Source organism: Pseudomonas sp. CCI4.2, assembly GCF_034350045.1.
In the GTDB taxonomy this organism is placed as follows: Bacteria; Pseudomonadota; Gammaproteobacteria; order Pseudomonadales; family Pseudomonadaceae; genus Aquipseudomonas.
In genome coordinates, this window is record NZ_CP133781.1 from 3898698 (window position 1) to 3956368 (window position 57671).

At 56.1% G+C, this 57671-nt stretch carries 49 protein-coding genes, 1 pseudogene and 1 riboswitch (1 of these 51 only partly in view); of the genes and pseudogenes, 17 read left to right on the forward strand and 33 right to left on the reverse strand.

Annotated features, from left to right (window positions below; genetic code table 11):
• From RHM65_RS17780 to RHM65_RS17820, 9 genes and pseudogenes are all read right to left on the reverse strand, one after another.
• Positions 1-31: the 5' portion of a carbohydrate kinase gene (locus tag RHM65_RS17780; protein WP_322164612.1), read on the reverse strand. It extends 914 nt beyond the left edge of the window; 31 of the gene's 945 nt are visible here — the first part of the coding sequence; the start codon lies at positions 29-31; its stop codon lies beyond the left edge, outside the window.
• A 25-nt stretch (positions 32-56) separates the two neighbouring features.
• Positions 57-1538, reverse strand: a complete 1482-nt coding sequence (gene xylB, locus RHM65_RS17785; RefSeq protein ID WP_322183843.1) for a xylulokinase — start codon at positions 1536-1538, stop codon at positions 57-59.
• A gap of 9 nt (positions 1539-1547) precedes the next feature.
• Positions 1548-3029, reverse strand: a complete 1482-nt coding sequence (locus RHM65_RS17790) for a mannitol dehydrogenase family protein (RefSeq protein ID WP_322164610.1) — start codon at positions 3027-3029, stop codon at positions 1548-1550.
• A 19-nt stretch (positions 3030-3048) separates the two neighbouring features.
• Entirely contained in the window at positions 3049-4152 is a 1104-nt protein-coding gene (locus RHM65_RS17795) for a sn-glycerol-3-phosphate ABC transporter ATP-binding protein UgpC (RefSeq protein ID WP_322164609.1), read from the reverse strand.
• Positions 4153-4192: 40 nt separating this feature from the next.
• The gene (locus RHM65_RS17800; protein ID WP_322164607.1) at positions 4193-5026 is read right to left on the reverse strand and encodes a carbohydrate ABC transporter permease; all 834 of its coding nucleotides are present in this window, start codon (positions 5024-5026) and stop codon (positions 4193-4195) included.
• Positions 5027-5036: 10 nt separating this feature from the next.
• Positions 5037-5969 (reverse strand): sugar ABC transporter permease, encoded by a 933-nt coding sequence (locus RHM65_RS17805; protein WP_322164606.1) that lies wholly within the window; start codon positions 5967-5969, stop codon positions 5037-5039.
• Positions 5970-6051: 82 nt separating this feature from the next.
• Positions 6052-7362, reverse strand: coding sequence for a sugar ABC transporter substrate-binding protein (locus RHM65_RS17810; RefSeq protein WP_322164605.1), 1311 nt, complete (start codon positions 7360-7362; stop codon positions 6052-6054).
• A 241-nt stretch (positions 7363-7603) separates the two neighbouring features.
• Entirely contained in the window at positions 7604-8509 is a 906-nt protein-coding gene (locus tag RHM65_RS17815) for an AraC family transcriptional regulator (protein WP_322164604.1), read from the reverse strand.
• Between the two features lie 27 nt (positions 8510-8536).
• A pseudogene (locus RHM65_RS17820) lies at positions 8537-8776 on the reverse strand (helix-turn-helix domain-containing protein); the annotation flags it as partial.
• A 64-nt stretch (positions 8777-8840) separates the two neighbouring features.
• On the opposite strand from RHM65_RS17820, the gene cobF reads away from it, so the two are divergent.
• On the forward strand, positions 8841-9605 hold the full coding sequence (gene cobF / locus RHM65_RS17825) for a precorrin-6A synthase (deacetylating) (RefSeq protein ID WP_322164603.1): 765 nt from the start codon (positions 8841-8843) through the stop codon (positions 9603-9605).
• A 111-nt stretch (positions 9606-9716) separates the two neighbouring features.
• Here cobF and RHM65_RS17830 read toward each other — a convergent pair whose 3' ends face one another.
• From RHM65_RS17830 to RHM65_RS17845, 4 genes are all read right to left on the reverse strand, one after another.
• The gene (locus RHM65_RS17830) at positions 9717-10277 is read right to left on the reverse strand and encodes a hypothetical protein (RefSeq protein ID WP_322164602.1); all 561 of its coding nucleotides are present in this window, start codon (positions 10275-10277) and stop codon (positions 9717-9719) included.
• 111 nt (positions 10278-10388) lie between these two features.
• On the reverse strand, positions 10389-11693 hold the full coding sequence (locus RHM65_RS17835; RefSeq protein WP_322164601.1) for a glycosyltransferase: 1305 nt from the start codon (positions 11691-11693) through the stop codon (positions 10389-10391).
• Positions 11694-11819: 126 nt separating this feature from the next.
• The gene (locus tag RHM65_RS17840; protein WP_322164600.1) at positions 11820-12338 is read right to left on the reverse strand and encodes an Hcp family type VI secretion system effector; all 519 of its coding nucleotides are present in this window, start codon (positions 12336-12338) and stop codon (positions 11820-11822) included.
• 286 nt (positions 12339-12624) lie between these two features.
• Positions 12625-12993, reverse strand: coding sequence for a response regulator (locus RHM65_RS17845; RefSeq protein ID WP_322164599.1), 369 nt, complete (start codon positions 12991-12993; stop codon positions 12625-12627).
• Positions 12994-13264: 271 nt separating this feature from the next.
• On the opposite strand from RHM65_RS17845, the gene RHM65_RS17850 reads away from it, so the two are divergent.
• The 5 genes from RHM65_RS17850 (at position 13265) to RHM65_RS17870 (ending at position 19896) form a co-directional block, all read left to right on the forward strand.
• Complete coding sequence (locus tag RHM65_RS17850) at positions 13265-16753, forward strand: response regulator (RefSeq protein WP_322164598.1); 3489 nt, start codon at positions 13265-13267, stop codon at positions 16751-16753.
• Between the two features lie 65 nt (positions 16754-16818).
• Positions 16819-17640, forward strand: a complete 822-nt coding sequence (locus RHM65_RS17855; RefSeq protein WP_322164597.1) for a protein-glutamate O-methyltransferase CheR — start codon at positions 16819-16821, stop codon at positions 17638-17640.
• Positions 17634-18254: a chemotaxis protein CheB gene (locus tag RHM65_RS17860; protein WP_416194805.1), complete on the forward strand. Its 621-nt coding sequence runs from the start codon at positions 17634-17636 to the stop codon at positions 18252-18254. Before RHM65_RS17855 ends, RHM65_RS17860 begins: the two co-directional genes overlap by 7 nt.
• Entirely contained in the window at positions 18248-19429 is a 1182-nt protein-coding gene (locus RHM65_RS17865; RefSeq protein WP_322164595.1) for a hybrid sensor histidine kinase/response regulator, read from the forward strand. The genes RHM65_RS17860 and RHM65_RS17865 overlap by 7 nt, the downstream gene beginning before the upstream one ends.
• An 89-nt stretch (positions 19430-19518) precedes the next feature.
• Positions 19519-19896, forward strand: coding sequence for a response regulator (locus RHM65_RS17870; protein ID WP_322164594.1), 378 nt, complete (start codon positions 19519-19521; stop codon positions 19894-19896).
• A gap of 20 nt (positions 19897-19916) precedes the next feature.
• Here RHM65_RS17870 and RHM65_RS17875 read toward each other — a convergent pair whose 3' ends face one another.
• The gene (locus tag RHM65_RS17875) at positions 19917-21947 is read right to left on the reverse strand and encodes a response regulator (RefSeq protein ID WP_322183845.1); all 2031 of its coding nucleotides are present in this window, start codon (positions 21945-21947) and stop codon (positions 19917-19919) included.
• A gap of 327 nt (positions 21948-22274) precedes the next feature.
• On the opposite strand from RHM65_RS17875, the gene RHM65_RS17880 reads away from it, so the two are divergent.
• Both RHM65_RS17880 and nudC read left to right on the forward strand, forming a co-directional pair.
• Positions 22275-23087 (forward strand): crotonase/enoyl-CoA hydratase family protein, encoded by an 813-nt coding sequence (locus RHM65_RS17880; protein WP_322164592.1) that lies wholly within the window; start codon positions 22275-22277, stop codon positions 23085-23087.
• Between the two features lie 45 nt (positions 23088-23132).
• A complete protein-coding gene (nudC, locus tag RHM65_RS17885) occupies positions 23133-23960 on the forward strand; it encodes an NAD(+) diphosphatase (protein ID WP_322164591.1) in 828 nt (275 codons plus the stop codon).
• Here the strand turns inward: nudC and RHM65_RS17890 are convergent.
• The 6 genes from RHM65_RS17890 to RHM65_RS17915 form a co-directional block, all read right to left on the reverse strand.
• Positions 23934-24707, reverse strand: a complete 774-nt coding sequence (locus tag RHM65_RS17890; RefSeq protein WP_322164590.1) for a TSUP family transporter — start codon at positions 24705-24707, stop codon at positions 23934-23936. The two genes, nudC and RHM65_RS17890, sit on opposite strands and share 27 nt — an antisense overlap.
• A gap of 447 nt (positions 24708-25154) precedes the next feature.
• Complete coding sequence (locus tag RHM65_RS17895) at positions 25155-26270, reverse strand: Gfo/Idh/MocA family oxidoreductase (RefSeq protein WP_322170969.1); 1116 nt, start codon at positions 26268-26270, stop codon at positions 25155-25157.
• Between the two features lie 156 nt (positions 26271-26426).
• A complete protein-coding gene (locus tag RHM65_RS17900; RefSeq protein ID WP_322164589.1) occupies positions 26427-27194 on the reverse strand; it encodes an SDR family oxidoreductase in 768 nt (255 codons plus the stop codon).
• Between the two features lie 24 nt (positions 27195-27218).
• A complete protein-coding gene (locus RHM65_RS17905) occupies positions 27219-28286 on the reverse strand; it encodes a phosphotransferase family protein (protein ID WP_322164588.1) in 1068 nt (355 codons plus the stop codon).
• 196 nt (positions 28287-28482) lie between these two features.
• Complete coding sequence (locus tag RHM65_RS17910; RefSeq protein WP_322164587.1) at positions 28483-28797, reverse strand: SCP2 sterol-binding domain-containing protein; 315 nt, start codon at positions 28795-28797, stop codon at positions 28483-28485.
• A gap of 77 nt (positions 28798-28874) precedes the next feature.
• Positions 28875-29585, reverse strand: a complete 711-nt coding sequence (locus tag RHM65_RS17915; RefSeq protein ID WP_322164585.1) for a histidine phosphatase family protein — start codon at positions 29583-29585, stop codon at positions 28875-28877.
• Between the two features lie 217 nt (positions 29586-29802).
• On the opposite strand from RHM65_RS17915, the gene sohB reads away from it, so the two are divergent.
• Positions 29803-30825: a protease SohB gene (gene sohB / locus RHM65_RS17920; RefSeq protein WP_322164584.1), complete on the forward strand. Its 1023-nt coding sequence runs from the start codon at positions 29803-29805 to the stop codon at positions 30823-30825.
• Positions 30826-30951: 126 nt separating this feature from the next.
• Here sohB and RHM65_RS17925 read toward each other — a convergent pair whose 3' ends face one another.
• From RHM65_RS17925 to metH, 4 genes are all read right to left on the reverse strand, one after another.
• Complete coding sequence (locus RHM65_RS17925; protein WP_322164583.1) at positions 30952-31446, reverse strand: DUF934 domain-containing protein; 495 nt, start codon at positions 31444-31446, stop codon at positions 30952-30954.
• On the reverse strand, positions 31430-33088 hold the full coding sequence (locus RHM65_RS17930) for a nitrite/sulfite reductase (protein WP_322164582.1): 1659 nt from the start codon (positions 33086-33088) through the stop codon (positions 31430-31432). The genes RHM65_RS17925 and RHM65_RS17930 overlap by 17 nt, the downstream gene beginning before the upstream one ends.
• Positions 33089-33544: 456 nt before the next feature.
• Positions 33545-33772 (reverse strand): DUF2970 domain-containing protein, encoded by a 228-nt coding sequence (locus tag RHM65_RS17935; protein ID WP_322164581.1) that lies wholly within the window; start codon positions 33770-33772, stop codon positions 33545-33547.
• Between the two features lie 150 nt (positions 33773-33922).
• The gene (metH, locus tag RHM65_RS17940; protein WP_322164580.1) at positions 33923-37630 is read right to left on the reverse strand and encodes a methionine synthase; all 3708 of its coding nucleotides are present in this window, start codon (positions 37628-37630) and stop codon (positions 33923-33925) included.
• 152 nt (positions 37631-37782) lie between these two features.
• Here metH and RHM65_RS17945 point away from each other — a divergent pair, with 152 nt between their 5' ends.
• The 3 genes from RHM65_RS17945 to nfuA all read left to right on the forward strand — a co-directional run bounded on the left by RHM65_RS17945 (position 37783) and on the right by nfuA (position 42039).
• Positions 37783-40086, forward strand: a complete 2304-nt coding sequence (locus RHM65_RS17945; protein WP_322164579.1) for a fatty acid cis/trans isomerase — start codon at positions 37783-37785, stop codon at positions 40084-40086.
• 266 nt (positions 40087-40352) lie between these two features.
• Positions 40353-41387, forward strand: a complete 1035-nt coding sequence (locus RHM65_RS17950) for an acyltransferase (RefSeq protein ID WP_322164578.1) — start codon at positions 40353-40355, stop codon at positions 41385-41387.
• Between the two features lie 58 nt (positions 41388-41445).
• The gene (nfuA, locus tag RHM65_RS17955) at positions 41446-42039 is read left to right on the forward strand and encodes a Fe-S biogenesis protein NfuA (protein ID WP_322164577.1); all 594 of its coding nucleotides are present in this window, start codon (positions 41446-41448) and stop codon (positions 42037-42039) included.
• A 125-nt stretch (positions 42040-42164) separates the two neighbouring features.
• Here nfuA and cobM read toward each other — a convergent pair whose 3' ends face one another.
• Together cobM and RHM65_RS17965 are read right to left on the reverse strand one after the other, a co-directional pair.
• Positions 42165-42911, reverse strand: a complete 747-nt coding sequence (gene cobM, locus RHM65_RS17960; RefSeq protein WP_322164575.1) for a precorrin-4 C(11)-methyltransferase — start codon at positions 42909-42911, stop codon at positions 42165-42167.
• 50 nt (positions 42912-42961) lie between these two features.
• The gene (locus RHM65_RS17965; RefSeq protein WP_322164573.1) at positions 42962-43372 is read right to left on the reverse strand and encodes a cobalamin biosynthesis protein; all 411 of its coding nucleotides are present in this window, start codon (positions 43370-43372) and stop codon (positions 42962-42964) included.
• A 113-nt stretch (positions 43373-43485) separates the two neighbouring features.
• A riboswitch (cobalamin riboswitch) is annotated at positions 43486-43704 on the forward strand.
• 99 nt (positions 43705-43803) lie between these two features.
• Between RHM65_RS17965 and cobW the strand changes: the two genes are divergently transcribed.
• The 4 genes from cobW to RHM65_RS17985 are packed head-to-tail and all read left to right on the forward strand — an operon-like array spanning position 43804 to position 50349.
• Positions 43804-44868, forward strand: a complete 1065-nt coding sequence (gene cobW / locus RHM65_RS17970; RefSeq protein ID WP_322164572.1) for a cobalamin biosynthesis protein CobW — start codon at positions 43804-43806, stop codon at positions 44866-44868.
• A 3-nt stretch (positions 44869-44871) separates the two neighbouring features.
• Entirely contained in the window at positions 44872-48636 is a 3765-nt protein-coding gene (gene cobN, locus RHM65_RS17975) for a cobaltochelatase subunit CobN (protein WP_322183848.1), read from the forward strand.
• Positions 48637-48655: 19 nt separating this feature from the next.
• On the forward strand, positions 48656-49669 hold the full coding sequence (locus RHM65_RS17980) for an ATP-binding protein (RefSeq protein WP_322164570.1): 1014 nt from the start codon (positions 48656-48658) through the stop codon (positions 49667-49669).
• Positions 49670-49689: 20 nt separating this feature from the next.
• Positions 49690-50349, forward strand: a complete 660-nt coding sequence (locus tag RHM65_RS17985) for a vWA domain-containing protein (protein WP_416194804.1) — start codon at positions 49690-49692, stop codon at positions 50347-50349.
• A gap of 350 nt (positions 50350-50699) precedes the next feature.
• Here the strand turns inward: RHM65_RS17985 and RHM65_RS17990 are convergent, their stop codons facing one another.
• Entirely contained in the window at positions 50700-50966 is a 267-nt protein-coding gene (locus RHM65_RS17990) for a hypothetical protein (RefSeq protein WP_322164568.1), read from the reverse strand.
• Positions 50967-51315: 349 nt separating this feature from the next.
• Between RHM65_RS17990 and RHM65_RS17995 the strand changes: the two genes are divergently transcribed.
• The gene (locus RHM65_RS17995) at positions 51316-52641 is read left to right on the forward strand and encodes a sigma-54 dependent transcriptional regulator (protein ID WP_322164567.1); all 1326 of its coding nucleotides are present in this window, start codon (positions 51316-51318) and stop codon (positions 52639-52641) included.
• Between the two features lie 60 nt (positions 52642-52701).
• Here RHM65_RS17995 and RHM65_RS18000 read toward each other — a convergent pair whose 3' ends face one another.
• The 6 genes from RHM65_RS18000 to RHM65_RS18025 all read right to left on the reverse strand — a co-directional run bounded on the left by RHM65_RS18000 (position 52702) and on the right by RHM65_RS18025 (position 57630).
• Entirely contained in the window at positions 52702-54003 is a 1302-nt protein-coding gene (locus RHM65_RS18000; protein WP_322164566.1) for a hypothetical protein, read from the reverse strand.
• Positions 54004-54050: 47 nt separating this feature from the next.
• Entirely contained in the window at positions 54051-54797 is a 747-nt protein-coding gene (locus tag RHM65_RS18005) for a hypothetical protein (RefSeq protein ID WP_322164565.1), read from the reverse strand.
• Positions 54798-54845: 48 nt separating this feature from the next.
• Entirely contained in the window at positions 54846-55526 is a 681-nt protein-coding gene (locus RHM65_RS18010) for a C39 family peptidase (RefSeq protein ID WP_322164564.1), read from the reverse strand.
• Between the two features lie 71 nt (positions 55527-55597).
• Entirely contained in the window at positions 55598-56548 is a 951-nt protein-coding gene (locus RHM65_RS18015; RefSeq protein WP_322164563.1) for a heme utilization protein, read from the reverse strand.
• A 63-nt stretch (positions 56549-56611) separates the two neighbouring features.
• Positions 56612-57190 (reverse strand): adhesin, encoded by a 579-nt coding sequence (locus tag RHM65_RS18020; protein ID WP_322164562.1) that lies wholly within the window; start codon positions 57188-57190, stop codon positions 56612-56614.
• Positions 57187-57630 (reverse strand): hypothetical protein, encoded by a 444-nt coding sequence (locus RHM65_RS18025; RefSeq protein WP_322164561.1) that lies wholly within the window; start codon positions 57628-57630, stop codon positions 57187-57189. Before RHM65_RS18025 ends, RHM65_RS18020 begins: the two co-directional genes overlap by 4 nt.
• Between the last annotated feature and the right edge of the window lie 41 nt (positions 57631-57671).

Below are 57671 nucleotides of genomic sequence, written 5' to 3' on the forward strand. Positions count from 1 at the left end.
CGAACAACGCTTCGCCACAGACTAAAAACATAAACGCTCCAAAAACATCAATGGCCTCAAAGTGCCTTTAAGCACGCGCGATAGCGGTCATAAACCCGCTGATAGGCAGCAACATTTTCCGCTACGGGTTGAGTTTCGCTGCTTGCATCAAGGCTGACGCAACGACGACACAAAGAGTTTAGCCCGGGATTTTGCCCCTGCTCTTCGTACCAGCACCACGCGGCTTGAATTGCCGCGCCTAACGCTGCCGCTTCGCTGTGCTGGGTACAGATGACGGGGGTGTCCATGATGTCAGCGACAATCTGCCGCCAAATGGCGCTTTTAGCGCCGCCGCCGATCAGCCGGATCGCCTGGCTTTTGATGCCGCTGGCCCGCAACAAGTCCAAGCCGTAGCGCAAGCCAAAGGTCGTGCCCTCGACCACGGCTCGGCACAGATTCGCCTGGTTCAGGTTGGTACTGTCGAGACCCAAAATACTACCGGTGGCATTGGGCAGGGCAGGGACGCGTTCGCCGTTGAGAAACGGCAGCATCAACACGCCGTGCGCACCGATGGGCGCCTCGGCAATGGCTCGATTGAATTGCTCGATGTCCAGCGCAAACAATTCGCGGACAGCGCTGGTGGCGTTGGTCAGGTTCATGGTGCAAATCAATGGCAGCCAACCGCCGGAAGACGAACAGAACGTCGCCACCGACGCTTGATCGCTGACCTGCGCTTCGTCTGCGTACGCGTAAACCGTGCCTGACGAACCCAGGCTCATGGTGATTGAGCCCGGTTCGATATTGCCAGTGCCGATGGCGCCCATCATGTTGTCGCCGCCGCCACTGGAAACAATCGCCTCAGGGTTGAGCCCCAACCGTTGAGCAATTTCGGGAAGGATCGTGCCCACGCATTGCTGGGCGTCGAGCAACTGCGGCAAGGCCCGGTGTAACCGACCGCTGGGGTCGATGTGTTCCAGAATGGCCGAGTCCCAATGGCGGGTGCGGACGTTGAAATAGCCGGTGCCAGAGGCATCACCAAACTCGCTGCAGCAGCGGCCGGTGAGCCAATAATTCAGGTAGTCGTGGGGCAGAAGAATTTTGTCGATGCGTTCGAACACATCCGGATGCTGCTCCTTGGTCCACAGCAGCTTGGACACGGTGTAACCCGGCGCGATGGCAACACCCAAGCGCGCCAATGAACCCGCCTCACCGCCGAGGTACTCCAAGAGCCGATCATTTTCCGGTGTGGTTTCGGTGTCGCACCACAGCTTGGCCGGGCGTAACACCTCGCCCTGTTGATCGAGCAACACCAATCCGTGTTGTTGACCTGAGACGCCAATGGCCTGAATCAGCGAACCGCTGATGCCCGCTTGCGCCAGCGCTTGGCGGGTCGCTAGCTCGAACGCTGTCAGCCACTGCGAGACCTCTTGCTCGCGCCGCCCATTGGCAGCGCTGATCAAGGTGTGCGGCGCGGAGCCTTGGCCGAGGACCTTACCGCTCTCGGCATCGAGCACAATCGCTTTGGTGCCTTGGGTACCGCAGTCAATACCGAGAAACATGGGGTCACCTCAGGCGATTTTGGCCAACAGTTTTTCCAGGGTTTTCTTCACGCCCAGCTCGCGCAGGCTGTTGAGATTGTGTTCGAAAGACGCGATGAACTCAGCCGATTGCGCAATGGCCGCGCCGAAAATCTCTTCCACCGCCAGCAGCCGCTGGGTAACCAACACATCATCAGCCACCAACGCTTGGCAGAACTCGGCGCGCGGGTCGGGTATCTTGAACGTTGCGCCGTTCTCGTCTTTGCCCTTGAGGTACAGCGCCCAAGCTGCGACCACCAACGATGCGCGGTCGAGGTTACCCTTGTCGAGAATCAGCCGATTGATGGTCGGAACCGTGAATTTGGGAAACTTCGACGAGCCGTCAGAGCACACGCGCTCCAGTTGGTCGGCGATGGCCTGGTTGGAGAAGCGCTGAATCAAGGTGTCTTTGTAGGTGTCCAGATCAATGCCGGGCACCGAAGCCAATTGCGGTGTCACGTCCAGGTCCATGTAGGCGCGGATGTAGCGCACGTAGAGTGGATCGTTCATGGTTTCATGGACGAAGCGGTAGCCCTGCAAAAAGCCCAAATACGTTAATGCCAAGTGGCTGCCATTGAGCAACTTTATTTTCATGTCTTCGTAAGGCGTTACATCGTCGGTGAACTGCACGCCGACTTTTTCCCACGCGGGACGCCCGTTGACGAACTTGTCTTCCAATACCCATTGCACGAAAGGTTCGCAGACCACTGGCCAAGCGTCGTCGATGCCCTTTTCGTCATGCAGCTGCAAGCGGTGAGCGGTGCTGGTCATGGGGGTGATGCGGTCAACCATGGCGTTGGGGAAGCTGACATTGGAGGCGATCCAGTCGTGCAAATCGGCGTCGCGCAAGGTCGCGAACGCCAGCAGGGCTTTTCGGGCCACAGCGCCGTTATGCGGCAGGTTATCGCAGGACATCAAGGTAAACGCGGGCGTGCCGTTCTGGCGGCGTTTGGCCAATGCGGCGCACAGTAAGCCGAAGACGGTGGTGGGTGTCGACGGGTGCGCCAAGTCGTGCTGAATCTGTGGCAAATGCGCCATGAATTCGCCGTTGCTGTCGTCGATGCAATAACCGCCTTCGGTGATGGTCAGCGACACAATACGAATCTCAGGGCTGGCGAGCTTGTCGATCAGCGCCTGGACACCGTCTGCCGCCAGCAACATGCCGCTGATGGAGCCGATGATGCGGGTTTCAGTGTCGTCGGTGTCACCCAACTCGTACAGCGTGTACAGATAGTCCTGTCCTTGTAAGGCGTCACGCACGCCGAGGTCTTCCGGTCGCAGGCCGATGCCGCAAATGCTCCAGTCATGGCCTGCGCCGGTGTTCATTAGCGCATCGGTGTAAAACGCCTGATGCGCACGGTGAAAACCACCGACCCCGATGTGGGCGATGCCTTGACGGGTTTCGCTGGGCGAGTAGGCCGGGCGGGCAATATGCGGATCCAGTTGTGACAGGTTTTGCTTGTTGAGCTTCATGATCAGAATTCTCGAATGCTTAAGCGGCGACCTGCAAGGCGTTGGCGATGACCAGACCTTGGGCGTCGAACAAATGGCAATGGGCGCTGTCCAGGTGCAGGTTCAGCGTTTCGCCGTACTTACTGGCGAGATCGCCGCGGATACGCATGGTCAAGGCTTCACCAGACGAGGTCCGCACGTGGCAAAACGTGTCGCTGCCCAGGCGTTCGCTGACGTCGGCAATCACTTGCATCTGACAGTCGCCGACGTTGGCAATGTTCAGATGCTCCGGACGAATGCCCAAGGTCACCGGGCTGCCGACTGTCAAGCTGGCGCCGTTCAACGGCAAGCTGACAATGGCACCCGCATCAAGGGACACATCACAGCCACTGCTGTCGACGCGGCTGATCTTGCCTTTGAGAAAGCCCATCTTCGGTGTGCCGAGAAAACCGGCAACAAACAAGTTGGCCGGGTGGTGATACAGCTCCAGTGGCGTACCGACCTGTTCAACTTTGCCGCCATTGAGTACCACCACTTTGTCGGCCAGGGTCATGGCTTCGACCTGATCGTGGGTCACGTAGATCATCGTTGCTTTCAATTCTTTGTGCAGCCGCGACAGCTCCAGCCGGGTTTGTACCCGCAGGGCGGCGTCGAGGTTGGATAACGGTTCGTCGAACAGGAAGACTTTTGGATTACGCACGATGGCACGCCCGATGGCGACCCGCTGGCGCTGTCCGCCGGACAGCTGTTTCGGTTTGCGCTCCAGCAGCGGTTCCAGTTGCAAAATACGCGCGGCTTCGGCGACTTTGCGGTCGACCTCAGCTTTGTCACCGCCTGCCAGGTCGAGGGCGAAGGACATGTTCTTGCGCACGGTCATGTGGGGGTAGAGCGCGTAGGTTTGAAACACCATGGCCAAATCGCGCTTGGCCGGGGACACTTCGGTGATGTCACGTCCATCAAGCTCGATGGTGCCGCCAGTGACGTCTTCAAGCCCGGCGATACACCGCAGCAGGGTTGATTTGCCACAGCCCGAGGGTCCTACAAAGACCACGAACTCACGGTCGCGAACGTCCAGGTCAATACCTTTGAGAATCTCGTGGCCGTCGAAGCCTTTTTGTAAATTTCTAATGCTCAGGTTAGCCATATGGCCTCCGTTCTGCTCTCGTTAAAGAGGCTGAAACTATCTATTTGACGGCGCCGAAAGACAGGCCGCGAACCAATTGTTTTTGGCTGATCCAACCGAAGATCAGGATCGGCGCACAAGCCAGGGTCGAGACCGCAGAAAGCTTGGCCCAGAACAACCCTTCGGGGCTGGAGTAGGAGGCGATCAGGGCCGTCAACGGCGCGGCGTTTGATGACGTCAGGTTCAGTGACCAGAACGCTTCGTTCCAACACAGAATCAACGAAAGAAGGGCGGTAGATGCCAATCCGCCTTTGCAGATCGGGACCAGCACCCGAAAGATTTCCTGGGCGGTGGTGGCGCCGTCCAGACGCGCTGCTTCAAGAATGTCCGGAGGAATGTCCTTGAAGTAGGTGTAAATCATCCAGACCACAATCGGCAGGTTGATCAGGGTGTAAATGGCGATCAGCGCAAAGCGGGTGTCCAGCAGGCCAAAGGTTTTGGCTAGCAAGTAAATCGGCATCAGCACGCCCACGGGCGGCAGCATCTTGGTCGAGAGCATCCACAGCAGTGTGCCTTTGGTGCGCTTAGTCTCGAAAAACGCCATGGAGTAAGCCGCCGGCACGGCCACCAGCAAGCAGATGATGGTGGCGCTGAAGGAAATAACGATTGAGTTCCAGGCGAAGTGAAAGTAATCACTGCGTTCCTGGATATGGATGTAGTTTTCCAGCGTTGGGGTGAAGAAGAACTGCGGCGGTGTGGCGAAGGCATCGATCTCGGTTTTGAAACTGGTCAGGACCATCCAAAAGATCGGGAAAAAGATCAGTGCTGCAATCGCCCAGGACAGGGTGCCCAGCAGCACGCTCTGTAAACGGCGGGATTGTTTGAGTGTCATCATGGCAAGGCCCTCATGACTTGTCGGTGAGGTTTTTGCCGATCATCCGAATCAGGATAATCGCGGCAATGTTGGCAATGACCACGGCGATCAAGCCGCCAGCCGAAGCCATACCGACGTCGAACTGCAGCAACGCCTGGTTGTAGATCAGGTACGCCAGATTGGTCGATGCATAGCCCGGCCCGCCGTTGGTGGTGGTGAAAATTTCGGCGAATACCGAGAGCAGGAAAATCGTTTCGATCATGATCACCACCGCAATGGGCCGTGCCAAGTGCGGCAAGGTCAGGTGCCAAAAGATCGCGATTGGGCCAGCACCATCCAAGCGGGCTGCTTCTTTCTGTTCTTGATCCAGCGATTGCATGGCGGTCATCAGGATCAGAATGGCGAAGGGCAGCCATTGCCAGGACACAATGATAATGATCGACATCAGCGGAAAGTGAGCCAGCCAGTCCACCGGCTGCGCACCAAAGACTCGCCAGAGCGCCGCGAGAATTCCCGACACCGGGTGGAAAATCAGGTTTTTCCAGATCAACGCACTGACGGTTGGCATGATGAAGAATGGCGAGATCAACAGCACACGCACGATGCCGCGACCGAAAAATTCACTGGCCTCCAGCAATGCGGAAATCAATACGCCGAGAATGACACTGATCAACAGCACGCTGCCCACCAGCAACAAGGTATTGATGGCGCCGGGAATGAACCCGCTGTCAGTGATGAAATACGTGAAGTTTTCCAACCCGACAAATTCGTGGTCGCCGGGCGACAGCAGGTTGTAACGAATCGTAGAGAAGTAAACGGTCATGCTCAATGGCACGATCATCCACACCAGCAACATCAATACCGAGGGACTGACCAGATACCAGCCGGGTTTAGTCAGGCGGCGTTTTGCTTTGGGTGTCGGGCTGGACGTATCCAGACGAGGATTGATGGCAGACGTATTCATGGTGACTCCGAAACTCGGTGCAAGCCTGGACAAGGTGCCGAGCAGCGGGGAGCCGCTCGGCACTGGCAACAGTCGGTCGTGACTATTTCTTCGGATAGCCCGCGCGCTTCATGTCGCGTTCGGTGGTGGTTTGAGCCGAGGCCAGAGCCGCGTCAACCGTGCTGGAACCGACCAGCGCTGCCGAAAACTGTTGGCCAACAGACGTACCGATTGCCTGGAACTCAGGAATGGTCACCAACTGGATGCCAACGTAAGGCACCGGCTTAAGCGTCGGTGTTTTTGGCGTGACGGCTTTCAGCGATTCCAGGGTGATTTTGGCGAAGGGTGCAGCCGCCATGTACGCGTCGCTGTAAGTCGAAGCGCGGGTCCCTGGTGGCACGTTGGCAACACCGTCAGTCTTGGCGACTAACGCAGCGTATTCCTTGGAGGTTGCCCATTCGCTAAAGGCTTTGGCGTCTGTCTGGTTTTTTGCGCTGGTCGGGATCGCCAGTGCCCAGGAGTAAAGCCACGCCGAGCCTTTGTCGGTGACTTCATGCGGTGCGTAAGTGAAGCCTACGTTGTCCGCGACTTTGCTTTGGGTCTTGTCGGTGACGAACGAGCCGGCAACGGTGGCATCGACCCAGATGGCGCATTTGCCGCTGTTGAACAAGGCCAGGTTTTCGTTGAAACCATTGCTGGAGGCACCGGGAGGACCGGAAGCCTTCATGGTATTGACGTAGAAGTTCAGCGCGTTTTTCCATTCAGGTTGGTCGAACTGCGGTTTCCACTGTTCGTCGAACCAGCGTGCGCCAAACGAGTTGGCGACGGTGCTGATCAGGGCCATGTTTTCGCCCCAGCCGGCTTTGCCACGCAAACAAATGCCGTACTGCTCTTTGTTCTTGTCGGTGAGTTTGGCCGCGAACTCGGCAATTTGAGTCCAGGTTGGACGCTCAGGCATGGTCAGACCGGCCGCTTTGAACAGGTCGGTGCGGTAGTAGGTCATTGAGCTTTCAGCGTAAAACGGCAGGGCGAAAAGTTTGCCATCCACTGACAGGCCATCACGTACGGACGGGAACACATCGTCCAGCGCGTAACTGGCCGGTAAGTCCTTCATCTCTTCAAGCCAACCTTTCTGGCCCCAGAGTGACGCTTCGTACATGCCGATGGTCAGCACGTCGAATTGCCCGCCTTTGGTGGCGATATCAGTGGTGAGTCGTTGACGCAGGACGTTTTCTTCCAGCACCACCCAATTGAGCTTGATGTCAGGGTGTTCTTGCTCGAAGGTTTTGGAGAGGCGTTGCATGCGGATCATGTCACTGTTGTTGACCGTGGCGATGGTCACAGTGCCGGCGGAGGCGATGCCGCTGAGAGCCAGACAGGTACTTGCAAGTAAGAGCTTTGCGGGGATCTTCATCGATTACTCCTCTTCTGCGCCGATGAGGCTGCAGAGGGTCAGTTATTGTTTTTGTAGCTTCCGGAGGTACGGAAGACTGTCCACTGATTACAACGGTCTCGGCGTGCAATGACAAATCCTGCGCAGCACTCGAACTGATACTATTTTGCACAGGGTGCGTGAAAGTAAACGCACTGAAATACCGCCCCTGCATAGCATAGAGCGGTTTTGGCATTTTTGAAGGGCGATGGGGAGGGGTAATTCAGTACAGGTTTTGTTCGGTCAGGCGCTGCACGGCTAATCGACGGTAGTGGGACGGCGTCATGCCCTTGAGCTGTTGGAAGCGGCGGTTGAAGTTTGAGATGTTATTAAACCCGGACTCGAAACAGACATCGGTCACGGGCTTATCGCCCACCGCCAGCAGTTCGCAGGATTTGCTGATGCGCAGCCGATTGACGAATTCCACAAAACACCGGCCAGTGGCCTGTTTGAACACTCGGGAAAAATACGTCGGCTTCATGCCCAAATAGTCGGCCACTTCTTCAAGGGGCAGCTCGCGGGCGTAGTGGGCAAATATATAGTCCACGGCGCGGTTGGTGCGGTCGACACTGTGTTCGTCCGGCAGTTGCGGCGATTGGGTGCCTGACAGCAACTGAATGTCATCGCTGGCCGCCAGCAGCTCCAGCAAAATGAAAAAATGCCCCAAGCGACTGATGCCTTTACTGTCGGCAATTTTTTGCATCAGCTTCATGGCCTGACGGATGGTGCGTTTGCAGCGGAACTCAATCCCATACTGGGCGCGCTCCAGCAGCGGCGTCAGGGTCTTGAGTTCAGCGAACACCAAATTGCCGCTTTCAAATAATTCATCGGTAAAATTCACCAACATGTCGCGTTTGGGCACAACCTCGTTCTCGTCGACTTGGCTGATCCAGTTATGCGGCAGGTTAGGGCCTGTCAGAAACAGGCTTTCCGGGTAGAAGTTGCCAATGTAATCGCCGACGAAAACCTTGCCGGAACTGGCGACGATCAAATGCAGTTCGTATTCTTTGTGAAAGTGCCAACGCACCAGCGGGCACGGGAAGCCATGTTCACGGTAGATGATCGACAGGCCATTATGGTCGTCCATCAGCTCATAAGACGGATCGGTGATTCTTGTTGTTTTTGTCATGGGTTGTTCGTCGCAATAGTGTGTCAGTCAGGCAAATATCACTTCAACCCGTCCCTCGCGCCGGGAGGGTGGTGCGGCCTTGACGACAATTTGTACGTCTTGGCCCAAACGCGCAAGGCAGTCGATCATTTTTGATTCGCTGATGCCGCGAAATTTGCCCCGCAGCATCTCCGAAACCTTGGGTTGGGGCATGCCAAGAATGCCGGCCGCTTGGACTTGGGTCAGGCGCCGCGCCTTGATGATCCCGCCGATTTTGCTGTTTGCTTGCTCCGCGGCGGGTGTTCACTATCTATGGGCTTAAAGCACGCGTCACTTTTGGAGCTGTTACCTAATGAAAAAAATACTGCTGATCGGTATCGGCGCCGGGGACCCGGAACAGATCACGATTCAGGCGGTGAACGCCATGAACCAGACGAACGTGTTCTTCGTACTCGACAAGGGCTATGAAAATGACGATTTGTTGCGCCTGAGAAAGGACATTTGCGAGCGCTACATCACCCACGCAAATTACCGAATAGTGCAAGTGCAGGACCCCGTGCGGATGGGAAATCCGGTGTCCTATGAAATGGGTATTGAGGCCTGGCATGAGCAGCGAGCCGTGCTGTTCGAGCAACTCATTGCCGACGAAGTGGGCGAGGGCGAAGTGGGTGGTTTTCTGGTTTGGGGTGATCCGTCGTTGTACGACAGCACCCTGCGGATCCTTGACCGGGTCTTGGCGCGCGGTGCTCAGCCATTCGAGTATCACGTCATTCCAGGTATTACCAGTGTGCAGGCACTGGTCGCTCGGCATCGCATCCCGCTGAATCGTATCGGCGAACCGATTCAGATCACTACCGGGCGGCGACTGATGCAGCAGGGCGCTGACGGCGTTGAAAATGTGGTGGTGATGCTCGACGCCCATTGCGCCTTTGATCGCCTGACCGACAGTGATTTACACATTTATTGGGGCGCGTACCTGGGCACGCCGGATGAGATTTTGATATCCGGAAGGCTCAAAGACGTCAGCGCTGACATCAAACGCACCCGCGAAACGGCCAGGCGGGAGAAGGGCTGGATCATGGACACCTACCTGTTGCGCAAACCTTTCAAGACATAACCAATTGAAATATCTAAATTCACAGGATTTGTATTTGGCTCAGAATTTTCGTTTAACCAACATCCTGTGGGAGCAGGCTTGCCTGCGAATGAAGCGCCGCGATTTGTCGGTCTACATTGACCCGACTTCTCCACTAGAAGACGTCAGGTTGATATTCACTACGCGGTACTCATCACGGCTGCGACGGACAAGGGCTTGGCTGCGGAACTGATCAATGCGTCCAGCTACCCATACGTCCAATTCCTCGCCTCGAGATTGAATCTTTACGTTAGGGTCTTTGGTTATCAGGAACGGTGAAGCGTCTGTGAGTGATGACAGAATCTGTTCGTCGTTGGGTAGGCCTTTATCCAAGTAATACCGGTAGCTGAATCCTACGGTCGCACCCCCGCCATTTGTGCTGACGCCGTAAACAAACCCTTGATCCCCAAATGGGTATTTAAGGATAACTTTGTCAAGTTGAGGTGCGTTCGGGCTAGTAAGCCAAGTCCAGCCGTTGATGAGCAGCGAGAACGCAAGTAACGCGTAAATTGATAGCCGTTTAGTCAGCATAATGTCCCTTGGATTGCGCATATCGGATGCCTTCTTTAATCCAATATATTGGAGACCACTGATTCGGTTGGAGGGGAAGCTGGCATCGGCATGGGTATCTATCCTTGGATTGAAAACCCACAAACTTTATCAAGCCAAGATATTCGAGACTGCACTTCACCTGAGTTTAGGAATACTCCTACATTTGAAGCTGTGATTTCACACGTAAGTCAGCCTCATACACCGCTATAAAATTCAATGAGCGTTCCGATTCTTCGCCTCAATCCACTGCGCCATGTACTGGGTACTTTTGTGATGGTGATGGCGGAGCATTGCCCCGGTGAAGTTCTGCAGGCGATGTTGCTGCAGGTTTTGCCGACATTCCTCGATGCGGGTGATCAGGCTGGCGCAGTGTTGCTGATGGCGATACCGCGCTTCCAGTAGTGCCCAGCCTTTGGCCTGCGCTGCGGTCCAAAGGTTTTCATCCCGGTACAGTTCGACGGCGGCAGCGGCAATCTCGTTAGCGCTGCTGACGACTGCGCCGGGCCATGGCAGTTCGCCGTGCATGGCTTCGGCGCCAATGGGGGTGGTGACGCTGGGGGTGCCGCAGAGCATGGCGTCGAGGAGTTTGCCTTTGATGCCAGCGCCGAAACGCAACGGGGCCAGGCAGATGCGGGCGCCGGACATGACCTCCAATGCATCCTCGGCCCAGTTCATTACATGAAAACCTTGCGCCGCATTGTGCAGTGCTGTGGCTTTGGGTGGGGTGTAGGCGCCGTAGATATGCAGTTGCGCAGACGGCAGCTGTTGGCGAACCAGCGGCCAAATCGCAGTTTTTAGCCAAAGCACCGCGTCCCAGTTAGGCGCATGCCGGAAGTTGCCAATGGTGAGGAAGTGCGCACGCTCATCGAACCGTCGCCCTTGGCTGGGGACGTCATCCAGCATGAATGGGCACCAGTGCAGCAGTGATTTGGGCACCATGAACTGATCCGCAAGCAGGTCGATTTCGACGTCGGAGATCATCAGGTTGAGGTCGGAACGATAAAGCGACGCAATTTCCCGTTTGGAGACGTCACTGGCCGCCATCGGTTGCAGAACACCTTGAGCAAGAGAACTGAAAAATTCATTCAATTCATTGGGGTCTACGCTGTTCTTGAGGTGATCTTTGAACAATAGATGACGGGCGTCGCGCAGGCATTGCAGGTCGACCGTCTCCAGAACCCGTAGCGCGTTCGGGCAGTGCTTCTCTACACGCCAGCCGAATTGCTCTTCCATCATGAAGCGATCAAACAACACGATGTCTGGCTGAAGCTCGGTAATGAACGTATCGAAACTGCTGTTATTGAGTTCAATGTTAACTTCGCAGATGCCCAGCGCCGCAAGATCAGCCTTGTGCTCGCCGACTGCGGCCGGGCTGCTAAAGGTGATCTGCCAGCCTTGCTCCAGAAAACAGTCGATGATTTGCATCATGTGCCCGCCAGCCGCGGATGAGCGCGGTTCGGGCCAGACGTAACCAATGATGAGCACATGGGTCGCAGTGCTCGGTTGGTTCAGGCTCATGTGGAAAGACTTCTTGTGTTCGGGGGGCGGTTATTAAACCACAGGGCGTCATGGGGATCGGAAGTGCCGCGTCATAACGAACAACGGCCAGGAAAACCTGGCCGTTGTTTACAGCGTCAGTCGAGGTTAGCCCGCGACCGGGATACGCCAATCATCAGAGCCCGAAGTACCGCTGACTTCGTGGGTCCAGATGATTTTACGGTAGGTAAAGTAAACGTCTTCAAGGTGGGTGAAATGCGACTGGCTTGGATCTTGGCAGTTCGGCATCCGCGAGTTCACGTCAACAATCAGTGCGTCTTCCAGCTCGATGGTGAAGTAGTGCTCTTGGGCGCCGGACGCCGAGGTGCGGAACCATTCAAGACGGCATTTGGTCAGCATTTCGCCGGTGGTCAAGGCAGTGAAAATCAACGGCGAGGACTTGTCGAACACCTTGGTGATCATCAGCGGTTTGTGAACGCGCTGGCCCGTAGGTTGGCCGGACTGAGGGTCTCGAGGAATGATGATCTGGTGGGCGAAGGCCTGGACCAGGATCTGGTCTTCATGACCTTCCTGATAGATGTTGCCAACCGAGGGCGCGGTGAAAGTATCTTTGGTGATCAGGCCCTGTTTGGTGCCTTCGATCGTCAAATAAGCGGGTGTTGGCATGAAGCTCTCCTGACTAATAATTACGGGGTCCACGTCGACGCAAGTGCGTCGCGAGACCTGTCTTTATCAAGAGCTGTGCCATAAATAAATAAGTCAATAAAAACAGTACATTGAGATGATTAACTCATTGTTATTCGAGATTTTTAGCTTTCAGTTCGAATGAACTGCGCAAGCTGTTGCGCACTGGATCGTTCAGGTCTGCGCAACTCCCGGCGGTGCTGGCCAGAGGGAATACTCTATTACTAAAGTGCGTACAACGATTGAGCGGTGAGCACCCGTTTGCGCATCAATGCGCTTGACTCAAAATGTGTCTAACCTTTTCCCGCAGTTGATCGATCGAAAAGGGCTTGCCAATCATGTGCATGCCTTTAGGGACGTCGATGTTTTCCGAATAACCGCTGGCGAATAACACAGGCAATGCAGGGCGCAAGACCAGCGCAGCGTTGGCCAGGTCGACGCCCTTCATGTCGGGCAGACCTTGGTCGGTCATCAGCAAATCAAACGTTTTCCCATGATCGCTCAATTGCGCCAGAGCGGATTGGGCGTCAGCCGCTTCGAATACGGTGTATTCCAGCTCTTCCAGCACATCGACGATCAACATGCGGACAATGTGATCGTCTTCCACTACAAGGATGGTGCTGGCGCCTGCGGACATGGGGTACTCCTTGGAATGAAAGCGAGGTAGATGGCTGATTGTCTCCGTTCGGCCTATTCATCAGTGAGTAAAAAATGACAACAAGTTCAACATTTACCAAAAATCTATTCAAACGAGTGTTTTTCTGTCCGCTATTCAACCAAAGTCGCTATTCAAAAAATAATGGCATCCCTTCGTGCCTGACATTTTGTATTTTTATGTCAGATATCGAGTCTTTTGGTGACGTTTACGGCAGACTCTGCGGTTTCGATGAATTCGCCCGGGCCTCCTGATGAACCATCCGTCTTCGATTGACGAGCAACGCTTCCGCAAAATGTTAACCCGCAATATCAGCCTGCCCTTAGGCGTCGGGGTGCTGAGTGCGGTGTTTTTCATCATCCTGATCACGTATTTATTGTCAGCGATTCAATGGGTCGAGCATACCGATAGGGTCATTAATAATGCCAATCGCTCGCTCAAGCTGTCAGTCGACATGGAGACCGGGATGCGCGGTTTTCTGCTGACCGGTGACGAGCATTTCCTTGATCCCTACGAAGTAGCCAAGCCGGCGATAAGGAGCGAGCTTAAAGGGATTGAAGAACTCGTCGCGGACAACCCTCCCCAAGTCGATCGGTTTAAGCGCCTGTCTGCTTTGCAGAACGACTGGAACGACTTTGCCCAGGAAATGATCACTCTGCGTCGTCAAAACGGCGACTATCAGAGCGCAATTCGAGCGGGACGTGGCAAGCGATTATCCGACGAGATTCGAACCGAATATGAAGTTGCAGTGCAGATGGAGCAACAACTGCGCACGTCTCGCAACGAAGGCGTAACGCGAACCACGATTTGGACTGTCAGCCTTTACTTGATCTTTGTTCTGTCGATCAGCGGGCTGGTTGCCTTCATTGGCCGTCGCGACATGCTCATGCTGTCTGGCACTTACAGTGACAATTTAAAACTGCAGCAAGAAAACGCACTGCGTTTGCAGCACGTCGCATGGCTGCGCAACGGGCAGAGTGAGTTAGCCGAACAGGTGCTCGGGCAACTGACATTGAACTTGCTCGGTCGTAACGTTTTGCAATTTTTTGCGCAGTATTTGGGCGCCTCAGTCGCAGCGATGTACGTCCGCCAGGAGCACGGCGGTTATCGGCGCGTCGCGTCCTATGGGTTTTCCCGTGAGCAGGAACAGCACGACCAGTCGATTTACAGTGACGAAGGTGTCATTGGCCAAGCGGCGCAGCAGGACAAAATCATCACACTGGACGATGTACCGCATGACTACTTCAAGGTCAGCTCCGGGTTAGGCGAAGGTTCGCCGCGCAGTGTGATAGTCGTACCGACCAGTAACGATGATCAGGTCAATGGGGTCATAGAACTGGGCTTCTTGCGAGCGCTCACCGAGCGCGATGTCGAGTTCCTGCAGGTGATTTCAGACAATATTGGCACCTCCATCGAGGCCGCGCGATACCGTCAGCGGTTGCAGGAAGTGCTCGCTGAAACCCAGCAACTGAACGAAGAACTGCAAGTGCAGCAGGAAGAGCTGAAAACCGCTAACGAGGAGCTTGAAGAGCAGTCACGGATTCTCAAGGAATCCCAAGTCCATCTGGAAACCCAGCAGGCTGAGCTGGAACAAACTAACAAGCAGCTGGCCGAGCAGGGCCAAGAGATGGCAGACCAGCGCGATGCACTGGATCGCAATAATGAAGAGCTGAACATCGCCCAGGTCGAACTGGAGGCGAGGGCCGAGGAGCTGCAACGTTCCAGTAAGTACAAGTCGGAATTCCTCGCCAACATGTCCCATGAACTGCGCACACCGCTGAACAGTTCATTGATTTTGGCAAAATTGCTGGCGGAAAACCCGACAGAAAACCTCACCGAGGAACAGGTCAAGTTCGCCGAATCGATCTATTCGGCAGGCAACGATTTGCTCAATTTGATTAACGATATTCTCGATATTTCAAAAGTCGAGGCCGGCAAACTGGACATGCGTCCCGAAAATACCAGCGTGGCACGGTTGGTTGAAGGCTTGCGAGGGATGTTTCAACCCTTGGCTAACGAGAAAAAACTCGATTTTCAGGTTGAACTCCAGGCGGGTGCGCCAACGATGTTGTTCACCGACCGCCAGCGCCTAGAGCAAGTGCTGAAAAACCTGTTATCAAACGCCATCAAATTCACCGAACGCGGTAGCGTCAGCTTGATCGTCTCGCGCCAGCCGGGTGAGGGCATCACCTTTACCGTGCGCGACTCGGGAATCGGTATTGCCGAGGAGCATCAAGAGAGCATTTTCGAGGCGTTCCGTCAGGCCGACGGCACCACCAATCGACGGTATGGCGGCACAGGCCTGGGGTTATCGATTTCCCGCGACTTGGCCAAGCTACTCGGTGGTTCAATTGCCGTAACCAGCGCTCCTGAGCAGGGCAGTATTTTTACGCTGGTAGTTCCGGAGCAGTATGTTGAGCCCGTTCAGCTCGAATACGGTGAGCAACCCGCGCCGATCCAACTGCCCGTCGCGGCGCCGGTGGTTGTAGCGCCAGCCACCCTTTCTCCAGAGCCGGTTGCGCTGTTTGCTGATGATCGAAATAACACCCCCTTTAAATCCAGATGCATTTTGGTCGTTGAGGACGAGGTCCGTTTCGCCCAGATACTTTTCGACCTGGCCCACGAACTGGGTTACCAATGCCTGGTGGCGCATGCCGCCGATGAAGGTTTTAACCTGGCGGTGCAATTTATCCCTGACGCCATCCTGCTGGACATGCGCCTGCCCGATCATTCGGGCCTCACGGTATTGCAGCGATTGAAGGAGCTGGCTTCTACCCGACACATACCCGTGCACGTGATATCAGTCGAAGACCGGCAAGAGGCGGCCATGCACATGGGCGCGGTCGGTTACGCGGTCAAACCCACCACACGTGAAGAACTCAAAGACGTTTTTGCCAAGCTCGAAGCCAAGTTGACCCAGAAGGTCAAACGCATCCTGCTGGTCGAAGACGATGCGTTGCAGCGCAACAGCATTGCCCGTCTGATTGGCGACGATGACATCGAAATAACGGCAGTCGGCTTTGCTCAGGATGCGTTGTCGCTGCTGCACGACAACGTCTACGACTGCATGATCATCGACCTTAAGCTGCCGGACATGTTGGGCAATGATTTGCTCAAGCGCATGTCGACCGATGACATCTGCGCCTTTCCACCGGTCATCGTCTATACCGGGCGAAACTTGACCCGAGACGAAGAAGCCGAACTGCTCAAGTATTCACGTTCGATCATTATCAAGGGCGCTCGCTCACCGGAACGGCTGCTGGATGAAGTGACCTTGTTCCTGCACAAAGTGGAATCCAAGCTTTCCAACGAGCGGCAGAAAATGCTCAAAGCGGCTCGCAGCCGCGACAAGGTGTTCGAGGGTCGGAAAATCCTCGTCGTGGACGACGACGTGCGTAACATCTTCGCGCTGACCAGCGCGCTGGAACATAAGGGCGCAGTGGTTGAAATCGCCCGTAATGGTCTCGAAGCCATCAAAAAACTGGACGAAGTGGACGACATCGACTTGGTGCTGATGGACGTGATGATGCCGGAAATGGATGGCTACGAAGCGACCATCGAAATTCGCAAAGACCCACGCTGGCGCAAACTGCCAATTATTGCGGTCACCGCCAAGGCGATGAAAGATGATCAGGAGCGCTGCTTACAGGCCGGTTCCAATGATTATTTGGCCAAGCCCATCGACCTTGATCGACTGTTTTCGTTGATTCGGGTGTGGCTGCCAAAAATGGAGCGGATCTGAATGGAACGTCTGAGACTTTGAGGCCACTAAGATGATTCTCAGACTCGTGTATCCGGATTTTCTCGATGCCTCATGAACGAAACGCTGAAATTGAATTGCGGCTGTTGATCGAGGCGATTTATCTCAAATACAGCTATGACTTTCGCGATTACTCCGGCGCTTCGATCAAGCGCCGGGTTAACCACGCGTTGATTCAATTCGACTGCAAAACCATTTCGGCATTGCAAGAGCGGGTGCTGCACGATCCGACCGCGTTCTTGCAACTGCTCCAGTACCTGACGATTCCGGTCAGTGAGATGTTTCGCGACCCTGGGCATTTTTTAGCCATTCGCCAGGAAGTCGTGCCGCTGCTGAAAACGTATCCATCGATAAAAATCTGGATTGCGGGTTGCAGCACGGGGGAAGAGGTCTACTCCATGGCCATCTTGCTGCGTGAGGAAGGTCTACTTGAGCGAACCATCATTTACGCGACTGACATCAATCCCCGTTCGCTGGAAAAGGCCAAGCAAGGTATTTTCGCGCTGGAAAATATTCGGGCGTACGGCGAGAACTATCAGAAGGCCGGCGGCGAGCGAAGGTTCTCCGATTACTACACGGCGGCGTATGATTACGCGATTTTCGACAAAACCCTGCGTGAAAACGTGACGTTCGCCGATCACAGCTTGGCCACTGACAGCGTGTTCTCAGAGACTCAGTTAATTTCCTGTCGGAACGTTTTGATTTACTTCAATAAAAAATTGCAGGATCGCGCCTTTGGGCTGTTTCATGACTCGCTGTGTCATCGCGGTTTTCTAGTGCTTGGCAGCAAAGAGACACTCGACTTTTCGGCGTATAGCAAAAATTTCGTGGCCTTGGTCAAGCAGGAACGGATCTACCGCAAATCATGAATACCCATGACGACGTTCAATCGGTTTCCAGCAACGTGTTGCCCCTTGTCGATGCAATTGTCATTGGCGCATCGGCAGGTGGAGTCGAAGCCCTCTTGCGGATTTTTTCTCCGTTGGCACCCGGTTTTCGTTTGCCGATTATCGTGGTGTTGCATTTGCCGGAAGAGCGTCGCAGCCGTTTGGCTTCAGTTTTTCAGCAACATCTGGGGATGAGGGTCAAAGAGGTTGCCGACAAGGAACTTATTAACCCAGGCACCTTGTACTTCGCCGCCCCCGGCTATCACGTATCGGTGGAAAGTGATCTCAGCTTGTCCTTAAGCCTTGAAGACCGCGTCCACCATTCTCGCCCCAGTATCGATATACTTTTTGAGTCAGCCGCAGATGCCTTTGGAAGGCGTCTGGCAGGGGTTTTACTGACCGGCGCCAATGCGGACGGGGCTCGTGGCTTGGCGCACATCAAGCAAGAAGGTGGGTTTACAGTGGTCCAAGACCCGAAAACTGCCCAAGCGTCGATAATGCCCGAGTCCGCCTTGGCGTTGAGCGTACCGGATCGCATTCTCGCTTTGAGTGATATTGGTCAACTGCTGGTCGAGCTGGAAAGAATCGCATGCTAAGTGAAGTCCGAGCCAAACTGCTGATCGTCGATGATCTGCCAGAAAATCTGTTGGCCCTTGAAGCACTGATCAAGCGCGAAGACCGCGCCGTCTATAAAGCCTTGTCCGCAGACGAGGCTTTATCGCTGCTGCTGCAACATGAATTCGCGTTGGCCATCCTCGACGTGCAGATGCCGGGAATGAACGGTTTCGAGCTGGCGGAACTCATGCGCGGTACCGAGAAAACCAAGAACATTCCGATCGTATTTGTCAGCGCCGCCGGCCGTGATCTGAACTATGCGTTCAAAGGCTATGAAAGCGGTGCCGTGGACTTCCTGCATAAGCCGCTGGATATTCACGCGGTCAAAAGTAAAGTGAATGTCTTCGTTGATCTCTTCTGGCAGCGCAAGGCCATGAAGCAACAGGTTGAAGCCTTGGAACAAAGCCGCCAAGAGCAGGAGGCCTTGCTCAAGGAGCTTCAGGCCACGCAGAACGAGTTGCAGCACGCTGTACAAATGCGTGATGACTTCATGTCGATTGTGTCGCATGAGGTGCGTACGCCGCTGAACGGGTTGATTCTGGAAACACAGCTGCGCAAGCTGCACTTGGCCAAAGACAATACCGCAGCGTTCACGCTGGAAAAGCTACGGGCGATGGTCGACAGAGATGAGCGCCAGATTCAAAGCCTGATCAGGCTCGTCGAAGACATGCTCGATGTGTCACGGATTCGCACGGGAAAACTGTCTATTCGGCCCAGTCGTTTTGATTTGGTGCAGTTGGTCAGCCATCTGCTTGAAAGCTTTTCCGCCCAAATTACCGCTGCTGAATCCATTGTGTCGCTGACGGCGGATGTACCCGTTGTTGGCACATGGGACGAATTCCGTATCGAACAAGTCGTTGCTAATCTGCTGACTAACGCATTGCGCTATGGCGCTAAAAAGCCGATCGACGTCAGAGTTTATAGTCAGGATGGTCAGGCAAGGGTAGACGTGCTTGATCAAGGCATCGGGGTCAGTGAAGAAAACCAGAAGCGGATTTTCCAGCAATTCGAGCGAGTGTCGGCCAAACATGCCGTAGCCGGGTTGGGGTTGGGGCTGTTTATTTCCGAACAGATCGTGACCGCGCACGCTGGCAATATCGCCGTTGAAAGCGAGGAGGGGGCGGGCGCGCTGTTCCGGGTCAGTCTACCGCTGTGATTGACGGTTGGATTTATCTGACAGACAACGCAACCTCCGTCGTACTCTATGGTCGTAATGGCAGCTAATCAAAGGTGTAAGGCGTCCCCATGAGTTCTGATGCAGAAAATGTCGTACTTATTGTCGAAGATGAGCCGCTGATCCTGATGTTGCTCTCCGACTACCTGTCAGGCGAAGGCTATAAGGTATTGCAGGCTGAAAATGGTGAGCAAGCGTTCGAGATCCTGGCAACTAAACCTCACTTGGACTTGATGATTACCGATTATCGCCTGCCAGGCGGTATCTCTGGGGTGATGATTGCCGAGCCCGCAGTCAAATTGCGGCCCGAACTGAAAGTTATCTTCATCAGCGGTTACCCTGCCGAAATTACTGAATCGGGGAGCCCCATCGCCTTGCAAGCACCGATTCTGGCCAAGCCCTTTACCATGGACAGCCTGCATAACCAGATCAAATGTTTGTTGTTCTAGGTTCAACTGCCCACGAAGAGTCAGGCTTCTATCATCTCTCGGACCTTTGCGGTCAGGTGATCGAAGGCAAACGGTTTGGTAATCATCTGCATGCCTGAATCAAGGAATCCGGCACGCACGGCGGCGTGTTCGGCGTAACCGGTGATGAACAAAACCTTTAACGACGGGCGCAGCTGCCTGCCCAGGTCGGCCAGTTGCCTTCCATTCATGCCTGGCAGACCCACGTCGCTGATCATTAAATCAATGCGCTGACCAGACTCAAGGATGGGCATCGCGGCATCGGCGTTCCCTGCGTAAACGTAGGCGTAGCCTAAATCGCTGAGTACTTCGCCGACCAGTACGCGCACGGCGGGATCGTCTTCGACGATGAGGACGGTTTCACCCGATTTAGCGTACGGCGCATTGCTTTGGTAGATGATTTCATCGTGGTCATGTTCTGCGCGACAACGCGGCAGGTACAGGCGCACCGTGGTGCCGACACCCACTTCACTCTGGATGCCGACGTGACCGCGAGACTGTTTGCTGAACCCGTAAATCATTGAAAGGCCCAAGCCCGTTCCTTGGCCAATGGGTTTTGTAGTGAAAAAGGGATCAAACGCCCGGCTGATAATGTGCTGTGGCATGCCGCACCCAGTGTCGCTGACGCTCAGCACCACGTATTCCCCCGGCTGTAAATTCTCATGGGTATGGGTGAAGGTTTTTTCTAACCGCTGATTAAAGGTGCTGATGGTCAGTTTTCCACCTTCGGGCATCGCATCGCGAGCGTTCAAAACAAGGTTGAGCAGGGCGCTTTCCAATTGGTTTGGGGCAACCTCGGCAGTCCAGAGATGCTCGTCCAACTGCACCTCCAGGCGAATGCTTCCGTTGAGGCTGCGGTCAATCAACTCGCCCATGGAATTAACCAACTGGTTCATCTGCACCGGTTTTGAATCAAGCGACTGCCGACGGGAAAAAGCCAAAAGGCGATGAGTCAGCGCCGCAGCACGGTTAGCCGACGTCACGCCCAGATCGATCAAGCTGTCGAGGTCTTCGGTTCGACCTCGGGATAGCCGTCTACGCAGCAGTTCCAAGCTACCGATGATGCCGGTCAGCAGGTTATTGAAGTCGTGGGCAATACCCCCTGTGAGTTGCCCGACCGCTTCCATTTTTTGCGACTGACGCAGGGCTTCTTCGTTGTGCCGAAGTTGTAAGGTGCGTTCTTCTACCTGCTGCTCAAGGGTGTCATTGAGGCGGTGCAGTTGTTCTTCAACGCGTTTACGTTCGCTGATATCAGACGTCACGCCGACCAATGAGCACACGTTGCCGTCGTCGCGGCGAATCGCTCTGGCTCGGACATCCACCCAATTCACCGAGCCGTCGGGCCAGACGTTGCGGTATTCCGAAATGTAATCGTCACCCGTTTGCAGGCTACTGTGCAGGGCCATTTGCATGGCCGGCTGGTCTTCTGCCAACACCGAGCCAAGCCAGTCGTCGAAAGTGAAGGTGTCGCGCTCACTGCGGCCATGGTGAGATTTGCTGATGGCCGAGCAGTCAAAAGTCAGGTCGTCGAGGTCCAATTGCCAAGAGCCCAAACGCCCCGCCTTGAGCGCGTTCTGCAGGCGTTGTTCACTTTCCAGAATATCGTCCATGCGCGCGCGGGCTTCGTATTGCCGACGACGGCCGCGTAACGCCGTACTGACCAGACTCACCAGCGTCGCCGCGTGGAAAGGGCGTTCAAGGAAAGTGACGTTGCCCAGATGGGCGCCAAGTTGGAGCGAAGGATTATGCTCCGGGCCGCCAGGATGGGTCAGTAACACAATAGGCATGTCGGACCAGGAAGGCTGCCGATCCATAAGCGCTAACAGCGTATGGATGTTGATGCCGTAGAGCGCCTCGTCCGCAATAATCGCCAGACCGGCACCGGCGGCCAGTTCGGCAATCAGCCCCGCCAGGTCCGGGGCAATCAGCGCGGTAAAACCTGCTTGTTCGAGTAGCGTCAGTGCGACGTCGCTCTCCTGGTCGTGGGGAGCCAGGATAATTGCGCGCTCGGATAACACGCGTTGGGTGATCACACGCTTTCATCCTTTGGTAGAGCATTTAACCTGATCAAATCGCCCTCTTTCGCTTCGCAAAGAGTCATTCCACTCAGTCAGCCACCTTGGCTAGCTGGACTAGATGACACATGGCATCCGGCGGTTTTAATAGTTCGCTTAACTCTGGACCACAGTCAAACGCCACCGTTCCGGCTTATGGACGATTTTGATTAAAAATGCACTCAAACGAGTGTCTTCTATGGTCTTGCAAATGGCGTAATCGCAACCTTACGGTCGCCTGGGAAGGCTTGTTATAGTCTGACCACTGTTTAACCCCCCTCATTTCTGCTTCCAAGGAGGACTGCCGTGTCCGATTACCAAGCGTTTCACGTTGAACTGACCGATCACATCGCTCATGTGCAAATCAATCGGCCGGAAAAGATCAATGCCATGAACGCCGCTTTCTGGGCCGAGATCATCGAGATCTTTCAATGGGTCGATGACACGGACGAGGTACGCGTGGTGGTCCTCACCGGCGCTGGTAAGCATTTTTCGTCTGGCATTGACCTTATGATGCTGGCGTCGGTGGCCTCAGAACTGGGCAAAGACGTGGGCCGTAATGCGAGAATGTTGCGGCGCAAAATCTTGCAGATGCAGGCTTCGTTCAATGCCGTCGATAACTGCCGTAAGCCAGTCCTGGCAGCGATTCAGGGCTATTGCATCGGCGGTGCAATCGATTTGATTTCGGCCTGCGATATGCGCTATGGCGCCGATGACGCACAGTTCTCGATCAAGGAAATCGACATGGGCATGGCCGCCGATGTAGGCACCTTGCAGCGACTGCCGCGAATTATTGGCGACGGTATGTTGCGCGAATTGGCCTACACCGGGCGTACTATGGGCGCAGAAGAAGCGTGCCGCATCGGCTTGATCAATCGCACTTTTGTGGACGCGTCAAGTCTGCTGGAGGGCGTGATGGCCATTGCTAAGGAGATTGCTGATAAATCACCGATCGCCATTGCCGGAACCAAGGAGATGATCAGTTACATGCGCGACCACCGGATTGATGACGGTCTTGAGTACGTCGCGACGTGGAACGCTGCCATGCTCCAATCAGCCGATCTGCGCGTGGCCTTGTCTGCGCACATGAGCAAACAGAAAGCCGCGTTTGATAATTAGGCTTCGATAGACAGCCTTCGACGATAAAAAAGCCTGGAGATTTTCATGACACGTTGGACAACTGCCGTCCTTGATACCCAGCTCAGTGGTGGTTGGGCCGTGGTCCATAGCCCGGAAGGTTTTCTGCGCGACGACAACGGCGCTATGTTTCCTCGTGAATGGCTCAAGCGGCAGGATCTGTCGGTGCTGAGTGAGCACGGAATCGGTCATTTTGACGGTGAGCCGGTGTACCTGCTGGTGCTCAAACACCCCACTGAAATTGACGGCTGCACGTGGCTTGGGCTTCGTCAATTCATGCTCGAAGGCGACGTCGACGTTTATAGAAAACTCGGTTATGCGGCTCAAATCAGCACGTGGGCGCGGGAACACCGTTTTTGCGGCAGTTGTGGTTTGCCGATGCAGCAGGTGCCGGGTGAGCGCGCGATGTATTGCGAACACTGCAACTTGCGCCATTACCCGCGCATCTCGCCGAGTATGATCGTGCTGATCACCCGGGGTGACGAGATACTGCTGGCACGCTCACCGCGCTTTGTGACGGGGGTCTATAGCACGCTGGCAGGGTTTGCCGAACCGGGAGAGTCGGTCGAGGATTGTGTGCGTCGCGAGGTCATGGAAGAGGTGCAACTGAAGGTCAAAAACATTCAGTACATGGGCAGCCAATGCTGGCCGTTCCCGCACTCGATGATGCTTGGCTTCCATGCCGAATACGCCAGCGGTGACATAGTTCCGCAGGCCGATGAGATTGAGGATGCGCGCTGGTTTCACCTCAACGATTTGCCACCGCTGCCGGCCAACCGTTCCATCGCTCGTTACTTGATCGACCTGTACCTGGCGCGTCGCACAGGCTCAGCTGAACCAGTGTTGCCAGGCTAGGCGCACAGTCAGGCCGAGCACCACGACGATGAACACCGGGCGGATAAATTTTGCTCCGCCCTGAATCGCTGTCCGCGCACCGAAGAATGAGCCGACCATCAGTGACGAACCCATGCACAGGCCGATCATCCAATCGACCTGCCCGGAAAACATGAACACTGACAGGGCAGCAGCATTGCTGACGAAGTTCATGCTCCGCGCCACGCCGCTGGCTTTCACCAGGTCCAAGGGGTAAATCAGCAATGAACTGACGGTCCAGAACGCACCGGTCCCCGGTCCAGCGACACCGTCATAAAAGCCAAGACCCAAGCCTTGAGGCACTTGCCATTTCTTTTTGATGGGGGCGCTGCTGTCCAGTGGCGCCTTGGGAACTCCGCCGAACAACAGGTACAGGCCGCAGCCAAAGACGATCACCGGCAGCATCTGGTTGATCCATTCAGAGGGCAAATAATGCGCCACCACGGCACCGATCAACGCACCGACCGCCGTACCCAGCAGGGCATGAATCCATTGTTTTGGATCAAACAGCTTGCGGCGAAAGAAGGTGTAACTGGCCATCGCCGAGCCAAAGGTCGAGCTGAGCTTATTGGTACCCAGCACCAAATGTGGCGGCAAGCCGGCCGTCATCAACGCAGGTGTAGTCAACAGACCGCCACCCCCGGCAATGGCATCGATGAAGCCTGCAACAAAAGCGACGGCGGTGAGGACGGCGAGGGTGGTCAGGTCAACACTGAGGGCGAAAGGCATGGGGATTTTCGACTTACACGGCTGTTGGGCAGAATGGCTGCGCCAGAAGGCAGCCATCTTACCCTGAGAGTGAAGCGTGTTGGTGAGGCGATCACACAAGATCTGTAGCGGCCGAAGGCTGCGATAAGATTTTCAGTCCTTACTATTCCAGATATGCCGAAGTCCCCTGTGGAGAGTTGGCTTGCCAACGAACGCGTCAGTGCAGGCAACCCAGGTTTCAAGTCGACATCAGCGGCGCGATGATGGGCCTCTTCGCAGGCAAGCCTGCTCCCACGGAGAGTCGAGTCGCGCACGCATTCTCTGTAGGACTGGTTGGCGATCCAGCCGGCGACGCGGTATATCTCAAGCCCTATGTCGCGGCCTTTTCGCCACCCGTTGCTCCTATAGATAAACGAGGTCCACCGGATTGGTCATGCCGGAATTCTGTGGGACCGAATCGCAACTACGCTACAGCTCTTCAATCCTGACCCAACGCTGTTCCCGCGCGGCCAATCGAATCGCCGCTGCCAAACGCTCCACTTGCCAGGCTTCTTCAAAGTCCGGGCCGTCAGTGCCTTTATTGCAAACCGCTTGTATGAGCGCATGCACTTCAAGGGTTTTCAGTTCGTTGTAGCCCAGTTGATGCCCGGGCGCGGGAGAGAACGCGGCGTAGCCTGGCAGTGAGGGTCCGGCAAGTATTCGTTGAAAACCGTCCTGGCCGGAACGACATACGCGCAGTTCGTTGAGCCGCTCCTGATCGAACGCCAAGGTGCCACGGGTGCCGCTGATTTCAAACGCCAAGTGGTTTTTGTAGCCGTGCTTGAGCCAACTGCTACTGAACGTACCGCGTGCGCCATTGGCGAAACGCAACAAAGCGTGGGTCTGGTCATCGACGGCGATCAGGCGTTTTTCATCGCTACCGGAAACCGCCGGCCGGTGGGTATGAACGGTCTGTGAGTCAGCGCACACAGCATCGATATCACCCAACAAATGCCGGGCCAACGCGAGCAAATGACTGCCCAAGTCGGCCAATGCACCGCCGGCATGCGCTTCTTCACAACGCCATGACCAAGGGCTCGCCGGGTCGCCCATGAAGTCTTCGCTGAACTCCCCCTGGAAGCTGATGATGTCTCCCAGCTCGCCGCTGTCGATCATCTGCCGCGCCAGTTCAATAATGGGGTTGTGCTGGTAGTTGTAACCGACCCGCGTGACGACCCCGGCTTTTTTGGCGGCCTGGCGCATAGCGTCTGCTTGGGTGAGGTTGATCGCCAAAGGTTTCTCGCAGTACACCGTTTTGCCGGCCTCAAGCGCTGCCAGGGCCATGGGGTAATGCAAATGATTGGGGGTGGTAATCGCGACAAGGTGTACGGCAGGATCATTGATCAGCTGTTGCCAGTCGTTGTGCGCATGGTCAAAGCCCCAGTCATGGGCGCACTGTTCGGCACGTGCTGCGTCAGCATCCGCCAGCGCTGCCAAGCGGACCTTAACCGGTAGCGCGAATGCCGCGCTGACGTTACGGAAGGCCATTGCATGGGCGCGCCCCATAAACCCGGTGCCGATCAGGCCGATACCCAACACCGGCAACGGTGTCGGAGGATGAGAAAACTGACGCATGGCGAGGTCCTTTGGAGTTGTTGTTCGGAAAATATATTCTTTAATTTTAATATATGGAATAAATATTCTCTGAGCGATCCATAAAAAAACAGCCCGCAGGCTGTTTTTTCCGCTCTGACGAGCACCTCAGGAAAGGAAACCACCGTCCACGTTCAGTGAAACGCCGGTGGTGTAGCTGGACGCATCGCTGGCCAGGTAAAGCACTGCGCCCGCCATCTCACTGGGAGCCGCGACACGCTTGAGTGGGATCTGGGCCAAGGCCATGTTGAGGATGGCGTCGTTTTTTACCAGCGCCGATGCAAACTTGGTGTCGGTCAGTCCCGGCAGCAGTGCGTTGCAACGGATACCGAAGGCCGCGCATTCTTTTGCGAACACCTTGGTCATGTTGATCACTGCGGCCTTGGTCACCGAATAGATGCCTTGGAACACGCCGGGAGAAATACCATTGATGGAGGCCACGTTGATGATGCTGCCACCGCCGTTTTCGCGCATCAACTTGCCGGCTTCCACTGACATGAAGAAATAGCCGCGAATGTTCACGTCGACGGTTTTCTGGAATGCACTGAGGTCGGTGTCCAGTACATTGCAGAATTGCGGGTTGGTCGCTGCGTTGTTCACCAAAATGTCCAAGCGCCCGAACTGTTCACGAATCTGCGCAAACACGCTCTGAATCTGTTCCATCTCGCCGATGTGGCAGGCAATCGCGGTGGCCTTGCCGCCGTCTGCAATAATCGCGTCGGCCACGTGCTGGCAACCGTCGATTTTGCGGCTGGAGACGATGACGTGGGCGCCTTGCTGAGCCAATAGTTTGGCGATGGCTTCACCAATGCCACGGCTGGCGCCGGAAACGAAAGCGATCTTGCCATCGAGGTCGAACAAGTGGGTCTTGGACATGTTTTCTTCCTTATTGTGTCGCTATCAAAGGCTGGATTTATCGATGACTTGCAGGCTCATGTGCTCCAACAGCGTGTTCATGTGAATGAACTGCGCGAAGCGTTTGTCTTGGGTCTGGCCATGAAAAAAGCGGTAGTAAATCTGCTGCACAATGCCCGCCAGACGAAACAGGCCATAGGTGTAGTAGAAGTCGAAATTATCGATCTGGATGCCTGATCGCTCGGCGTAATAATCGACAAACTCCCGTCGGGTCAACATCCCCGGCGCGTGGCTCGGCTGACGGCGCATTAACTGCACGGGCGCAGGGTCATTAGCTTCGATCCAATAGGCGAGGGTATTGCCCAAGTCCATCAGCGGGTCACCGATTGTGGTCAGTTCCCAATCCAGTACGCCGATGATCTGCATCGGCTGGTTCGGATCGAGAATCACATTATCGAAGCGATAGTCGTTGTGTACGATGCTGGAAACTGGACTATTGGCCGGCATTTTCTCCTTGAGCCAGCTTCTGACGCTTTCCCAGCTCGGCGCATCGGGGGTGCGCGCTTTATCATAGCGATCACTCCAGCCGCTAATTTGCCGCTCGACATAACCCTCGGGCTTGCCAAGATCCGCCAGCCCGCAGGCGGCGTAATCGACCTGATGCAATTCGACCAGTTTGTCGATGAAGTTTTTGCACAGCGCAGTGGTTTGCTGGGTATTGAAATTCAATTCCGGCGGCAGTTCGGAGCGAAGAATAATGCCATTGACCCGCTCCATGACATAGAACTCAGAACCGATCAGCGTTTCGTCGGTGCAGTGGACATAAGCCTTGGGACAATACGGAAAACCATCACTGAGCTGATTCAGGATGCGGTATTCGCGACCCATGTCGTGGGCTGATTTTGCCTTACTGCCAAAGGGCGGGCGGCGCAGCACGAATTCATGTTCCGGGTAGCGAATCAGGTAGGTCAGGTTAGAAGCGCCACCGGGAAACTGGCTGATCTCAGGCGAACCACTCAAGCCGGGGATATGGGCTTTGAGGTAAGGGTCGATGAGGCTGGCGTCGAGTTCTTCGCCAACGCGAATCTTGGTGGACTGATCAGTGAGCGCCATGCTTATCCCTTCTGCTTATTATTAGGGGCAGAGATTATTGACTAATCTAATGCGCCGTCCATTTGCTCACAAGGCTAAAGCGGCCTTATAGGCCAGCGTGTTGCAGGCAAATCATTGGCTTTGATTACTGAACAGCGACATCTGTCAGGCGAAAAAAACCGAAGCCCGCAAGCTTCGGTTTTTTCGAAAAGAACCCTTACGAAGGGAACAACTCGCTGAGTTTCATCGCCAGCATCATGTCGCCTTCAGCGCGCAACTTGCCGCCCATGAATGCCTGCATGCCGTCGGTTTCGCCGGTGACGATGCCGTCCAGAGTATCGCCGTCCATGACCAGGGTCACTTGGGCATCGGGGTTCACGCCTTCTTTCAGTTCGCAGGTGCTGTCTTTGACAACCAGCGAGAAATTTTTGTCTTCATCGATACGGAAGCCGAAAACCAGGTCCAGGCCCGCAGCGGCACTTGGGTTGAACTTGGCTTTCATTGCTTGAACGGCGTCGGCTACGGAGGTCATTGTGTTTATCCTTTTTTGTGGGTCTGGTGAAACTTGGGGTTTGGGCCCAGCGAACTCAAGCTTTTGATTGCGCTGGGTTAGCGGTAGGTGATGAGCTCCGGGTTCTTCAACAACTGCAAATGCGTGTGGCTGTTGAACGACGCCAGAGCGACCTCACGACCACGAAACTTAAGCTGGTTGAGCGAGGTGTTGACGATTTGCCAATTGAGTTCAAAGGCCTGATGGACAGGGATTTGGGTGATCAAGTGGAGCAGGGCGGTAATAGTGCCGCCTGAAGTGAAAATCGCAATGCTGTCTTTGTTACCCGCGTTGTCCAGTACCCGGTACAGACCCGACCGAACCTGCTCAGCGAAACCGAGCCAGCTTTGCAGTCCCGGCGTGTCGTAGTTGCCGCTGTGCCAGCGACCCATGATCAAGGCAAATAAACGTTGGAATTCTGCGCGGTTTTGCGCAGCGTTTCGCAATACGTGCAGGGCTTCCGGTTCGTCCGGCAGCATGGCCGGTAACAAGGCGCGTATCACTGCGTCAGCATCGAACTCGTTAAAAGCAGTGTCGATCTCTAGCGTGGGCGTGCTTTGCCCAGCCGCGTCCAATTGCGCCATGGCTGCTTGAGCCGTGTGTTGTTGTCGGCGCAAGTCACCGGACAGGCAGCGATCGAAGCGCACGTTCAGTTGAGCGAGGTGCGCGCCGAGAATTTCTGCTTGGCGGATACCGGTGGGCGAAAGAACATCGTAGTCGTCCGCACCAAAGGAGGCCTGGCCATGTCGTATCAGATAGATGCTGCCCACGTCCGCGTCATCCTGGTGCGTTAGAGGTTTTGCGAGGTTAGGAGGATGCTCATAGCCTGTCAATAAAAAAACATACGCTTGTTTGAATCAGATTCACGGGCCCATGGTTGCGTGCTCACAGACTGGTCGTCTGCAGGGCGCGCCGGTATGCTTGGGCCATTCGAAGCTTTTTGTTAAGCCCCTGAGTGAAGGGGCGAAATGTTCTTGAGGAGAAACTGTGGATTTTCTAGCTGAATACGCGAGCTTTTTAGCGAAGACGGTGACGTTGGTGGTCGCCATTTTGATCGTGTTGGCGGCATTCGCCTCAGTGCGAAGCAAAGGCCGTCGTAAATCTACAGGTCAGTTGCAGGTCAGCAAACTCAATGACTTCTATAAAGCGTTGCGCGAGCGGCTGGAGCAATCGTTACTGGACAAGGACCGGCTAAAGGTCTTGCGCAAAGAGCAGGCCAAGGGCTTGAAGAAGCAGAAGAAGTTGGCCGAACCAAAACCTCGGGTTTACGTGCTGGACTTCGACGGTGACATCAAAGCGTCCGCGACTGAAAGCATGCGCCATGAAATCACCGCGCTGCTGACCCTCGCCACCGCCAAGGATGAAGTGGTACTGCGCCTGGAAAGTGGCGGCGGCATGGTCCACAGCTACGGCCTCGCGTCGTCGCAGTTGGCGCGGATTCGTCAGGCGGGGATTCCGCTGACGATTTGCATCGATAAAGTGGCGGCCAGTGGCGGTTACATGATGGCGTGCATTGGCGACAAGATCATCAGCGCGCCCTTTGCCATCCTTGGATCGATTGGTGTTGTCGCGCAGTTGCCTAACGTCAATCGTCTGTTGAAGAAGCACGATATCGACTTCGAAGTGCTGACCGCCGGTGAATACAAGCGCACGCTGACGGTGTTTGGCGAAAACACCGAGAAGGGCCGTGAGAAGTTTCAAGAAGAGTTGGACATCACTCACGAGCTGTTCAAGAACTTTGTTGCCCGCTACCGCCCGCAGTTGGCCATTGATGATGTGGCAACGGGAGAAGTCTGGCTCGGCATGGCTGCGTTGGATAAACAGTTGGTGGACGAACTGAAGACCAGTGATGAGTACCTGTCAGAGCGCGCCAAAATCGCTGACGTGTTCCATCTGCATTATTCCGAACGTAAAAGCCTTCAAGAACGTGTGGGGCTGGCGGCCAGTGCTTCAGTGGATCGTGTGTTGACAACGTGGTGGAGCCGATTGACCCAGCAACGCTTCTGGTAACCACTGCCTGTGCCGGCTCTGTGGGACCGAATTTATTCGGGAAGGCGTCGTATCAGACGCCGACGCGGTTGGATTTGAAATCCATTCCCGAATAAATTCGGTCCCACAGAGTGCCGCTATGATCGATCAGCGGCGCCGAAACAACGGCAATGGCTCATCAGTTGCCGCTTGGTAAGTCACCGAGAAATCTTTCAAACCCTCAAGGGCTTCGTACGGGTCTTTATCCGGGCGGATGGCAAAGGCATCAAAACCACAGCGGCGCATGTAGAACAATTGGTCGCGCAGCACGTCGCCAATGGCCCTCAACTCACCCTTGTAACCATAACGGTCACGCAGCAGACGGGCGTTGGAGAAGCTACGGCCGTCGGTAAACGCCGGGAAGTTCAGGGCAATGACCTGGAACTGATTGACGTCGTCACCTATGTGTTCGGCTTCTTCGTCGCTGTCCAGCCATACGCCAAGACCACCGTCGCGCGCTTTTAGGGCGTGACCGTGATCGAGCCATAAAGCCAAGGGCACGATCAGGTCGTCGCAATTGGACAACTCGTCCAACGTCGCGTCCTTGGGCAGCAGGTGCCAGGTCTCGTCGATGACTTCGTTGTTCTTAATGATTCGCTGCATAGACGCGCTCCTTGAAAGGGTCAATGCCAATACGCTGGAAGGTGTCGATGAAGCGCTCATCTTCGGTGCGTTTCTCAATGTAGACATCGATTAACTTCTCGATCACATCAGGCATGACTTCCTGAGCGAACGACGGGCCGAGGATCTTGCCCAGGTTCGCGTCACGGTTGCTGCTGCCACCGAGAGATACCTGGTAGAACTCTGCGCCTTTCTTGTCGACACCCAGGATGCCGATATGGCCCACATGGTGGTGACCACAGGCGTTCATGCAGCCTGAAATGTTCAGGTCCAACTCGCCGATGTCGAACAGGTAATCCAGATCGTCGAAACGGCGCTGGATGGATTCGGCAATCGGGATCGATTTGGCATTGGCCAGGGAGCAGAAATCGCCACCCGGGCAGCAAATGATGTCGGTCAGCAAGCCGATGTTCGGCGTCGCGAAACCTTGCTCGCGCAACTCACCCCACATGGCGAACAGTTGGCTTTGCTCAACGTCTGCCAGAATGATGTTTTGCTCATGGGACGTGCGCAGTTCACCGAAGCTGTAACGGTCAGCCAGGTCGGCAATGCCGTCGAGCTGTTTGTCGGTGATATCGCCTGGCGCGACGCCGGTAGGCTTAAGTGACAAGGTCACCGCAGCGTAGCCGGGCTTTTTATGCGCCTGAATGTTGCGTGAGCGCCAGCGTGCAAAACCTGGGTGATCAAGATCAAGCTGCGCCAGTTCGGCGGTTTGATCAGTCAGGGCTTTGTATTCGGGATCGATAAAGTGCTTGGCCACGCGTTGTACTTCAGCTTCTGTCAGCGTGGTTTGGCCGCCCCGAAGGTGGACCATCTCAGCGTCGACTCTTTCAGCGAAGACTTCGGGGGTCAGCGCTTTAACCAGAATTTTGATCCGCGCCTTGTATTTGTTATCACGACGGCCATAGCGGTTGTAGACCCGCAAGATAGCGTCCAGGTAACTCAACAGGTCTTGCCACGGCAGGAATTCATTGATGAATGCACCGACCACTGGCGTACGGCCGAGACCACCGCCGACCAACACCCGGAAACCCAGCTCGCCTTCAGCGTTGAGCAGCGGCTCAAGGCCAATGTCATGCACTTCAATTGCGACACGATCACTGCGTGAGCCATTGAGGGCGATCTTGAATTTACGCGGCAGGTACGCGAATTCGGGGTGGAATGTCGTCCATTGCCGAATGATCTCGCACCAAGGGCGTGGATCCACCAGTTCGTCAGCGGCAACGCCAGCGAATTGGTCGGTGGTGACGTTGCGCAGGCAGTTACCGCTGGTCTGAATCGCGTGCATTTGCACGGTAGCGAGTTCAGCCAGGATGTCCGGCACGTCTTCCAGCGCGGGCCAGTTGAATTGAATGTTCTGCCGGGTGCTGACGTGGGCATAGCCTTTGTCATAGTCCCGGGCAATTTTGGCCATCATTCGCATCTGACGCGACGTCAGCTGACCATAAGGCACAGCGACCCGCAGCATCGGCGCAAAACGTTGAACGTAAAGGCCATTCTGTAGGCGTAGCGGGCGAAACTCTTCTTCGCTCAGCTCTCCGGCCAAATAGCGGCGGGTCTGATCACGGAACTGCTTGACGCGGTCCTCGATGATCCGCTGATCGTACTCGTCATATACGTACATATAGGTCCTGTTCTCAGCTGCTTGGAGCAAATCCGCGCGCACGGCCGCGCACTCCCAACGGAGCCGGGGGAAGATAACAGTTTGCAGTTATGCGCAAAAGTGAAGTTTGAGTATATGCAAAGAACTAAAAGAACTAATGGCGGTAATTTGTTTGGATAACCCTACTTGAGCGATGGCCAATGCTCGACTTTACTGTGGGGGTGACCCTGGTGTTCTGAAGGCAGAGTGCTGGTCACGCTTCATGCAATCACCCATAAAACCGAAAAGAGGCGATGCAATGAGCAACCCTGTCAAAATAGCGAAACCCGATAGCAAAACCGATGCTTGGGCCATTCTCTTCATTATCATCCTGGTCGTTTCCACGGCCGTTTTTTGGGTGAGCCACCAATAACGAAAGCAACCTGCGGCTGTCCGGCACGCGTGTCGGACAGTGCGTCATGTAGGCGTCGCAGACGTCTATCCCACTGCGAAGTGCAACACCAACTGCACGATGCCAAACAGCGTCAGCGCAAACACCCCTGTAAACAAAATCCCCAGCAGGACAAAATGGCTTGGCTTTCCATGGGTAAAGTCCCGTTCGCGATTTTTGCCACTTTGTACGCCAAAGGCGGCTGCCGTGACGCTCTGCAGCATTTGCCAGAGCGTCGGTGGTTTGCCCTTGGAGTTGTCTGGTGAGTCGTTCATACGTCCTCGCAGATGTGCTTGTCTAACCCAGTCCCTGTAGGCGCCAACACGTTGGCTCCTACGGTCGATTAAAGGGTAGGTAAGTGATGAGCGTAGGCCACAAATGAAAAACGACCCCGAAGGGCCGTTTTTATTCAGGCAAAAATACAATCAGTTGTCATAACCCAGGTTTGGCGACAGCCAGCGCTCAGTCATGCTCAAGTCCTGGCCTTTGCGCGCGGTATAGCTTTCGATCTGGTCCTTGTCGATTTTGCCGACCGCGAAGTATTGCGCTTGAGGGTGGGCGAAATACCAGCCGCTGACTGAAGCCGCAGGGAACATCGCGTAGCTTTCGGTCAGGAACACGCCGCTCAGCCCGGTCTGGCCATCGTCACCACGGTCGAGCAAATCAAACAGCGTGCCTTTTTCAGTGTGGTCCGGGCACGCGGGGTACCCTGGTGCGGGGCGAATGCCGACGTATTGCTCTTTGATGAGGTCTTCATTGGCCAGTTGCTCGTCCTTGGCGTAACCCCAATAGTTTTTCCGCACCTGCTGGTGCAGCCACTCGGCACAGGCTTCGGCCAACCGGTCGGCCAATGCCTTGACCATGATCGCGTTGTAGTCGTCGCCGGCATCCTGGTAAGCCTTGGAGACCTCTTCAGCGCCGATGCCGGCGGTGGTGATAAACCCACCGACATAATCGGTCACGCCGCTGTCCTTGGGCGCTACAAAGTCGGCCAGGGAGAAGTTAGGCTTGCCGTCGGTCTTGATGATCTGTTGCCGCAGATGGTGCAGCTTGACCCGAGGCACGCCGTCATCGCCGTACAGCTCCAAATCATCGTCATCCACCTGATTAGCAGGCCAGAAGCCAAACACGGCCCGGGCGCTGATCAGTTTTTCGTCGATCAGTTTGCGCAGAAGCTCTTTAGCGTCGGCAAACAATGACGTGGCAGCTTCACCCACCACCTCGTCAGTGAGGATGCGCGGGTACTTGCCCGCCAGGTCCCACGAGATAAAGAACGGCGTCCAATCGATGTACTCAGCCAGCACGTTGAGGTCAATATTCTCCAGCACCTTGATACCGGTGAACGTCGGTTTCACGGGCTGATAGCTGGACCACTCGAACTTGGGCTTTTTCGCCAACGCTGCGCCATAGCTCAAGCGCTCGGTGCGGGAGCTGCGGGCGGCGGTGCGTTCCCGGACGTCAATGTACTCAAGCCGGTTTTTCTCAATGAAGGCCGGTTTCAGCTCCTTGGACAGCAATTGCGTGGCCACACCCACGGCGCGGGAGGCGTCGGTGACGTAGATCACGGCATCGTTGCTGTACTTGGGCTCGATTTTCACCGCCGTGTGCGCTTTGGAGGTCGTTGCGCCGCCGATCATCAGTGGCAGGAAGAAGTTCTGCCGCTGCATTTCCCGGGCAACGTGGACCATCTCGTCCAGGGAAGGCGTGATCAGGCCCGACAAACCGATGATGTCGCACTTGTGTTCTTTGGCGGCCAAGAGAATTTTCTCGGCAGGCACCATCACCCCGAGGTCGACGATGTCGTAGCCATTGCAACCGAGGACCACGCCGACAATGTTTTTGCCGATGTCGTGCACGTCGCCCTTGACCGTGGCCATGAGGATTTTGCCCTTGGCCACCGGCTTGTCGCCTTTTTCCAGTTCAATGAACGGGATCAAGTGCGCCACGGCCTGTTTCATCACCCGCGCCGATTTCACCACCTGTGGCAGAAACATTTTCCCCGAGCCAAACAGGTCGCCAACGATGTTCATGCCGGACATCAACGGGCCTTCGATGACTTCGATCGGGCGCTTGAACGACTGCCGCGACTCTTCAGTGTCTTCGACGATGTGCGTGGTGATGCCCTTGACCAGGGCATGCTCCAGGCGTTTGTTCACCGGCCAGCCGCGCCACTCTTCGGTTTCTGCTTCCTTGACGCTGCCGTCGCCCCGGTACTTGTCGGCAATCGCCACCAGCGCGTCGGTGCCGTGCGGGGTGCGGTTGAGCACCACGTCTTCGACGATATCGCGCAGTTCGGTAGGGATCTGGTCGTAAATTTCCAGCTGCCCGGCGTTGACGATACCCATGCTCAAGCCGTTGCGGATCGCGTACAGCAGGAACACCGAGTGAATCGCCTCACGCACCGGGTTGTTGCCCCGGAACGAGAACGACACGTTGGACACGCCGCCCGAGGTCAGGGCGTGGGGCAGGTGGTCGCGAATGTAAGCACAGGCGTTGATGAAATCGACCGCGTAGTTGTTGTGCTCTTCGATGCCGGTTGCGATGGCAAAAATGTTCGGGTCGAAGATGATGTCTTCCGGCGGGAAGCCCACATCGTTGACCAAAATGTCGTAAGAGCGCTTACAGATTTCTTTTTTGCGTTTCTCGGTATCGGCCTGGCCGTCTTCATCGAACGCCATGACCACCACGGCGGCGCCGTAGCGCTTGCACAGCTTGGCGTGATGAATGAACTGCTCGACACCTTCCTTCATGCTGATGGAGTTGACGATGCCCTTGCCCTGAATGCATTTCAGGCCGGCTTCGATCACTTCCCATTTGGAGGAGTCGATCATGATCGGTACGCGGGAGATGTCCGGTTCGCCGGCAATCAGATTGAGGAAGGTCACCATGGCCTTCTTCGAATCGAGCATGCCCTCGTCCATGTTGATGTCGATCACCTGGGCGCCGGACTCGACCTGTTGCAAGGCAACTTCCAGGGCTTCGGTGTAGTTATCTTCACGAATCAACCGGGCAAAACGTGCGGAACCGGTGATGTTGGTACGCTCGCCGACGTTAATGAACAACGAGCTGCGATCAATGGTGAACGGTTCCAGGCCTGACAGGCGGCAGGCTTTCGGGATATCCGGGATAGCGCGCGGCGGGTGCTTGCTCACCGCATTGGCGATGGCCTTGATGTGCGCAGGGGTGGTGCCGCAGCAGCCGCCAACAATGTTGAGAAAACCGCTCTGGGCAAACTCTTCGATGATCGCGGCCGTCTGGTTCGGCTCTTCGTCGTACTCGCCGAAGGCGTTGGGCAAACCGGCGTTAGGGTGAGCCGACACATAGGTGCCGGCTTTATTCGACAGCTCTTCCAGATAAGGCCGTAAATCAGCGGCACCCAGCGCGCAGTTCAAGCCCACTGAGAGGGGTTTGGCGTGGGCGACGGAGTTCCAGAACGCTTCGGTCGTCTGCCCGGACAAGGTACGGCCCGAGGCATCGGTGATGGTCCCGGAAATCATGATCGGCAATTCAAATCCGACGTCTTCGAACACGCCCTGTACCGCGAAAATCGCCGCTTTGGCGTTCAGCGTGTCGAAAATCGTCTCGATCAAAATCAGGTCGGCGCCGCCTTCGATCAGCCCGAGGGTGGCTTCGGTGTAGTTTTCCACCAATTCATCGAAAGTAACGTTGCGATAGCCCGGGTTATTGACGTCTGGCGACAGCGAGCAGGTGCGGCTGGTCGGACCTAGAACGCCGGCGACGAAACGCGGTTTATCCGGCGTTTCCAGGGTTTTTGCGTCAGCCACCTTGCGGGCGAGGCGGGCGCCTTCTACGTTCAACTCGTAGACCAGCGCTTCCATGCCGTAATCGGCCTGGGACACTTGGGTCGCGTTGAAGGTGTTGGTTTCGAGAATGTCGGCACCGGCGTCGAGGTAGGCCTTCTCGATAGCCCCGATCACATCCGGACGACTGAGAATCAACAGGTCATTGTTGCCTTTGACGTCGCTTGGCCAATCAGCAAAGCGTTTGCCCCGGTAGTCCTCTTCCTCAAGCCGATAGCTCTGGATCATGGTGCCCATGCCGCCATCGAGAATCAGAATGCGCTCTTTGAGGGCTTTTTGGAGAGCTGAGAGGCGAACGCTGCGATCGGACATAGGACTACCTGAAATAGGCTGATACAGAAGGTCGGGGATAATAGCAAACCTGCGCGCTTTTAGTGAGAGCCGCGGTTTTGCATGAATATCGCTCATGTTGGAAGGGTGACAGTCTCGATAGAATTACCGCGTTAATTGTCTGGACGTTGGATATGCCGTATCGGTTGTTGGTTAGTTTTCTACTGCTATTGATTTGCTGCGGCGTGCGCGCACAGGAGCCGTTGGCGTCGGATTCCCCCTCGATTTCTTACACCCGCGATGTCCAGCCGATTTTTACCGAGAAATGTGTGGCCTGCCATGCCTGCTATGACTCGGCCTGCCAGCTTAACCTCGGCAGTGGCGAAGGTGCCGCCCGCGGTGCCAGCAAAATTCGGGTCTATGACGGTGAGCGGCGCGATGCCCAAGCACCGACCCGCCTCTATCTCGACGCCCACAGCGCCAGTGCCTGGCAGCAAAAAGGCTTTTATTCCGTGCTGGACGCGCAGGCCAGTCAAGCGGCCTTGATGGCGCGCATGCTTGAGCTGGGGCACAACATGCCCTTGCTCGCCAACGCCAAAATACCCGCCGAGATCCTGCTGGGCATGAACCGGGACAATCAATGCCCTGTGCCGGGAGAGTTCGCGGGTTACGCCGCCAGCCACCCTAAAGAGGGCATGCCACTGGCAGTAACCGGTTTGACGGATCAGCAGTACCAAACCTTACGCCGCTGGCTGGCGGCGGGTGCGCCCATTGACGAACGGGGACTTTCGCCCAATGCCAACGAGGTGTCGCAGATCACCCAGTGGGAATCCTTGCTCAACGCGCCTGGCGCTCGCGAATCGTTGGTCGCTCGTTGGCTGTACGAACATTTGTTTCTCGCACACATCTATTTCGAAGGCGGCGAGCCGGGGCATTTTTTCCAGTGGGTTCGCTCGCGCACGCCCAGTGGCCAGCCGATTGACTTGATCAACACCCGCCGTCCCAACGACGATCCTGGCACTTTGGTTTATTACCGGTTGTGGCCGGTACAAGGCGTGATCGTGCACAAGACTCACATCACCTATCCCATGAGTCCCGCCAAAATGGCGCGGGTCAAAGCTTTGTTCTACAGCGGTAACTGGACGGTGGATTCGTTGCCCGGCTATGGACCGCGTCGTCGGGCCAATCCGTTCGAGACTTTCGAGCAAATTCCTGCTCAAGCCCGGTATCAATTCATGCTCGATAACGCCGAATATTTCGTCCGCACCTTCATTCGCGGCCCGGTGTGTCGGGGGCAAATCGCCAGTGACGTCATTCGGGACAATTTCTGGGCGTTTTTCCAAGACCCAAGCCATGACCTTTATCTGACCAACTCAGCCTATCGCGCCAAAGCGACGCCGCTATTGGCCATGCCGGGGCAGATCGACGATGTCGGCAGCATTTTGACTCTGTGGCTGTCGTATCGTGACAAGCGCAATGAGTATGAGTCTCTGCGCAGCGACGCCTATGCGGCCGCGCCGCCGCCCAGTTGGTCAAGCCTCTGGGCGGGTAATGACAATGCGCTGTTGTCGATCTTTCGCCATTTTGACAGCGCATCGGTGGATAAGGGGTTGATTGGCGAAGTGCCGCAGACGATGTGGCTGTTCGACTTTCCCTTGTTGGAGCGTACCTATTATCAGTTGGCGGTCAATTTCGATGTGTTCGGCAACGTCGCACATCAAGCCCAGACCCGGCTGTATTTCGATTTGATACGCAACGGCGCGGAGGTCAATTTTCTGCGGTTGATGCCTGCCGACTCCCGCGATGATTTTCTGGACGATTGGTACCAGGAGGGTGGCAAGGTCAGGCTTTGGCTCGATTATCAGAAAGTTGATGACGATACCCCAACCGGCCTGATTCTAGACAATAAAGACCCCGAGCACGATTTTGCTCAGCAATTGATTCGTCGCTATGGCGACTTGAATGCAAAGCCAGACCCGATCAATCGTTGTAGGGGTGCGTACTGTTCGCGGCCGAACCTTGAACCCGAGTTGCAGGACGCCGAGCAGGCCTTGAGTCGTTTGACTGCCAGGCCTGCCGCCGGGTTGCACGTTGTCGATTACCTCCCTGAGGCCACCATGCTGCGCGTCCACGCTGGTGACGGTAAACGCGAGATATACAGCATGTTGCGCAACCGAGCGCACACGAATGTGGCGTTCATCCTCGGCGATGAGTCGCGCTATCAGCCCGGTTTGGACACGTTGACGGTCTACCCCGGCGTGCTGAGCAGTTACCCGAATTTCATGTTCGACCTCCCGGCGGTCGAGGTGCCGGAGTTCGTTGCGGCAATGGAAAGGGCCCGAGATAACAACGCGTTTGAAAAGATCGTCCAACGCTGGGGCATACGCCGCAGCAACCCGCATTTTTGGGATTTCTTCCACGACCTGACACGCTATCTCCAAGAGACCAACCCAGTAGAGGCAGGGATTCTGGACATGAATCGGTATGAGAATTTGTAGGGGGTGGCGCCGCTTCGTCGATATCGCATTGTCGCGCAGCTTTTTGGCGCTGTGGTGAATCCGGAATACCGCGTCAGCTCCATCACCGGCAAGCGCGCTCCTAGAGAAACCGGGTTAATTCCTTGTTAAACATGGCCTGCAGCCATCTACCGGTCATCAAACCGGCGCAACCTTTTCGGCCTTTACGCGGTCGGAACTATGAACACGTCCTGGGGCATTAGCTGTTCGAGGTTCTTGATCGCGGTTGGAAAACAGGTGAGTTGCGGATGTTGATTTCGGTTCAAGCCTTGCGGGCACTCGCCGCATGGGTCGTTGTATGCCACCACTTCATGCAGATTTTCTTTGATTTTCATGCGTCTGGCCCGATAGGGCAGTTTTTCACTGATCGGGGGCAGGTAGGGGTCGATATCTTCTTCGTGATCAGCGGCTTGGTGATCTACCTGTCGACACAAAGCAAAGACATGCCCATCGGCCGCTTCATGGTCAATCGCATCATCCGCATCGTGCCCGCGTATTGGGTCTACACCGCCGCCATGGGCCTTTTGATCGTAGTTGCCAAGCCGTTGATGCCGAATGCCGTTGTCGATTGGCAGCATTTCATCCTGTCGCTGCTGTTCATCCCTTCGGAAAATCCCGGCGGCTACGGTATGTATCCAACCCTCAATGTGGGATGGACGCTGAATTACGAAATGCTCTTCTATTTATTATTCTCGACGGTATTTCTGGTTCACCAGCGCCATCGTCCACTGTTGGTGGCGGCGGCATTGTTTGCCGTCAATGGCGTGCTGGCCCGCTATGGCGTGATCAGCCATTTTTATCGAAACGACATCGTTTACGAGTTTCTGCTCGGGATTGGGATTGGCGTGATTTATCGTCGCGGTTGGATTGCCAACGGGCTGTGGCTGCCCTTATTAGCGATCGCGGGCGCGCTGATCACTATTTATCACTTGCCGGCAAATGATCGGTTTATCAACTGGGGCCTGCCGAGTGCATTGATCGTCATCGCCTGTATCTCATTAGAACCGTATGTTGAGGGCAACCGATTGCTCAAGGCGCTGGGGGATTGTTCGTATTCGGTCTATTTGCTGCATGTGTTGGTGCTGTACAGCGGCTGGCTGGCGGCCGAGCGTTATGGGCTCAATCCCTACGCAGTGTTTGCGGTTTGCGTGCCAGTGATCGGTTTGGGTGCTTGGGTCAGTTATGAATGGCTCGAAAAAGGACTGTATCGTCGTCTCAAGGGCTGGTTGGATCGGCATCGGACCGAAAAGACCGATGCGGCCCTTTCCCGACAAAATTACTAGGACTTTGTGCGGCGCGAGCGATTGGCGTAAACTCCGGCTACGTCTGCGAGGAATTTTCATGACCGCTATTACTATTACCGATGCTGCCCACGACTATCTGGCCGATCTGCTCGAAAAGCAGAACACCCCGGGCATCGGCATCCGCGTGTTTATTACCCAGCCTGGCACCCAATATGCTGAAACCTGCATTGCTTATTGCAAGCCGGGCGAAGAAAAACCTGAAGACAACGCCATTGGCCTGAAAAGCTTCACTGCCTGGATTGATAATTTCAGCGAAGCCTTTCTAGACGATGCCGTTGTCGACTACGCCACTGATCGCATGGGCGGCCAACTGACCATCAAGGCGCCAAACGCCAAAGTACCTATGGTCAATGCCGACAGCCCGATCAACGAGCGCATCAACTATTACCTGCAAACCGAAATCAACCCTGGTCTGGCCAGTCATGGCGGGCAAGTGACGTTGATCGATGTGGTCGAAGAAAACGACGAAAACATCGCGGTCCTGCAATTTGGTGGCGGCTGCCAAGGCTGTGGCCAAGCTGACGTTACCTTGAGAGAAGGGATTGAGCGCACATTGCTCGAACGCATTCCTGAACTCAAAGGCGTCCGTGACGTGACCGATCACTCGCAAAAAGAGCACGCCTACTACTAAAGCTGCGGCGTGGCCTGAACAAAAAAGTACCCCGACTGGTTCGGGGTATTTTTTTTGGTTGGAGTTCAGTGCGCGGTGGCTGAAAGACGCCTCGCCAACACGTTGGCTCTTACAGAGGTCATCACTCAAGGCCGAAACACATGGGCATGCCCGGCGCGGTATAGCGATGAGTCGGAAAAGTTGTCATTGCCCAACACCCGGCCCACCAGAATCAACGCGGTGCGGCGAAAACCTTTGGCCTGCACTTTTTCTTCTATGTCCGCCAAAGTGCCTATCACCCAGTCCTGATCCGGCCAACTGGCGCGATGGACCACCGCAATCGGGCAATCGGCGCCGTAGTGGGGAACAAGTTCGGCCACTATCTTGGGCAGATGGTTAACCCCCAGATGAATGGCCATGGTCGCCTGATGCTGCGCCAGGCTGGCCAATTCCTCGCCAACCGGCATCGAGGTTTTATCCGCGTAGCGGGTCAAAATCACGCTCTGGGAAATGTCCGGCAACGTCAGCTCCACACCTAACAGCGCTGCGCACGCAGCGGTGGCGGTAACGCCAGGGATGATCTCGAACGGGATGCTCAACTCGCGCAAGTGACGAATTTGCTCACCGATTGCGCCATACAGGCTCGGATCGCCCGAATGAACCCGGGCGATGTCTTGGCCTTGTTCATGAGCAGACTTCATCACGGCGATGATCTGCTCCAGGTGTAACTCCGCGCTATTGATGACCTGCAACGCGTTATGGCCTTCCAGCACTGCCGTCGGCACCAATGATCCGGCGTAGATAATCACCGGGCAGCTGCGGATCAAACGTTGGCCTTTGACCGTGATCAGCTCCGGGTCGCCGGGGCCTGCGCCGATGAAAAAGACGGTCATGGAATCTCCTGAAGCTGCGAAGGGATAGCTGAAGTGAGCAAGGATGCGGATTATCGACGATTAGGCACATCACCCGCCAAGGCAAATGTCGCGCGTCGGTTTTTGCTGCGGTTGATGAGCAAGGTACCGGGGTGTCCGCTGAGGCGTTGCGCCAGGGCCAGGGCGGCACTTTCTGCCACGCCATGGCAACCGGTATGCGCAAAGGCCAGCGCCGATCGATGGCTCAACTGCGCATCGAAGTCCGCCAGTTCGGCCGAACTGAAAAACACCAAGGGCAGAGCGAGCTGCGTGGCCAGCGCCAGCAGTCCCGGTTCAGCGCTTTTCTGATCAATGGAGGCCAAGGCGGTAATCGCTTCGATGAGAAACCCGTGAGCCGCCAAATTCTGCTCCATCAGTTCAAGCAACAGGCTGGCGGGACAGCCGCGCTGGCAGCCAAGCCCCACCACCAGCGTCGTCGACATCGTGCTGTCCTCAGGTACCGACAAAGCGTGGCAGGAGACCATGACTCAGCGCAAAACGTCAATCGCACATCCCGTCAAACGGCGCTGGTGATTGACCTGCCCAAGGTCACTGCGTAGCCTTGCACGCTTGAGGTTCTCCGGCGCAGGTCGGGGCTAAGAAGGGAACGCGGTCAATGCCGCGGCTGCCCCCGCAACTGTAATCGGTCATGTTCATTGCACAGCCACTGCGCCTGACGCGGGAAGGCGCAATGAACGCGTGCAGGACGTCTCGCGAAGAGGCGCTCGACACGCCACCGCAAGCCAGGAGACCTGCCTCAACATCAGAATTCTCACTACAACCGGGCGGGGTGATCCGGTGGCGAGTTGATCCGCGCGCCTGCGCTGCGTGGTTCTCGTCCTGTTTTGCCCGCCGCTTTGCCAAAGGGCACCCAATGAAAACGCTGGCCAAACTTCCTGTCACCATCGTCACCGGCTTCCTCGGTTCGGGCAAAACCACCTTGCTGCGGCATATGCTCGATAACGCTGACGGTCGGCGCATCGCGGTGATCGTCAACGAGTTCGGCGAACTGGGGATTGACGGCGACCTGCTCAAACAATGCAGCATTGGCTGCACCGAAGAAGAAGCCAATGGCCGGGTGTATGAGTTGGCCAACGGCTGCTTGTGCTGCACGGTTCAGGAAGAGTTCTTCCCCGTCATGCGCGAACTGGTCGCACGCCGTGGCGATCTGGACCACATCCTGATCGAGACCTCTGGCCTGGCGTTGCCAAAACCCTTGGTTCAAGCTTTTCAGTGGCCGGAAATTCGCAACGCCTGCACGGTTGACGCGGTAATCACCGTCGTCGATAGCCCGGCAGTACTGGCCGGTACCTTCGCGGCATTCCCGGATCAAGTCGATGCCCAACGAAAGCTGGATCCGAACCTGGACCATGAATCGCCGCTGCACGAGTTGTTCGCCGATCAGCTGTCCAGCGCTGATCTGGTAATCCTCAATAAGGCTGACAAGATGGACGCTGCCGGCCTCGCCGCAGTCCGTGCCGAAGTCTCGGAAGAGCTGCCGCCAGCGGTGAAAGTGATCGAAGCCAGCAATGGTCGCTTGCCGATCAGCGTGTTGTTGGGTTTGGCCGCCGAGTCCGAGTTGCATATCGACGGTCGCCATAGCCATCACGATTCTCATGAAGGCGCAGACCCTGCCGATCATGACCATGACGCATTCGACTCGATCTCAATCACCTTGCCGCAGGCTGACGAAAGCGTGTTACTCGATGCCTTGAACCAATTGGTGGTGCAGCACGGTATTTTGCGGGTCAAAGGCTTTGCCGCGATTCCGGGCAAACCGATGCGTTTGCTGATTCAGGGTGTCGGTACCCGTTTCGACAAACATTTCGACCGCGCGTGGCGTGCCGACGAAGAGCGAGTAACCCATTTGGTGTTGATCGGTCAGAAGCTCGACGCCGGGGTGCTTGAAGCCCAGTTGCGCGCAACGGTTGCTGGCTGACCCATGCATTTACTGAGAACCCAGCCCGGCGGATTCGTCCCCGACGACAGCATCGCCGATTTGGGGCAAACCCCGGCCGAGCTGGTGATTCTCTGTAGCGGCGATTCCCACTTGGCGCTGCTCGCTGAAGCGGCGCAACAGTTACCCGACGACTACCCAAGTCTGCGCCTAGCCAACCCGATGCAAGTGCAGAATCATGCATCGGTGGACCTGTATGTCGACCAAGTGCTGCGACACGCCAAGGTTATTTTGATTTCGCTGCACGGCGGTATCGGTTATTGGCGTTACGGCGTCGAGCGCCTGGTGCAGTTGGCTGAGCGTGGTGTGAAGCTGATTCTGGTGCCCGGCGATGACCGGCCTGACCCGGAGCTTAGCGGCTTAAGCAACGTGACGGCGGAAGAGGGCGAGCGGCTTTGGCATTTTTTGCGCCAGGGCGGCCTGCACAATGCGCTGGAGCTGTATCGGTGCTTGGCCAGTCGCTTTCTGGCGCGTGACTATCCATGGGCTGAACCGGCCACCCTGCCACGTACCGCGATTTATCACCCGCACATAACCAACGCGAACCTGAGCGATTGGCAAGCCCAATGGCAGCCGTCGCAACCGGTGGTAGGGCTGCTGTTTTATCGCTCCCATCTGCAAGCGGCCAACACTGGATTTATCGACGTGTTTTGCGCCCGTTTGCAGGCTCAGGGCCTGAATCCACTGCCCATTGCAGTCGCCAGCTTGAAAGAAGCGGGTTGTCTGGCGGTGGTGGAGGACCTGTTCGATCAGGTCCGGGCTGAGCTGATCCTCAATACCACCGGCTTTGCCCAATCCAGCCCCGAAGCCCCTCATCTGCGACCGTTTCGGCGCAACGTGCCGGTCATTCAAGCTATTTGTGCGCAGGACAACGAGCCCGCTTGGCAGGCCAGTGAACAAGGCTTGGGCGCGCGGGACTTGGCAATGCACATCGCGTTGCCGGAGCTGGACGGGCGGATTATCAGTCGGCCGATCAGTTTCAAGGACTTGGCGTGGCACAGCGAACGCAGCCAGTCGGACGTGGTGTGTTATCGCGCTCAGCCTGAACGCATGGATTTTGTCGCCGAGTTGGCGCAGCGCTGGATTGAGTTGGCACGGCTGCCGAACGAGCAAAAACACATTGCACTGATACTTGCCAATTACCCGACCCGCGATGGTCGCATCGGCAATGGCGTGGGCCTGGACACACCCGCCGCCGCGCTGAATATTTTGCGCGAGATGCAGGCGCAGGGTTACCTGCTGACACCGTTGCCCGAAAGCGGTACGGCCTTGATCCATGCGCTGCTCGGCGGCGTCACCAATGATTTGGAAACCATTGACCAACGTCCTTGCGAGCAGAGCATGGCGCTGGACGATTACTGGGCGGCATTCAGTCAATTGCCATTGGCCAATCAACAGGCGGTGACTGCGCGTTGGGGTGCGCCACAGGCCGATCCGATGTTTCGCGCCGAGCGCATGATGATTGCTGGGCTGCGTTTTGGAATGACCTTCGTTGGTATTCAGCCAGCACGGGGTTACCAGGTCGATGCCAGTGCGGTCTATCACGACCCGGATTTGGTGCCGCCCCACGGCTATCTCGCGTTCTATTTCTGGTTGCGCACAGCCTACGGCGCCCATGCGGTGATCCATGTTGGCAAACACGGCAATCTTGAATGGTTGCCGGGCAAAGGCGTGGGGTTGTCAGAGACCTGCTGGCCGGACGCGGTATTAGGCGCGATGCCGAACATCTATCCGTTCATCGTCAACGATCCGGGCGAGGGGGCTCAAGCCAAGCGCCGTACCCAAGCGGTGATCATCGACCACTTGATGCCGCCGTTGACCCGAGCCGAAACCTATGGCCCGTTGCGTGACCTGGAAGTGCTGGCCGACGAGTTCTACGAAGCGCAATTGCTCGATCCACGCCGGGCACGGGAACTGCAACGCGACATTCTTAAGCTGGTCCGGGAAACCCACATCGACCGCGAGCTGCAACTGGGCGAGCAGCTCGACAGCGACGCCGATGCGGGGGTCTGGCTGCCGCGTCTGGACACCTATTTGTGCGACCTCAAGGAATCGCAGATTCGCGACGGTTTGCACATTTTCGGCGAATCGCCCAGCGGTCGGTTGCGCATCGACACCTTGCTGGCCCTATTACGCATCCCCCGAGGCGACGGCCGTGGCGCTCAATCGAGCTTGCTACGGGCCCTGAGCAAAGCTCTCGATTTAGGTTTCGACCCGTTGAACTGTGAGTTATCCGAGCCTTGGAACGGCCCTCGGCCCGATGCGTTGCTCAGCGTCAGCCAAGACCCTTGGCGAACGGCTGGCGACGTTCGAGAGCGGTTGGAATTGTATGCGGCGCAGCTGATTGAGCAAGTGCTGCACGGGTCACCAATAGACGAGTTATCTGAAAACAATGACTTAAAACTTATTCTTCATTCATTGCGCGAAGTGGTTGCGCCGCGCCTTGATGCCTGTGGCCTGGCTGAAATGCAAGGGTTGCTCGATGCACTGAGCGGTCGATTTGTCCCGGCAGGCCCCAGCGGCGCACCGAGCCGTGGTCGCCTCGACGTACTGCCGACCGGGCGCAATTTTTTCTCAGTAGACGTGCGAAACCTGCCGACCACCACCGCGTGGCGTATTGGTTTCCAGTCGGCCAACCTGCTGCTTGAGCGTCATTTGCAGGACCACGGCGATCACTTGCGTCAGTTGGGTCTGTCGGTGTGGGGCACCGCTACCATGCGCACCGGTGGCGACGACATCGCACAGGCCATGGCCCTGATGGGCGTGCGTCCGGTCTGGGCCACCGGCAGTCAGCGGGTCGATGATTTTGAAATTTTGCCGCTGAGCCTGCTGGATCGTCCTCGGGTCGACGTGACGCTGCGGGTTTCCGGGTTCTTTCGCGATGCGTTTTCCAACCTGATTCGACTGTTTGATGCGGCCGTACAGGCCGTCGCTGCCTTGGATGAACCGGATGAGCTGAACCCGCTGGCGGCCAAGGTCCGCGAAGAACGGCTCAGGTTTGAACGCGAAGGTTTAACCGCTGAGGACGCGTCGCGCCAAGCGGGTTGGCGTATTTTCGGCGCCAAACCGGGTGCCTACGGCGCAGGGGTGCAAGGCGCCATCGACGGGCGTTTGTGGCAAACCCGCGATGACTTGGCCGAGGTTTACCTGAATTGGGGCGGTTACGCGTACGGCGTGGCCGACGAAGGCACGCCCGCCCGGGAGCGTTTCGCCCAACGCCTGGGCCAAGTGCAAGCGGTTCTGCAAAACCAGGACAATCGCGAGCATGACCTGCTCGATTCCAATGACTATTACCAATTCCAGGGCGGCATGCTGGCTGCGGTGGAAAGCCTCAGCGGCCAACCCGCCGCCAGCTACCACGGCGACCACAGTCAGCCGGATTTACCGAAAATTCGAACCCTTAAAGAAGAGCTGAATCGGGTGGTGCGCTCCCGTGCGGCCAACCCGAAGTGGATCGAAGGGGTCAAACGCCACGGTTACAAAGGCGCGTTTGAGATGGCCGCAACCGTGGACTTCTTATTCGCCTTCGACGCCACGACTCAGTTGATCGACGATCATCAATACGCATTGCTGGCTGATGCATATTTGCTTGACCCATCGACCCGGGATTTTATTCAGCAGCACAATCCAGATGCACTGCGGGACATGACCGAACGCATGCTGGAGGCTCAGCAGCGCGGGCTCTGGCAAGCACCCGGCGATTACCGCCAGGCCCTGGAAAACCTGCTGCTGGACATCGAAGAACATTGATCACTTTTGAGAATTGTCCATGAGCGATATCCCGCATTTCCCCCTCGCGGCAGTGGTGGGCGCCGACGAACTCAAGTTGGCCCTGTGCTTAACAGCCATCGACCCGAGAATCGGCGGCGTGCTGATCGAAGGGCCCCGAGGCATGGCCAAATCGACCCTTGCCCGTGGGTTGGCCGATCTGCTGGCCAGCGGGCAATTCGTCACGCTGCCGTTGGGTGCGACCGAGGAGCGGCTGGTCGGGACATTGGACCTGGACGCTGCATTGAGTGAGGGGCGGGCACAGTTTTCACCGGGCGTTCTGGCCAAGGCCGACGGCGGAGTGTTGTACGTCGATGAAGTCAATCTGCTGCCAGATCCCCTGGTTGATTTGTTGCTCGACGTCGCCGCCAGTGGCGTCAACGTTGTGGAGCGCGACGGTATCTCCCACCGTCATTCTGCGCGTTTCGTGTTGATTGGCACCATGAACCCTGCAGAAGGTGAGTTACGCCCACAGCTACTGGACCGCTTTGGCTTGAACGTAGCCCTTAGTGGGCAGACCGCGCCGGCCGAGCGTGGGCAGATTATCCGTCGACGTCTGGATTTCGATAACGACCCCGTGGCCTTTTGCGCTGCGTGGGAGACCCAGCAAGAAGCGCTGAAACAGCGCTGCGAGCAGGCCCGGGCGCTGCTACCGACCATTGCGCTGGACGACAACGCCCTGGCGCAGATCACCGAGCGCTGTTTCGAGGCCGGCGTTGATGGCATGCGGGCGGATCTGGTTTGGTTACGGGCAGCGCGCGCCCATGCGGCGTGGCGAGGGGCATGGGAAATCGTCGACGAGGACATCAACGCAGTGGCGGAATTTGCCCTACGTCACCGGCGCCGTAATCCACCGCCGCCGAACGAGGCCACTGCACCGCCCGTCACGGATCAGTCTCCCAACGAACAACCTGACGACACGCGTGACGGCCAGGGCAATTGGGGAGCATTACCTGCGCAAGCCGTGCCCGTCGGCCAGCGCCGTGAAGTGCCGAGCTGGCCAAAAAAGCCGTAGGCATCCGCCCTCGTTTAGCGCTGGGGGCGGATGCCACCCCCCGCCCCGGCAGCCTGATCGGCGGCAAACGCGGCGCTGCGCGGAACGGCGTCGACGGCGCAGTTCGCTGGGTACCGACCCTGTTACGGGGTCGCCCGCGTACCCGAAAAGACCTGATTCGCATGCCGCGCAGCAGCCAGCCTCAGGAATTGTGGTTGGTCATCGTCGACGCCTCGGCCTCTACTCGACGTCATCACGCGCTGAGTCAGGCCAAAGGGTTATTAAGCCAGTTGTTCGATGACGCCTACCGCCGCCGCGTGCGCCTGGCGCTGTTGACAGCCAGTGGTGACTCACCGCGCTGGCAGCATCAAGGCCTAAAAGCCCCAGCCGGTTTGAAGCCGTGGTTGGACGACTTGGGGGCGGGGGGCGGCACCCCGCTTTTTGCTGCGTTGCAATTGGCTATTCATTGGCTGACCGTGCGGCAACAACAGCGTCCGAACGAGCAACAACGGGTTTTAGTACTGACTGATGGCCGTGTGAAAGATATGCCGGTGATGGCCAAGCTCGAATGCCCCAGTGTGTTGATTGATATTGAATCCGGGCCAATAAGGTTGGGAAGGGCGTTGCAACTGGCGTCGGCGCTAGGGGCGGATTATTGCCACATTGATGCGTTGTCGATAAAGGGCATATTTGCGTGGTAATAAGTGGTGTGTCAGATGGGACGTCTCGCCATAATTTTGTAGGAGCTGCGGAAGGCTGCGATAAGATTTCTCTGCGCCTACCCTTTCTTATCTGCCGAAGTTTCTGTGGGAGTTGGCTTGCCAACGAAAGCGTCAATGCAGGCGACCCAAATTTCAGGTTGGCATCAGCGGCGCGATGACGGGACTCTTCGCAGGCAAGCCTGCTCCCACAGTATCTTCTGCTGCTGTCCTGTGTTTGCTGCGCGACAGCGCGTCGTCGAAGACGTGGCGGACTCTCCTACAGTTCTCGGGCGATCCCTATAAAACCTGTAGGAGCCAACGTGTTAGCGATGCGTTGGACTTGAAGCGCCTCAAACCGGCATCGACCACGGCATCAATCTGTACCCCCCCTGCCTGATCTCAGCCCGCACCTGTTCCAACAGTCGTTCCAACTGCGCAGGGTCGCAATAAACGCTGCTGGGGATTCGTTGTCGGCCAATGCTGTTATTCGTGCGGTCAATGACCGTCAAATTAAGTTCGCCGTTACCGTCTTGCGGGGCCCAGGCGACGCATTGAAAAGGTTCGAATGCATGACCCGCGATCAAAAGTGCTTCGTTAAAGCGCAATGGGGCGTTCATGAGGGTTCCTCTCTGTGTCCTGAATAGTTCATTCACCGTCGATGGGCTTACCGTTCGGCTGGTTCCTTTTACTGATGATCTCAGCGTCGGGTTAAGTCACAACCCCTTGTAAAAAAATTAATAATCCAGTGTTTCATCGGTGAGCGCCTGTGGCTGGGGATCTCCGGGCAGTACGCGATATGAAACAACCGGCTTCCTGTCATTACCGAGTTAATTCATTAGTGGTTTTAGTTAGGAAAAATATAGCTAAACAATATAAGCGCGCGTCAATGTTTTGCTAGTGTTACAGCCGGGCTTGCCAACTTACTGTTTCTAAAAGAGTTATAAAATCTGGCGTCAAGGAATCTCTATGCAAGAATCGGCTCCACTGCGTCGCCTGTTAGTTGTTGATCCCTGCGACGATTGTCATCGATTGATCCCCGCGCTACGCGATGCTGGGTGGGGTGTAGATAGCAGCACCTTGGAGTTGGCGGTTGAACGTTCCTGTGATGTGGGCTTGCTTCGGCTATTGCCTTATCACGTCGAACACCCGGAAGCGGTCAAGGATTTGATCACCCGCAGTCACACCGAATGGATCGCCGTGGTCAGTCCTGAAGACCTCCGGCGCCAGCAGTTCGGTGATTTCGTCTGCGAATGGTTTTTTGATTTTCATACCTTGCCGTTCGATGTTTCCCGCGTTCAGGTCACCCTTGGGCGTGCCTACGGCATGGCACGTTTGCGTGGACAGGGAGCGGTTCAAGTTCGAGAACTCGAACATGAACTGCTGGGGGAAAGCCGGCCGATCCGTGAACTGCGCAAATTACTGAGCAAACTGGCGCCCACCGAATCGCCGGTATTGATTCGTGGCGAAAGTGGCACGGGCAAAGAGTTAGTCGCTCGCACCTTGCACCAGCAGTCCCACCGCAAAGGCAAACCTTTTGTGGCGATCAACTGCGGCGCGATTCCTGAGCACCTTATTCAGTCCGAGCTGTTCGGTCACGAAAAAGGCGCGTTCACAGGGGCCCATCAACGCAAGATCGGCCGCATCGAAGCCGCCAATGGCGGCACGTTGTTTCTCGATGAAATTGGCGACTTACCCTTGGAGTTGCAAGCCAACTTGTTGCGCTTTCTTCAGGAAAAACACATTGAGCGCGTGGGCGGTCGTGAACCTATCTCGGTCGATGTTCGGGTGTTGGCGGCGACCCATGTGGACCTCGAAGCGGCCATTGCGTTAGGCCGGTTTCGCGAAGATTTGTATTACCGGTTAAATGTCCTGCAAGTGGGCACCGCACCGTTGCGTGAGCGCCACGGTGATTTGGCGATGCTGGCCAACCATTTTGCGCACTTTTATAGCCAGGAAACAGGCCGTCGTCCGCGTAACTTTAGTCAGGATGCGCTGGTGGCCATGGGCAAACATGACTGGCCGGGCAACGTTCGTGAACTGGCAAACCGGGTTCGTCGTGGGCTGGTGTTGGCTGAAGGTCGACAAATCGAAGCAGTTGATTTGGGGCTGGTGGGCCAGCATGAAGTGATCAGCACCATGGGCACGCTGGATGACTATAAGTCCCGGGCCGAACGTCAGGCACTGTGTGACGTACTCACACGGCACAGCGATAACCTCAGTGTGGCCGCCAAGGTATTGGGCGTGTCGAGGCCGACTTTTTACCGGTTGCTGCATAAACATCAGATTCGTTGAAGCCTACAGGTCGTAAACAAAAAGCCCGCGATGATCGCGGGCTTTTCATGTAAGCCATCTTTAGAAGTAGTACGGGAATTTAACGCTGAAGGTGAAGTCCGGTGCGTCAGAGGTGAGGCCCACGGAAAGGTTAGGCACGATGGTCAGTTTGTCTGAGACCGCGAGGGTCATGCCGATGTTGAAGTAACCGGCGTTAGCATCGCTGTTGCTGATAGTTTGCCAGCCTGCGCCATCCTGATTGACCTTGCTTTTCATCGCGATCAAATCAGACACCGAGAACGACATGCTCATTTTTTCGTTCAGGGCGAACGCAATGCCTGCGCCTATTTGGAACGTATCGCCCAGCTTGACCTTGCCCGGCACTTTAATGCCTTCGGTAGGGCTGATGTCGCCGAACGAATCTTGCAGGTTGTAGGTGTAAGCAATGCTGCCAAACAGCACGGCAGGGTCAATGGTTTTAACCAGCGACAGGCCCGGCGTCACCGACCATAGGCCGTTGCCAGTCGGCAGGCTTTCGGGTGTCGAGAGGTTGTCGTTTTGGCTGGAGCGTTGCAGTTTGATGCCATACGGGTCTTTGCCCGTGGGCGCCTTGACCCGGAAGGTAAAGATCGCGTCGGGCCTGTTGGCGGTTTCATCGAGGAATTTATACGCCACCCCGAAGTTGATGTCCCCCACGGTCGGATTGCGTTTGACGTCGACTTCGGAGATGGCGGTGGACGAGTTGCCAGCCCCCGCTGAGGAGTAGGTGGTGTCGCGATAGATGACCGGAACGTTGAGGTCGAACTGCCAACGTTGATCAAAGTTATAACGGCCGGTCAAGTCCAAGGTCCAGTTGTCAGCCTTGACTTGATCGACGCCGATGCTGCCGAGGAAGATTGAATCCAGCGCCAGGAAGCCATTGAGGATCAATTGGTGCGTGTCGTAGTGGGTATAGGTAAGGCCGGTCTCCAGGCTGAAAGTGCCGCCGCCGAAAAACCCGCTGGCCTCGTCATACAGGTTGGTCACGCTTTGCGCCGGTGCCGAATCGTCTTTCAGCGATTGCCCATACGAACTGCTGGAGGCTGATGTGCCGGGCGCGCGGGCGTCGCTGCTGGCGGTGGACACGGTGCTGCCGTTGTTGGCCGGTGTGGCCGGTGAACGAACCAGCCGTTTGGGTTGCGGCGTAGCGGGTTGGTCTTCGACCTGGCGAACCCGTTGTTCCAGCACCATTAAGGCTTTTTGCTGAACGTCGTAACGTTGTTTCAGTTCCAGAAGTTCCTGTTTCAGTGTGTCGACATCGGCATCTGTTGCCGCCTGAATAAAGGTCGCTGGCAATAGTGCACTTAAACAAACAACCGCGCGAAACGAGAACGATCGGGACATAGTTTTTAGCCTTCCATGAGTGTCTTTTTTATGAGACAGAGCGTAGTTCAATAACCCAGGGATCGGAGCCCCTTTAATTGCTCAAGGTTATTATTTAATGAACCGGCGGAAGGGAGATCGTTTCGTAGCACAACATTGAGTTGCGTCAAGTTTTGAACCTGATTTCCAGCGCCGATCAGATTGACTGCTTGGCTCACACCACCCGCGGCAATACGTTGCAAAGCATCCCCCTGATTATTAGCGGCCTGGATGGCTAACTGCACGCCACCGTTGACTGACGATACCGACAACGCACCGGCGCCATTCGCTGTGCTGAGGGTTGTTCCGCTGTTTAAGAGTTCGCCCTGATGGGTTGCAATACTGGGCACTTGTCCGTTTTGCTGGACGTTAATATCGACGGTGTTATTGGCGCTGTTGCTGTCACCCGCCGTTCGGGTGCTTTGCGCCACGCCTTGAACAGTGTTCAAACCGGCACCGCCAGTGATAGAACCGCTGCCGATTACCGGCGTAGAACCATCACCTTTTTGATTGATAAGCGAAACGTAGAATTGAGGCTTGATAGTATTTTGTTGGACTTGCAGTGTTGTTTTTGCCCCCAGCACATCGCCCGCGGCGTTTTGCCAGGTGCTGGTCATGGTCATTCCGAAATAAACAATTCGGTCCGGCATGACATAACGCCCGCGCAATTGGGACAGTTCCTGGTCTTTAAGTTCGATGGGTTGAAATAATGACGAGGCGTGCGTGGGTAAACTAGCGGCCAGGCAAGCGGCGGCTAACCACTGGTGCATGTTCATGTGCGGCTCCCGGTGCTGTTTTTATTATTGGTAAATCATCAAGTGTTTTTAAAAGAAATCACTTTTCATAAAGCCAAAATCCAACAACTCAGCATCCCGCACCGGTTTAAAGGTGTCCAACCGACCCTTGGCAGTCACCGGCAGAGGAGGATCCAGTAAGGCGTTATTCTTGTCATACCCTGGGCCAATAACCGCGAAAATGATGCCGTTCCAACCTTTTGCAAAATCCTCGCGGGAATAACGCTTGTGACCCAATACCGGATCGCCGATATAGACCCACTCTTTTTGCGCTTTTTGCATGACTACAAAGTGCTTGTAACCGCGAATATCCATCAGCACTACTACCGGGATGGTCAGGCGATCCAGGCTGTCTGCTGGAATGCGGTAACCGCGCGCGCGCATACCGATGCTTTCTACATAGCGTTTCATGTCGAGCATTGAGAAGCCCTGAGTGCGCACCAGTTTCTGGTCCGCGGTCACGAGCATGCCCTCAATCAGTTGGTTTTCCGTGACATCCAGCCAATAGGCTTGACGCAATACTGTGGCCAGTGCGGCAGCGCCACAGCTGAAATCAGTTTTTTGTTCGACCAAATCGCTAAAACGACGTTCTCGAATGCTTTGAACGTGCTTATACACAAGGTTCGCTCCGGGCAACCCTGGGACCGCCATTTGGCCGGCCTGGGTCAGCCCCGCCAGAAATAACAAGCAGAAAAGGGCGCTGCTGCGCATGGTTTAAGCCTCTGCATTGTGCAGCTGGAAAAAAGGGGGCTCTCCAGGAGAGCCCCCGTTCAGCGTTGCCTTTACATGCAGGCTTTGCAGCCCGCCGCGATGGACAGCGAGTTGCTTTGTTGGTTGCCGATGCCAGCCGCCACGTTGGCGCCGACGTTGCCCGACACGTTGTTCAACGAATTGCTCAACGATGCGCTGTTGGTCACAGGGTTGGCCCAACCACTTGGGGTCAATACCTGATAAGTCGCCACGCCGCTCAGCTCAACAGTGCCGCTTTCGGTGAAGGCCAGTTTGTCTTTGGTGCTGCGTTCGCCACCCCAGCCACCGTGCTCATTATTAGCCACGGTGCCTTCGCCTTTGCCCTTGTAGGTACCGGTGACGTCAACGGTGTCTTTCAGGGTGACTTTGTCAAAGGTCTGAGTTGCGTAGTTGCCCACGGAAGTGGCGCTGGAGGTCTGGTTAGCCGACGCCGATGCCGACGCAACACGACCGCCAGATACCGCGATGGCCAGGTTGTTTTTCTGTTGGTTGTAGTCGCCAGAAGTGACGTTCACTCCCACGTTACCCGAGCTGCTATTGGCCGAGTTGCTGAGCGACGCGTTGCTGTGAGTGGAGTAGTTGCCCACTGCGTTACCGGTGTTGGTCTGGGTCGCGCTGGTCGCCGAAATAGCGCTGCCGAAAATGAAGCTTTCGTCAGCGGTTGCGATGGCCGCAGCGTTGTCCTGTTGGTTCGCGTCGCCGCCCGCGACGTTGATCCCCAAGTTGCCATTGGCGTTAGAGGCCGAACCTTCGACGGTCGCATTGTTTTGCGTGCCTTGGTTAAGGACAGTGTTGTCATGGCTGCTCTGTGAATCCATCACGGTGGCTGCGGAACCGGCATTAACGAGCAGGCTCAGCAGAGGGCTTGGATCGTTATCATTTCCACGATGGTCGTTGCTGCCGTGTTCAGCCGCTTGAGCGGCTACTGCGAGGACTGCTGCCAGTGCAAAAACCAAAGGCTTAATTGCCATTGTAGGTTTCATGGTGTTTCTCCATTTTTATTAGATAGCTAAGTGTTGGGACCTTTGCTGCGGTTTACCGCTGGGTCAGTTCGAGACCCGGACGCTCAGGGCGTTGATCGATTGATTTCCCACCCCGGCGCTCTGGTTCAATTGAACGACCCCCCGACTACCGGTGAAGGCCTGATCGCTGGTAGCGACCTGGCGATTGCCGGGGGAATGTTCAGATGAACCGGAGCCTTGCAACAGCGCCACGTTTTGCTGTGACAGGGCGCTGTCGTCGATGCTTTGCGGCTGAACACTGATGCTCAGGCGCACGGCGTTGATTTGTTGGTTGTTGGCGCCGGAGGACTGGTTGACCCCCAGAATCCCGTCGCCATTGCTGAAAGCGTTGCTTTCGATAACGGATCGCGCATCCCGTGCAGGGTCGGCGCGGGTGCTGATTTGCTGACGGTATTGGCCGGTGGATTGCGCCTGCGTGCCAATAGCGATGGCGCGGCCGTTTACTTGTTGCTGTTGATCGCCGGCCGCTTGGTTGACCGAAACATTGCCTTGATAGCCTTGCCCGGTATTGCTGATGGCGGATTGGTCAACCACCGGACTGTTTGAGTCGGCAAGCGCCGCACAGGAGCAGAGCCATGCGCTAATCAGCAAAAAGCGGCTCATTTCATGTCTCCTGTCATCATTCGCAGCGGCGCCAAACCTTGTTGTACGGCGCTGGTCACTTGTCCGCCGATGCCGCCAGTGGATCCGCCCGAATGGCCTGCGTTAAGTCCGGGCAATCCACGGCCAAGCGCATCCGTACCGCGCAAACTTCCGCCGGGCATCATCAAGTGGGTAATAGTTGCGCCGCTGCTGACACTGGCAAAGTCGCCGTCAGATAATTCAGAACTGCCCACGGCCCCGAGAATTTGACTCGACGGGTTGGCACTGACAGTGGTGGGATTTGGATCAGGACGCATCACGGGACGGGTTGCAACGTGGGGCTGAACGGTGCGTTCAAGAACAATCTCACCGTTACCCGCAAAAGCAGAAAGATGCATGAATGTGCTACTGACGCAGCCCATCATTAGTAGGCTAAATACGCCTTTTTCGAAACGCCCCATGACCTTCTTCCTTGTGAGATGCGCTGGCCCTAATCAGCGAT

Bases quoted from the DNA above. Each gene is read 5' to 3' on its own strand.
- RHM65_RS17950 (WP_322164578.1), top strand. From the start codon at position 40,353: ATGTTGATTTCGGTTCAAGCCTTGCGGGCACTCGCCGCATGGGTCGTT.
- RHM65_RS17815 (WP_322164604.1), bottom strand. From the start codon at position 8,509: ATGACAAAAACAACAAGAATCACCGATCCGTCTTATGAGCTGATGGAC.
- RHM65_RS17865 (WP_322164595.1), top strand. From the start codon at position 18,248: ATGCTAAGTGAAGTCCGAGCCAAACTGCTGATCGTCGATGATCTGCCA.
- RHM65_RS18005 (WP_322164565.1), bottom strand. From the start codon at position 54,797: ATGAACATGCACCAGTGGTTAGCCGCCGCTTGCCTGGCCGCTAGTTTA.
- xylB (WP_322183843.1), bottom strand. From the start codon at position 1,538: ATGTTTCTCGGTATTGACTGCGGTACCCAAGGCACCAAAGCGATTGTG.
- RHM65_RS17925 (WP_322164583.1), bottom strand. From the start codon at position 31,446: ATGCAGCGAATCATTAAGAACAACGAAGTCATCGACGAGACCTGGCAC.
- RHM65_RS18020 (WP_322164562.1), bottom strand. From the start codon at position 57,190: ATGAGCCGCTTTTTGCTGATTAGCGCATGGCTCTGCTCCTGTGCGGCG.
- metH (WP_322164580.1), bottom strand. From the start codon at position 37,630: ATGTCCGATCGCAGCGTTCGCCTCTCAGCTCTCCAAAAAGCCCTCAAA.
- RHM65_RS18015 (WP_322164563.1), bottom strand. From the start codon at position 56,548: ATGAAACCTACAATGGCAATTAAGCCTTTGGTTTTTGCACTGGCAGCA.
- RHM65_RS17965 (WP_322164573.1), bottom strand. From the start codon at position 43,372: ATGTCGACGACGCTGGTGGTGGGGCTTGGCTGCCAGCGCGGCTGTCCC.
- RHM65_RS17845 (WP_322164599.1), bottom strand. From the start codon at position 12,993: ATGTCCGCAGGCGCCAGCACCATCCTTGTAGTGGAAGACGATCACATT.
- RHM65_RS17935 (WP_322164581.1), bottom strand. From the start codon at position 33,772: ATGAACGACTCACCAGACAACTCCAAGGGCAAACCACCGACGCTCTGG.
- cobM (WP_322164575.1), bottom strand. From the start codon at position 42,911: ATGACCGTCTTTTTCATCGGCGCAGGCCCCGGCGACCCGGAGCTGATC.
- RHM65_RS17990 (WP_322164568.1), bottom strand. From the start codon at position 50,966: ATGAACGCCCCATTGCGCTTTAACGAAGCACTTTTGATCGCGGGTCAT.
- RHM65_RS17900 (WP_322164589.1), bottom strand. From the start codon at position 27,194: ATGTCCAAGACCCACTTGTTCGACCTCGATGGCAAGATCGCTTTCGTT.
- RHM65_RS17795 (WP_322164609.1), bottom strand. From the start codon at position 4,152: ATGGCTAACCTGAGCATTAGAAATTTACAAAAAGGCTTCGACGGCCAC.
- RHM65_RS18010 (WP_322164564.1), bottom strand. From the start codon at position 55,526: ATGCGCAGCAGCGCCCTTTTCTGCTTGTTATTTCTGGCGGGGCTGACC.
- RHM65_RS17840 (WP_322164600.1), bottom strand. From the start codon at position 12,338: ATGCCAACACCCGCTTATTTGACGATCGAAGGCACCAAACAGGGCCTG.
- RHM65_RS18025 (WP_322164561.1), bottom strand. From the start codon at position 57,630: ATGGGGCGTTTCGAAAAAGGCGTATTTAGCCTACTAATGATGGGCTGC.
- RHM65_RS17995 (WP_322164567.1), top strand. From the start codon at position 51,316: ATGCAAGAATCGGCTCCACTGCGTCGCCTGTTAGTTGTTGATCCCTGC.
- RHM65_RS17810 (WP_322164605.1), bottom strand. From the start codon at position 7,362: ATGAAGATCCCCGCAAAGCTCTTACTTGCAAGTACCTGTCTGGCTCTC.
- RHM65_RS17790 (WP_322164610.1), bottom strand. From the start codon at position 3,029: ATGAAGCTCAACAAGCAAAACCTGTCACAACTGGATCCGCATATTGCC.
- cobN (WP_322183848.1), top strand. From the start codon at position 44,872: ATGCATTTACTGAGAACCCAGCCCGGCGGATTCGTCCCCGACGACAGC.
- RHM65_RS17890 (WP_322164590.1), bottom strand. From the start codon at position 24,707: ATGCCTTTCGCCCTCAGTGTTGACCTGACCACCCTCGCCGTCCTCACC.
- RHM65_RS17945 (WP_322164579.1), top strand. From the start codon at position 37,783: ATGCCGTATCGGTTGTTGGTTAGTTTTCTACTGCTATTGATTTGCTGC.
- RHM65_RS17835 (WP_322164601.1), bottom strand. From the start codon at position 11,693: ATGAGCCTGAACCAACCGAGCACTGCGACCCATGTGCTCATCATTGGT.
- cobF (WP_322164603.1), top strand. From the start codon at position 8,841: ATGAAAAAAATACTGCTGATCGGTATCGGCGCCGGGGACCCGGAACAG.
- RHM65_RS17905 (WP_322164588.1), bottom strand. From the start codon at position 28,286: ATGGCGCTCACTGATCAGTCCACCAAGATTCGCGTTGGCGAAGAACTC.
- RHM65_RS17805 (WP_322164606.1), bottom strand. From the start codon at position 5,969: ATGAATACGTCTGCCATCAATCCTCGTCTGGATACGTCCAGCCCGACA.
- RHM65_RS18000 (WP_322164566.1), bottom strand. From the start codon at position 54,003: ATGTCCCGATCGTTCTCGTTTCGCGCGGTTGTTTGTTTAAGTGCACTA.
- nfuA (WP_322164577.1), top strand. From the start codon at position 41,446: ATGACCGCTATTACTATTACCGATGCTGCCCACGACTATCTGGCCGAT.
- nudC (WP_322164591.1), top strand. From the start codon at position 23,133: ATGACACGTTGGACAACTGCCGTCCTTGATACCCAGCTCAGTGGTGGT.
- cobW (WP_322164572.1), top strand. From the start codon at position 43,804: ATGAAAACGCTGGCCAAACTTCCTGTCACCATCGTCACCGGCTTCCTC.
- RHM65_RS17870 (WP_322164594.1), top strand. From the start codon at position 19,519: ATGAGTTCTGATGCAGAAAATGTCGTACTTATTGTCGAAGATGAGCCG.
- RHM65_RS17910 (WP_322164587.1), bottom strand. From the start codon at position 28,797: ATGACCTCCGTAGCCGACGCCGTTCAAGCAATGAAAGCCAAGTTCAAC.
- RHM65_RS17980 (WP_322164570.1), top strand. From the start codon at position 48,656: ATGAGCGATATCCCGCATTTCCCCCTCGCGGCAGTGGTGGGCGCCGAC.
- RHM65_RS17850 (WP_322164598.1), top strand. From the start codon at position 13,265: ATGAACCATCCGTCTTCGATTGACGAGCAACGCTTCCGCAAAATGTTA.
- RHM65_RS17855 (WP_322164597.1), top strand. From the start codon at position 16,819: ATGCCTCATGAACGAAACGCTGAAATTGAATTGCGGCTGTTGATCGAG.
- RHM65_RS17930 (WP_322164582.1), bottom strand. From the start codon at position 33,088: ATGTACGTATATGACGAGTACGATCAGCGGATCATCGAGGACCGCGTC.
- RHM65_RS17800 (WP_322164607.1), bottom strand. From the start codon at position 5,026: ATGATGACACTCAAACAATCCCGCCGTTTACAGAGCGTGCTGCTGGGC.